The 57,671-nt window shown below is 32.0% G+C and carries 64 protein-coding genes and 1 riboswitch (2 of these 65 running past the window's edge); of the genes, 13 read left to right on the top strand and 51 right to left on the bottom strand.

Annotated elements, in window-relative coordinates; all coding sequences use genetic code 11:
* From thiH to thiS, 7 genes are all read right to left on the bottom strand, one after another.
* Window positions 1-134 carry the 5' portion of a 2-iminoacetate synthase ThiH gene (thiH, locus tag Q4586_RS09280; protein WP_303528574.1) on the bottom strand. 988 nt of this gene lie to the left of the window's left edge, so the window shows 134 of its 1,122 coding nt (coding positions 1-134); it begins with the start codon at window positions 132-134; its stop codon lies beyond the left edge, outside the window.
* Between the two features lie 3 nt (window positions 135-137).
* The gene (locus tag Q4586_RS09275; RefSeq protein ID WP_303528572.1) at window positions 138-908 is read right to left on the bottom strand and encodes a thiazole synthase; all 771 of its coding nucleotides are present in this window, start codon (window positions 906-908) and stop codon (window positions 138-140) included.
* 12 nt (window positions 909-920) lie between these two features.
* The gene (thiE, locus tag Q4586_RS09270; RefSeq protein WP_303528570.1) at window positions 921-1,568 is read right to left on the bottom strand and encodes a thiamine phosphate synthase; all 648 of its coding nucleotides are present in this window, start codon (window positions 1,566-1,568) and stop codon (window positions 921-923) included.
* A gap of 1 nt (window position 1,569) precedes the next feature.
* The gene (locus Q4586_RS09265) at window positions 1,570-2,325 is read right to left on the bottom strand and encodes a hydroxymethylpyrimidine/phosphomethylpyrimidine kinase (protein ID WP_303528569.1); all 756 of its coding nucleotides are present in this window, start codon (window positions 2,323-2,325) and stop codon (window positions 1,570-1,572) included.
* 142 nt (window positions 2,326-2,467) lie between these two features.
* Complete coding sequence (locus tag Q4586_RS09260) at window positions 2,468-3,070, bottom strand: thiamine phosphate synthase (RefSeq protein WP_303528568.1); 603 nt, start codon at window positions 3,068-3,070, stop codon at window positions 2,468-2,470.
* Between the two features lie 260 nt (window positions 3,071-3,330).
* The gene (gene thiC, locus Q4586_RS09255; protein ID WP_303528566.1) at window positions 3,331-5,193 is read right to left on the bottom strand and encodes a phosphomethylpyrimidine synthase ThiC; all 1,863 of its coding nucleotides are present in this window, start codon (window positions 5,191-5,193) and stop codon (window positions 3,331-3,333) included.
* A gap of 36 nt (window positions 5,194-5,229) precedes the next feature.
* Window positions 5,230-5,433: a sulfur carrier protein ThiS gene (gene thiS, locus Q4586_RS09250; protein WP_068703483.1), complete on the bottom strand. Its 204-nt coding sequence runs from the start codon at window positions 5,431-5,433 to the stop codon at window positions 5,230-5,232.
* Between the two features lie 48 nt (window positions 5,434-5,481).
* Window positions 5,482-5,576, bottom strand: a riboswitch (TPP riboswitch).
* A 250-nt stretch (window positions 5,577-5,826) separates the two neighbouring features.
* Here thiS and Q4586_RS09245 point away from each other — a divergent pair.
* Entirely contained in the window at window positions 5,827-6,114 is a 288-nt protein-coding gene (locus Q4586_RS09245) for a hypothetical protein (RefSeq protein WP_068703482.1), read from the top strand.
* Between the two features lie 51 nt (window positions 6,115-6,165).
* Here Q4586_RS09245 and Q4586_RS09240 read toward each other — a convergent pair whose 3' ends face one another.
* The 38 genes from Q4586_RS09240 to rpsL form a co-directional block, all read right to left on the bottom strand.
* Window positions 6,166-7,119, bottom strand: coding sequence for an arginase (locus tag Q4586_RS09240; protein ID WP_068703481.1), 954 nt, complete (start codon window positions 7,117-7,119; stop codon window positions 6,166-6,168).
* Between the two features lie 57 nt (window positions 7,120-7,176).
* A complete protein-coding gene (locus Q4586_RS09235) occupies window positions 7,177-8,463 on the bottom strand; it encodes a citrate synthase (protein ID WP_068703480.1) in 1,287 nt (428 codons plus the stop codon).
* Window positions 8,464-8,730: 267 nt separating this feature from the next.
* The gene (locus Q4586_RS09230) at window positions 8,731-9,315 is read right to left on the bottom strand and encodes a hypothetical protein (RefSeq protein WP_303528562.1); all 585 of its coding nucleotides are present in this window, start codon (window positions 9,313-9,315) and stop codon (window positions 8,731-8,733) included.
* Window positions 9,316-9,370: 55 nt separating this feature from the next.
* Window positions 9,371-9,910 (bottom strand): hypothetical protein, encoded by a 540-nt coding sequence (locus Q4586_RS09225; RefSeq protein ID WP_303528561.1) that lies wholly within the window; start codon window positions 9,908-9,910, stop codon window positions 9,371-9,373.
* Window positions 9,911-10,062: 152 nt separating this feature from the next.
* A complete protein-coding gene (eno, locus tag Q4586_RS09220) occupies window positions 10,063-11,352 on the bottom strand; it encodes a phosphopyruvate hydratase (RefSeq protein WP_303528560.1) in 1,290 nt (429 codons plus the stop codon).
* A gap of 126 nt (window positions 11,353-11,478) precedes the next feature.
* Window positions 11,479-12,594 (bottom strand): glutamine-hydrolyzing carbamoyl-phosphate synthase small subunit, encoded by a 1,116-nt coding sequence (gene carA, locus Q4586_RS09215; protein WP_068703474.1) that lies wholly within the window; start codon window positions 12,592-12,594, stop codon window positions 11,479-11,481.
* Between the two features lie 98 nt (window positions 12,595-12,692).
* Window positions 12,693-13,166: a 50S ribosomal protein L17 gene (gene rplQ, locus Q4586_RS09210; protein WP_303528557.1), complete on the bottom strand. Its 474-nt coding sequence runs from the start codon at window positions 13,164-13,166 to the stop codon at window positions 12,693-12,695.
* Window positions 13,167-13,226: 60 nt separating this feature from the next.
* Complete coding sequence (locus tag Q4586_RS09205) at window positions 13,227-14,219, bottom strand: DNA-directed RNA polymerase subunit alpha (RefSeq protein ID WP_068703470.1); 993 nt, start codon at window positions 14,217-14,219, stop codon at window positions 13,227-13,229.
* A 96-nt stretch (window positions 14,220-14,315) separates the two neighbouring features.
* Window positions 14,316-14,921, bottom strand: a complete 606-nt coding sequence (rpsD, locus tag Q4586_RS09200) for a 30S ribosomal protein S4 (RefSeq protein WP_068703468.1) — start codon at window positions 14,919-14,921, stop codon at window positions 14,316-14,318.
* A gap of 133 nt (window positions 14,922-15,054) precedes the next feature.
* Window positions 15,055-15,441, bottom strand: a complete 387-nt coding sequence (rpsK, locus tag Q4586_RS09195; protein ID WP_068703467.1) for a 30S ribosomal protein S11 — start codon at window positions 15,439-15,441, stop codon at window positions 15,055-15,057.
* An 80-nt stretch (window positions 15,442-15,521) separates the two neighbouring features.
* A complete protein-coding gene (rpsM, locus tag Q4586_RS09190) occupies window positions 15,522-15,887 on the bottom strand; it encodes a 30S ribosomal protein S13 (protein WP_068703464.1) in 366 nt (121 codons plus the stop codon).
* Entirely contained in the window at window positions 15,887-16,003 is a 117-nt protein-coding gene (gene ykgO / locus Q4586_RS09185) for a type B 50S ribosomal protein L36 (RefSeq protein WP_073316873.1), read from the bottom strand. Before ykgO ends, rpsM begins: the two co-directional genes overlap by 1 nt.
* Before the next feature lie 12 nt (window positions 16,004-16,015).
* Window positions 16,016-16,231, bottom strand: coding sequence for a translation initiation factor IF-1 (infA, locus tag Q4586_RS09180; protein WP_024740627.1), 216 nt, complete (start codon window positions 16,229-16,231; stop codon window positions 16,016-16,018).
* Window position 16,232: 1 nt separating this feature from the next.
* Entirely contained in the window at window positions 16,233-17,552 is a 1,320-nt protein-coding gene (secY, locus tag Q4586_RS09175; protein ID WP_068703462.1) for a preprotein translocase subunit SecY, read from the bottom strand.
* 12 nt (window positions 17,553-17,564) lie between these two features.
* Window positions 17,565-18,014 (bottom strand): 50S ribosomal protein L15, encoded by a 450-nt coding sequence (gene rplO / locus Q4586_RS09170; protein WP_068703459.1) that lies wholly within the window; start codon window positions 18,012-18,014, stop codon window positions 17,565-17,567.
* 10 nt (window positions 18,015-18,024) lie between these two features.
* Window positions 18,025-18,207, bottom strand: a complete 183-nt coding sequence (gene rpmD / locus Q4586_RS09165) for a 50S ribosomal protein L30 (RefSeq protein WP_068703457.1) — start codon at window positions 18,205-18,207, stop codon at window positions 18,025-18,027.
* An 11-nt stretch (window positions 18,208-18,218) separates the two neighbouring features.
* Window positions 18,219-18,743 carry a 30S ribosomal protein S5 gene (rpsE, locus tag Q4586_RS09160; protein ID WP_141677655.1) on the bottom strand — a complete coding sequence of 175 codons (525 nt, stop codon included), beginning with the start codon at window positions 18,741-18,743 and terminating at the stop codon, window positions 18,219-18,221.
* A gap of 8 nt (window positions 18,744-18,751) precedes the next feature.
* Window positions 18,752-19,102 carry a 50S ribosomal protein L18 gene (gene rplR, locus Q4586_RS09155; protein ID WP_068703453.1) on the bottom strand — a complete coding sequence of 117 codons (351 nt, stop codon included), beginning with the start codon at window positions 19,100-19,102 and terminating at the stop codon, window positions 18,752-18,754.
* An 18-nt stretch (window positions 19,103-19,120) separates the two neighbouring features.
* Window positions 19,121-19,666, bottom strand: a complete 546-nt coding sequence (gene rplF, locus Q4586_RS09150) for a 50S ribosomal protein L6 (protein ID WP_068703452.1) — start codon at window positions 19,664-19,666, stop codon at window positions 19,121-19,123.
* Between the two features lie 12 nt (window positions 19,667-19,678).
* On the bottom strand, window positions 19,679-20,077 hold the full coding sequence (gene rpsH, locus Q4586_RS09145; protein WP_028887461.1) for a 30S ribosomal protein S8: 399 nt from the start codon (window positions 20,075-20,077) through the stop codon (window positions 19,679-19,681).
* A gap of 342 nt (window positions 20,078-20,419) precedes the next feature.
* Window positions 20,420-20,689, bottom strand: coding sequence for a 30S ribosomal protein S14 (rpsN, locus tag Q4586_RS09140; protein ID WP_068363324.1), 270 nt, complete (start codon window positions 20,687-20,689; stop codon window positions 20,420-20,422).
* 3 nt (window positions 20,690-20,692) lie between these two features.
* Complete coding sequence (rplE, locus tag Q4586_RS09135) at window positions 20,693-21,244, bottom strand: 50S ribosomal protein L5 (protein WP_068703450.1); 552 nt, start codon at window positions 21,242-21,244, stop codon at window positions 20,693-20,695.
* Window positions 21,245-21,246: 2 nt separating this feature from the next.
* Window positions 21,247-21,555, bottom strand: a complete 309-nt coding sequence (gene rplX, locus Q4586_RS09130; protein ID WP_068703448.1) for a 50S ribosomal protein L24 — start codon at window positions 21,553-21,555, stop codon at window positions 21,247-21,249.
* A gap of 12 nt (window positions 21,556-21,567) precedes the next feature.
* Window positions 21,568-21,936, bottom strand: coding sequence for a 50S ribosomal protein L14 (gene rplN, locus Q4586_RS09125; RefSeq protein WP_068703446.1), 369 nt, complete (start codon window positions 21,934-21,936; stop codon window positions 21,568-21,570).
* Between the two features lies 1 nt (window position 21,937).
* Window positions 21,938-22,195, bottom strand: a complete 258-nt coding sequence (rpsQ, locus tag Q4586_RS09120) for a 30S ribosomal protein S17 (RefSeq protein WP_068703444.1) — start codon at window positions 22,193-22,195, stop codon at window positions 21,938-21,940.
* 18 nt (window positions 22,196-22,213) lie between these two features.
* Window positions 22,214-22,405 (bottom strand): 50S ribosomal protein L29, encoded by a 192-nt coding sequence (gene rpmC, locus Q4586_RS09115; RefSeq protein WP_068703442.1) that lies wholly within the window; start codon window positions 22,403-22,405, stop codon window positions 22,214-22,216.
* A gap of 11 nt (window positions 22,406-22,416) precedes the next feature.
* The gene (rplP, locus tag Q4586_RS09110) at window positions 22,417-22,848 is read right to left on the bottom strand and encodes a 50S ribosomal protein L16 (protein WP_068703440.1); all 432 of its coding nucleotides are present in this window, start codon (window positions 22,846-22,848) and stop codon (window positions 22,417-22,419) included.
* Window positions 22,849-22,870: 22 nt separating this feature from the next.
* Window positions 22,871-23,593 (bottom strand): 30S ribosomal protein S3, encoded by a 723-nt coding sequence (gene rpsC, locus Q4586_RS09105; RefSeq protein ID WP_068703438.1) that lies wholly within the window; start codon window positions 23,591-23,593, stop codon window positions 22,871-22,873.
* A gap of 11 nt (window positions 23,594-23,604) precedes the next feature.
* The gene (rplV, locus tag Q4586_RS09100; protein WP_068703436.1) at window positions 23,605-24,009 is read right to left on the bottom strand and encodes a 50S ribosomal protein L22; all 405 of its coding nucleotides are present in this window, start codon (window positions 24,007-24,009) and stop codon (window positions 23,605-23,607) included.
* Window positions 24,010-24,018: 9 nt separating this feature from the next.
* Window positions 24,019-24,297 (bottom strand): 30S ribosomal protein S19, encoded by a 279-nt coding sequence (gene rpsS, locus Q4586_RS09095; RefSeq protein WP_068703434.1) that lies wholly within the window; start codon window positions 24,295-24,297, stop codon window positions 24,019-24,021.
* A 3-nt stretch (window positions 24,298-24,300) separates the two neighbouring features.
* Window positions 24,301-25,125 (bottom strand): 50S ribosomal protein L2, encoded by an 825-nt coding sequence (gene rplB, locus Q4586_RS09090; RefSeq protein ID WP_068703432.1) that lies wholly within the window; start codon window positions 25,123-25,125, stop codon window positions 24,301-24,303.
* An 11-nt stretch (window positions 25,126-25,136) separates the two neighbouring features.
* Window positions 25,137-25,427 carry a 50S ribosomal protein L23 gene (gene rplW / locus Q4586_RS09085; protein ID WP_068703430.1) on the bottom strand — a complete coding sequence of 97 codons (291 nt, stop codon included), beginning with the start codon at window positions 25,425-25,427 and terminating at the stop codon, window positions 25,137-25,139.
* A gap of 7 nt (window positions 25,428-25,434) precedes the next feature.
* Window positions 25,435-26,064, bottom strand: a complete 630-nt coding sequence (gene rplD / locus Q4586_RS09080; protein WP_068703428.1) for a 50S ribosomal protein L4 — start codon at window positions 26,062-26,064, stop codon at window positions 25,435-25,437.
* Complete coding sequence (gene rplC / locus Q4586_RS09075; RefSeq protein ID WP_068703426.1) at window positions 26,064-26,681, bottom strand: 50S ribosomal protein L3; 618 nt, start codon at window positions 26,679-26,681, stop codon at window positions 26,064-26,066. The genes rplD and rplC overlap by 1 nt, the downstream gene beginning before the upstream one ends.
* Window positions 26,682-26,966: 285 nt before the next feature.
* Entirely contained in the window at window positions 26,967-27,272 is a 306-nt protein-coding gene (gene rpsJ / locus Q4586_RS09070; RefSeq protein ID WP_024740605.1) for a 30S ribosomal protein S10, read from the bottom strand.
* Window positions 27,273-27,284: 12 nt separating this feature from the next.
* The gene (gene fusA, locus Q4586_RS09065) at window positions 27,285-29,402 is read right to left on the bottom strand and encodes an elongation factor G (RefSeq protein ID WP_303528542.1); all 2,118 of its coding nucleotides are present in this window, start codon (window positions 29,400-29,402) and stop codon (window positions 27,285-27,287) included.
* A 3-nt stretch (window positions 29,403-29,405) separates the two neighbouring features.
* On the bottom strand, window positions 29,406-29,882 hold the full coding sequence (gene rpsG / locus Q4586_RS09060; RefSeq protein WP_068703422.1) for a 30S ribosomal protein S7: 477 nt from the start codon (window positions 29,880-29,882) through the stop codon (window positions 29,406-29,408).
* Between the two features lie 32 nt (window positions 29,883-29,914).
* The gene (rpsL, locus tag Q4586_RS09055; RefSeq protein WP_028887479.1) at window positions 29,915-30,289 is read right to left on the bottom strand and encodes a 30S ribosomal protein S12; all 375 of its coding nucleotides are present in this window, start codon (window positions 30,287-30,289) and stop codon (window positions 29,915-29,917) included.
* A gap of 398 nt (window positions 30,290-30,687) precedes the next feature.
* Here rpsL and Q4586_RS09050 point away from each other — a divergent pair, with 398 nt between their 5' ends.
* From Q4586_RS09050 to rlmB, 3 genes are all read left to right on the top strand, one after another.
* Window positions 30,688-33,903 (top strand): SusC/RagA family TonB-linked outer membrane protein, encoded by a 3,216-nt coding sequence (locus Q4586_RS09050; protein WP_068703420.1) that lies wholly within the window; start codon window positions 30,688-30,690, stop codon window positions 33,901-33,903.
* Window positions 33,904-33,914: 11 nt separating this feature from the next.
* Window positions 33,915-35,426 (top strand): SusD/RagB family nutrient-binding outer membrane lipoprotein, encoded by a 1,512-nt coding sequence (locus Q4586_RS09045; protein WP_084443086.1) that lies wholly within the window; start codon window positions 33,915-33,917, stop codon window positions 35,424-35,426.
* A gap of 79 nt (window positions 35,427-35,505) precedes the next feature.
* Complete coding sequence (rlmB, locus tag Q4586_RS09040; protein ID WP_068703418.1) at window positions 35,506-36,243, top strand: 23S rRNA (guanosine(2251)-2'-O)-methyltransferase RlmB; 738 nt, start codon at window positions 35,506-35,508, stop codon at window positions 36,241-36,243.
* Window positions 36,244-36,277: 34 nt separating this feature from the next.
* On the opposite strand, the gene Q4586_RS09035 is transcribed toward rlmB, so the two are convergent.
* A complete protein-coding gene (locus tag Q4586_RS09035) occupies window positions 36,278-37,036 on the bottom strand; it encodes a rhomboid family intramembrane serine protease (RefSeq protein WP_338116837.1) in 759 nt (252 codons plus the stop codon).
* A gap of 22 nt (window positions 37,037-37,058) precedes the next feature.
* Between Q4586_RS09035 and Q4586_RS09030 the strand changes: the two genes are divergently transcribed.
* Window positions 37,059-38,330, top strand: a complete 1,272-nt coding sequence (locus Q4586_RS09030) for a replication-associated recombination protein A (RefSeq protein WP_303528527.1) — start codon at window positions 37,059-37,061, stop codon at window positions 38,328-38,330.
* Window positions 38,331-38,376: 46 nt separating this feature from the next.
* On the opposite strand, the gene Q4586_RS09025 is transcribed toward Q4586_RS09030, so the two are convergent.
* Genes Q4586_RS09025 through radC form a run of 4 tightly spaced genes read right to left on the bottom strand, consistent with a single transcriptional unit; the run spans window position 38,377 to window position 41,890 of the window.
* The gene (locus Q4586_RS09025) at window positions 38,377-39,117 is read right to left on the bottom strand and encodes a hypothetical protein (RefSeq protein WP_303528525.1); all 741 of its coding nucleotides are present in this window, start codon (window positions 39,115-39,117) and stop codon (window positions 38,377-38,379) included.
* Window positions 39,118-39,176: 59 nt separating this feature from the next.
* Window positions 39,177-39,854 carry a YjjG family noncanonical pyrimidine nucleotidase gene (locus Q4586_RS09020; protein ID WP_303528524.1) on the bottom strand — a complete coding sequence of 226 codons (678 nt, stop codon included), beginning with the start codon at window positions 39,852-39,854 and terminating at the stop codon, window positions 39,177-39,179.
* A 12-nt stretch (window positions 39,855-39,866) separates the two neighbouring features.
* Window positions 39,867-41,171: a polysaccharide deacetylase family protein gene (locus tag Q4586_RS09015; protein WP_303528522.1), complete on the bottom strand. Its 1,305-nt coding sequence runs from the start codon at window positions 41,169-41,171 to the stop codon at window positions 39,867-39,869.
* A 32-nt stretch (window positions 41,172-41,203) separates the two neighbouring features.
* On the bottom strand, window positions 41,204-41,890 hold the full coding sequence (gene radC, locus Q4586_RS09010; protein ID WP_068703406.1) for a RadC family protein: 687 nt from the start codon (window positions 41,888-41,890) through the stop codon (window positions 41,204-41,206).
* Between the two features lie 98 nt (window positions 41,891-41,988).
* On the opposite strand from radC, the gene trkA reads away from it, so the two are divergent.
* The 7 genes from trkA to Q4586_RS08975 all read left to right on the top strand — a co-directional run bounded on the left by trkA (window position 41,989) and on the right by Q4586_RS08975 (window position 51,959).
* Entirely contained in the window at window positions 41,989-43,335 is a 1,347-nt protein-coding gene (trkA, locus tag Q4586_RS09005) for a Trk system potassium transporter TrkA (protein WP_303528519.1), read from the top strand.
* The gene (locus Q4586_RS09000; RefSeq protein ID WP_068703403.1) at window positions 43,335-44,834 is read left to right on the top strand and encodes a TrkH family potassium uptake protein; all 1,500 of its coding nucleotides are present in this window, start codon (window positions 43,335-43,337) and stop codon (window positions 44,832-44,834) included. Before trkA ends, Q4586_RS09000 begins: the two co-directional genes overlap by 1 nt.
* 140 nt (window positions 44,835-44,974) lie before the next feature.
* A complete protein-coding gene (locus Q4586_RS08995) occupies window positions 44,975-45,631 on the top strand; it encodes a phage tail protein (protein WP_084443084.1) in 657 nt (218 codons plus the stop codon).
* A gap of 98 nt (window positions 45,632-45,729) precedes the next feature.
* Window positions 45,730-49,530, top strand: coding sequence for a DUF8693 domain-containing protein (locus tag Q4586_RS08990; RefSeq protein ID WP_303528516.1), 3,801 nt, complete (start codon window positions 45,730-45,732; stop codon window positions 49,528-49,530).
* An 11-nt stretch (window positions 49,531-49,541) separates the two neighbouring features.
* Window positions 49,542-49,718: a hypothetical protein gene (locus tag Q4586_RS08985; protein WP_260584738.1), complete on the top strand. Its 177-nt coding sequence runs from the start codon at window positions 49,542-49,544 to the stop codon at window positions 49,716-49,718.
* Between the two features lie 101 nt (window positions 49,719-49,819).
* Window positions 49,820-50,926 (top strand): phosphoenolpyruvate carboxykinase (ATP), encoded by a 1,107-nt coding sequence (locus Q4586_RS08980; protein ID WP_303528514.1) that lies wholly within the window; start codon window positions 49,820-49,822, stop codon window positions 50,924-50,926.
* On the top strand, window positions 50,916-51,959 hold the full coding sequence (locus Q4586_RS08975; protein ID WP_068703397.1) for a nucleotidyltransferase domain-containing protein: 1,044 nt from the start codon (window positions 50,916-50,918) through the stop codon (window positions 51,957-51,959). The genes Q4586_RS08980 and Q4586_RS08975 overlap by 11 nt, the downstream gene beginning before the upstream one ends.
* Here the strand turns inward: Q4586_RS08975 and Q4586_RS08970 are convergent.
* Window positions 51,952-53,307: a UDP-N-acetylmuramate--L-alanine ligase gene (locus tag Q4586_RS08970; protein ID WP_303528512.1), complete on the bottom strand. Its 1,356-nt coding sequence runs from the start codon at window positions 53,305-53,307 to the stop codon at window positions 51,952-51,954. The genes Q4586_RS08975 and Q4586_RS08970 overlap by 8 nt on opposite strands.
* 176 nt (window positions 53,308-53,483) lie before the next feature.
* Between Q4586_RS08970 and Q4586_RS08965 the strand changes: the two genes are divergently transcribed.
* Window positions 53,484-57,671, top strand: the 5' portion of a protein-coding gene (locus Q4586_RS08965; RefSeq protein ID WP_303528509.1) for an alpha-2-macroglobulin family protein. 2,235 nt of this gene lie beyond the right edge of the window; only the first 4,188 of its 6,423 coding nucleotides appear in the window; the start codon lies at window positions 53,484-53,486; the stop codon falls past the right edge of the window.

Below are 57,671 nucleotides of genomic sequence, written 5' to 3'. Positions count from 1 at the left end.
AATGCTTTAAAATCTTCTAAATCAATTTTTTCTTTCGATAAAGCACGCATTACCTCATCAGTAGTTTTATTAAAAATACTTTTTAAGGTATCATCCCAACTATACGTATCGAAAAGCTCTTTAAATTTACTCATTTTTTAATTTAAAAACGATGTTAACGGGCTACTTGCCTCGGCTTCCGATCTTATAGGAGCTAACTTTGCTTCGTATGCCATTCTACCCGCTTCTACTGCCATTTTAAATGCTTTTGCCATTGCTACTGGGTTTTCTGACACTGCTATTGCGGTGTTTACCAAAACCGCATCGGCACCAATTTCCATGGCTTGTGCTGCATGTGATGGTGCACCAATACCTGCATCAACAATTACCGGAACGTTAGATTGCTCAATAATTATATCTAAAAACTCTACCGTCTTTAACCCTTTATTACTTCCAATCGGCGCACCTAAAGGCATTACACATTGTGTACCCACATCTTCCAATCGTTTACATAAAACAGGATCGGCATGAATATATGGCATTACCACAAATCCTTTTTTAACCAATTCTTCAGCAGCTTTTAAAGTTTCTATAGGATCTGGTAATAAATACCTCGGATCGGGATGTATTTCTAATTTTACCCAATTGGTTTCTAAAGCTTCTCTTGATAATTCTGCCGCAAATACGGCTTCTTTTGCAGTTCTAACTCCAGATGTATTCGGTAATAAATTTATTCTCGAATGATTTAAGTGTGTTAAAATATCATCTTCTTTATCTTTAACATCTACTCGTTTTAAAGCAACGGTTACTAATTCACTTTCTGATGCTACTAATGATTCTTTCATTAATTGTGAAGAACTAAACTTTCCTGTTCCTGTAAACAGTCTTGAGTTAAATTCTTTATCGGCTATTTTTAATACTTTGTTCATTATTTTTTTAGGCTACTTATCGTCCATTTTATACACTTGTTCTTGTGTACTTGGCGCGTTTAATATTTTATGAAAAACAGGTATACTTGTAAAATCGTTGGTTATTGCTGCTGATACAGCAACACCGTATACACCTGTTTGTATAATTTTTGTGGTATCATCTAACGTAATTCCACCTACCGCTATAATTGGAGTTTCAGTTTGTAGTTCATCTAACAATACTTGATAACCTACGGTTCCTAAAACAGGACTTAAGTTCTTTTTTGTTTCTGTAAACTGAAAAGGCCCTAAACCTATATAATCTACTTTTTTTTCTAGTAATGTTTTACAATCCTCTAAGGTATTTGCCGTTCCGCCAATACTGTAAAATTTACCTAAATATGCACGAACTTTTAACGGACAAGCATCTGATTTACCTAAATGAACACCGTCAGCATTTACTTCTTTAGCTACTTTATAATGATCATTAATAATTAATCTAGTTTGAAAATGCCCTGTAATTTCTCGTGCTTTTTTTGCAGTTTCTAATAAGGTTTTCGGATCAACTTTTTTTAATCGTAATTGCACCCATTCCACACCCGAAGCACAAGCTCTTTGAATATTTTCCAAATGCTCTTGAGGTGTATTTCCTTGTGTTATATAATGTAATTTACTTACCATTTTATTTGCAGTTGTGAGTTCCTAACAAGGAATCGTTCGAATTTAAAAATTGTTCTGTATATCGTTTTGTGTTTTTACAGGTATCTTCTAAAGAAAGTTCTAACGCTAAATTAGCCGTTAATGCGGAGGACAAAACACAACCACTTCCGTGTTTTTCATATACTTTATTCGCTATTGGTGAAATATTTAATTGTACTATTTCATTATAATACACTTCATCCCATCCTTTTTTATCTTTTCTATGCCCTCCTTTTAAATAAAGGTTTGTTTTACTAGCAATAAATTCAATAGTTTCTTCAATATTTTTATCAGGAAATAATGCTTTTATTTCATTATAATTTGGTGTAACAAAATTACAATTCTCTAATACATTTTCGAGTGTTTTTAAGTTTTGACTTGTATGAAATTCAAATCCTGCACTAGCTTTTAAAATAGGATCTAACACTATTTTTATTTTCGGATTTAATCGTTTTAAAGTCTGAATTACTTCTATTAAGATTTCCCAAGATTCAATAATTCCTATTTTTACTGCAGATATTGAAAATCGGTCAAACAAAGTTGTTATTTGTGAAATAATAACTTTTTTTTCCATCCATACACAACTTTTAAAGTCAATATCATTTTGAATAGTTACAGCTGTGCATACTGACAATCCGTATAAACCATGCGCTTCAAATGTTTTAATATCTGAAGTAATACCTGCGCCACTTGACGGATCTAGTCCTGCAATGGTTAATATGTAGTTGTTTTTACTCAATACTCTTTTTTTTGACTCTTTTTTTTGACTCTTTTTTTCGATGATTTATTTGAATGTAAACCTGAAATAAATTTTGGTTGAGGTAATGTTATTTTTATTTAATATTAGTTTTCCACAACGCTCGAACTAATATTTTACTCTATTATTTTGATATATTTTCATCGTAACACTGTTGTATCTCTTTAAAACATTCAACAGGATTTTCGACATTCCAAACACCACCTAAAACACCAATTCCTTTAAATCCTAAGTCGATTGTTTTTGCAATGGTTTTAGAGTTAATTCCGCCCATTCCTAAAATTGATTTATCGATATGGTTTACATCAAAACCTCTTCCTTCATATCCTTTTTTAGAAATAGATGAAAAAACTGGACTCAATAAATGATAATCGAATTCAATATCACAAACTTCAATATCTATAGGTTCGTGAAAGGAACTACTCATTGTTTTACCCAACATGTTTAATCCTATAAAATATCTACTTCCATTTTCTAAAGCGTCTCGTCTTTTTTGTTCTTGAAAATGAATTCCTTTTAAATTAAATTCATTCGTTAATTCATGAAAATAATGTACGATTATCTTATTATGATATTTTTTATCAATTTTATTTAAATATGAAACATGCGCTTCTAAATCTTTAAACGGTTTTCTTAAATGATAATATTCTAAACCTGCTTCAAATAATTGATGTAGTATTTTAATTTCGTTTGCTACATCTTTTTCTGGAGCTATAAGTACAATCATATTCGTTGAATTTAGTCGCTTTTAATTTTGTGTAAAAATAACCTAATTTAATCTTGAAATAGCAGATTTAGCTTATCGTTTACTGCCTGTTATCGCAGTTATTATTTTTCGGGTTAGGGATTGCAGTGGCATCCTTTTGCATTTTGTTCGAGTTAATTTATGCAGTAGAACGAAATAAATTAGTATCGAGAACTTGCAAAAGATATAACGGAAAGCCCGCCTACGCCTTAATAAAAAGGCGTAGGAACCTCCTAATTATTTTATAAATATACTTCTGAACCTTTTTCTTTAAATTCTTTCGACTTTTCGTCCATTCCTTTTTGGAAGATTTCGTTATTCTCATCAATTTCATTCTCAGCAGCAAAATCACGTACTTCTTGCGAAATTTTCATAGAACAGAATTTTGGACCACACATAGAACAAAAGTGTGCAATTTTTGCACCTGCAGCTGGTAACGTTTCATCGTGATATTCACGAGCCCGCTCTGGGTCTAATCCTAAATTAAATTGATCTTCCCAACGGAACTCGAAACGCGCCATACTCAACGCATTATCTCTGTGCTGAGAACCTGGATGCCCTTTTGCTAAATCGGCTGCATGGGCTGCTAATTTATAAGTTACAACACCTACACGTACATCCTCTTTATTAGGCAGTCCTAAATGTTCTTTTGGCGTTACGTAACACAACATGGCACAACCATACCAACCAATCATAGCGGCTCCGATACCCGAAGTAATATGATCGTAACCTGGTGCAATATCAGTTGTTAAAGGCCCTAAAGTATAAAAAGGAGCTTCGTCACAAACTTCAATTTGCTTCTCCATATTTTCTTTAATCATGTGCATTGGCACATGTCCTGGCCCTTCAATAAAACACTGAACTTCATGCTTACGAGCAATCTGAGTTAACTCACCCAAGGTCTCTAACTCCGCAAATTGTGCTTCGTCATTTGCATCAGCAACCGAGCCTGGTCGTAATCCGTCACCTAAAGAAAAGGCAACATCATATTGCTTTAATATTTCACAAATATCTTCGAAATGTGTGTATAAAAAACTTTCTTTATGATGTGCTAAACACCATTTTGCCATAATTGAACCTCCACGAGACACAATACCTGTAACACGTTTTGCAGTCATTGGTACGTAACGTAACAAAACTCCGGCATGGATGGTAAAGTAATCTACTCCTTGTTCTGCTTGTTCAATTAACGTATCGCGGAAAATCTCCCACGTTAAATCCTCTGCAACTCCGTTTACTTTTTCTAAAGCTTGATATATTGGCACGGTACCTACTGGAACTGGTGAATTACGGATAATCCACTCACGAGTTTCATGGATATTTTCTCCGGTGGATAGATCCATAATATTATCTGCTCCCCAACGACAAGCCCAAACGGCTTTTTCTACTTCTTCTTCAATTGATGAAGTAACCGCGGAGTTACCAATATTGGCATTAATTTTTACTAAGAAGTTACGCCCTAAAATCATAGGTTCGGCTTCTGGGTGATTAATATTTGATGGAATAATTGCACGTCCTCTTGCTACTTCTGATCGTACAAATTCTGGTGTAATTTTTTCTGGAATAGAAGCACCAAAATGTTCCCCTTTATGTTGCTTTCTTATTTCAGTCATTTCATCTATTCGTTGATTTTCACGAATAGCAATGTATTCCATTTCTGGGGTAATTATTCCTTTTTTAGCATAATGCAATTGTGTTACATTTTGCCCTTTTTTAGCGCGCATAGGTTTTTTAAGTAACTTAAAACGCATGTGATCTAAACTTTTATCGTTTAAACGTTCGTTACAATATTCTGATGAGTATGAATCAAGTTCTTCAACATCACCACGCTCTTTTATCCAAGATTCACGAATACGCTCTATACCGCTATGAATATCGATTTCTTTATTAGGATCAGTATATGGGCCTGAAGTATCGTAAACAGTAACTGGTTCGTTTGGTGTTTTCTTTTTGGTCATAGAATCTACCGTATCACTTAACGAAATTTCACGCATTGCTACTTTAATTTGCGGGTGAATTTTTCCGTTTACGTAAATTTTTTTCGAATTCGGAAACGGGTTTCTTGTTATTCCGTCTTGTTTTGGAGCTGTGTCTTTGTTCTTCATCTGATACTTAGTGTTTGTTAGTTTTTAAAATAAAAATCATCCTCCTTGGGTTGATTTTATAATTAAAATATCATCATTGTTTTGAAGTAACTTTAAAGACCAATCTGATCGTTTTATAACAGTACTATTTATAGCAATTGCTATTCCGTTTGTTTGAATTTTTAATAATTCAATAAACTCTTGTAGTGTTACGTTTTCTAAAACTTGATGGTCTTCTTGGTTTACTTTTATAGTAATCATATTTATAAAATATTACTGTAAACCAAATGGTAGTAGCTCGACAAAATTATATCGAAGATAACTTTTCCCTCCGTTGGTATTAACCAAATCAGGTTCTAAGGATTTTTCTCAAACTAATTTAATAGCTACTCCTAAAGTTTACGAAAGCAAATGTATGCTTTAAATTAAAAAACACCGCATTTTTAATATGAATTTATTTTTTATTCTTGATTTTTATTCACTTATGCTTAAATTTTATGCGATTATGTCATTTTTTTTAACTCAAGTTAATGTTTCTTATAAATTTGAAACTGTGAAGCAGCGATCACGTTAAAAAACGGTTTTTCTGTAAAACTTGTTACAGAAGGAGGTAACCGAAAAGCCTTATGAGTAGGTAAACTAAACAAATTTATTATGAGTACTGAAACTTTAAAAGCAAAAGAAACTCTTCTTGGAGGATGGACATCTTATGGTTCTTTAACGACAGAAGATCGCAAAGTATTTGATGAAGCACTTAATGGTTTTGTTGGAGTAAATTATGAACCGACAGCTGTATCTACTCAAGTTGTTGCTGGAACAAACTATCGTTTTAAGTGTAATGCTTCTATACCTCCTGCCGAGGTTATGTGGGAAGCTATTGTTGAAATTTTTCAACCCTTAGGTGATGTTAAACCTCATATTACTGGTATTACAAGGTTATAAAAAAATAAGCCAGTCTTTTTTAAAAGACTGGCTTATTTTAATTAATAACTTTTATAATGCTTCAATTGTTTTTGTTACTTCTTCTAAAACTTTAAAAGCAGTTTCTGCCATTTTATTTCCTTTTAAATCTAATAAAGGATTTACTTCGACAAATTCAACACAAGCTACTTTTTTACTTGCTAATAATCCATTTATAATTTCAACAATTTCTTTATCATCAAAACCTTTTGGCACTGGTGTTCCGGTACCATAAGAAATCATATCACAATCCATAGAATCTACATCAAAAGAAACATAAATAATATCACAATCTGTTAATTTTTCTAAAGCTTCATTTACACAAACTTCTAATCCGCGGTAGCGAACTTCGGCAACCATATAGTTTTTTATACCGTATTTTTCTATTTGTTTATCTTCTGGTTCTTCAGTATCTCGGACTCCAAAAAAAACAATATTTTCTGGTAAAACTTTTTGTTCTGGTATTCCTATATTTTTCATTCGATCCCACAACTCAGCCGTTTCTCTATCTACATCATTTATTTGACAATCTAAATTATCATCAGAAATAGCAGCTCCTAATGGCATACCATGTATGTTTCCTGAAGGTGAGGTGTATGGTGTATGTAAATCTCCATGGGCGTCAATCCAAATAACTCCTATTTTTTTAGTTGGGTTTGCTGCTTTAATACCACTTATGGTTCCTAAGGCTGATGAATGGTCTCCTGATAAAACTATTGGGAATTTATCTTCTTGCAAATTTACTTTTACATGATTACTTAATCTTTTACATTGATTAAATACACTATTTATTTGCTTACCAAATGAGTTATTCTTTTTATCATAAATAGATTCATTTTCTGTAATAACATCTTCTGATTCAAAACGATTAAAAAAATCATTATTTTCATTGATGGCTGCAATTTCTATAGCATCAACTCCCATATCAGAACCACGTGTACCTGCACCAATATCTGACCTGTTTTTTATAATTTTTATTTCTTTCATCTTCATTTATTTTAATAAAAAAATGTCATTTAAAATTTAAATGACATTTTTGTTAATTTATCTTTTACTAACTTCTACAAATTCTCTAAGATTTTCTCCTGTATAAATTTGACGAGGTCTTCCAATAGGTTCTTTGTTTTCTCTCATTTCTTTCCATTGTGCAATCCATCCTGGTAAACGTCCTAAAGCAAACATTACTGTAAACATTTCAACTGGAATCCCCATTGCTCGGTAAATAATACCTGAGTAAAAATCTACATTAGGATATAATTTTCTGTCTACAAAATAAGGATCGTTTAATGCTTCTTGCTCTAATCCTTTTGCTACAGCTAAAATAGGGTCTTCAACTCCTAATTCTTTTAACACTTCATCGGCAGCAACTTTTATAATTTTTGCTCTTGGGTCAAAGTTTTTATAAACACGGTGTCCGAATCCCATTAAACGGAAAGGGTCGTTTTTATCTTTTGCTTTTGCCATATATTTTTTAGTATCGCCACCATCTTCTTTAATAGCTTCTAGCATTTCTAAAACTGCTTGGTTTGCACCACCATGTAATGGTCCCCAAAGTGCAGAAATTCCTGCTGAAAGTGAAGCGAATAATCCTGCATGTGAAGAACCTACAATTCTTACCGTTGATGTTGAACAGTTTTGCTCATGATCTGCATGTAAGATTAATAATTTATCTAATGCATTTACTAAAATTGGATTTTGAACATACTCTTCATTTGGTTGCTCAAACATCATTTTTAAAATATTTTCTACATATCCTAAAGATTTTGTTCCGTAATTTAACGGTAATCCTTGTTTTTTACGCATTGCCCATGCTACTAATACTGGAAATTTTCCTAATATTTTTACAATAGCATTGTACATTTCTTCCTCTGAATCTACATTTACTGAACTTGGATTAAATGCTGTTAGTGCTGATGTTAAAGATGATAATACACCCATTGGATGCGCATTTTTAGGAAAAGCATCTAATATTTTTTTAACATCATCATCAACTACAGATTTAGATCTGATATCTGAATGAAATTTATCTAACTGTTCTTGTGTTGGTAAATTTCCAAAAATAAGCGCATAAGCGACTTCTAAAAAATCAGCTTTTTCTGCCAATTCTTCAATTGAATATCCTCTGTAACGTAAAACTCCTTCTTCACCATTTAAAAATGTAATAGCACTTTGGCAAGAACCTGTATTCTTATATCCTGGATCGATAGTAATAACTCCTTCAGAAGCTCCTCTTAATGTTTTTATATCAATTGCAGTTTCATTTTCTGTTCCTTTAATTAACGGGAACTCATACGTCTTTTCACCAATTTGTAGTTTTGCTATATCTGCCATTTTTATCTCTTAATTTTTTATGATTCAAGTGAATTGCGAAGATACCATTTTTTGTAGTATTTTAAAAGTGAGTTTTAATAGTTTTTTACTATCTAAAAATAGTATTATTTTATATATTTTTATTATTTACTTAAGCAAAAATTGTTTCAAACCCTCATCATGAAATACTATTTATGATAATAATGTGATTATGAAGTAAATTTAAACTGATGTGTTATTATGTTAGATTATAATTCAAATTAGAAACCGATTTAAAGATTCGCTAGTTTAGTTTTTAATCTGATTTTTATGAATATTTTTCATAATTCGTTTAAAACCTTTTATAATTATACTCCTTGTACTTTTTGTTAAAGCCAAATTATCATAGTTTTCTGGAACAAAAACATTACCTACAACTGATTGAGAATACATTTCTTCAAGTAAATTTAAATCGTAAATAGTTACTGTTACTTCGCCTCTATTTTCTGAAGAAGACATTATATTTCCTTGTCCTAAAATTCCAACTTCATCAGAAATTACAGTAGCGTTAATCTTTATAAAAAAATCATATCCTGTTCCGTTTTTAATATCTTTTAAATCAGCTTTACTAAGATTAGTGGTTATATTAGCTGGTAATAAAATTCCTCTAATAGTATTTACATCAGAAAAACGATTTCCTAATAGCTCAGTAAATTTTTCGCTCGCTATATTCGTTAAGCTTTCTTTTATACTTTTAGGAGCTTCAACAGTATGTAACAACCATTTACCTTTTTTAAAATCTAAACGCGAATTTACATTTCCTGAATGTGTGTATTTTGTAGAGTGGCACGCTGTAAAAGTTATAACTATTAGTAAGGCAAATATCTTTTTCATATTATATTTTAATTATCTTAAAAAGAGACTGTTTACAACAGTCTCTTTTATGTTGTTATAAATCAAACCCTAAATTTAACTGAATCATTAACGGGAAATAATATCCTTTACCGTTGGTATCAAAATAATAAATTGGTCCCATATCAAACAAAAGGTGAAAGTTTTTACCATAAGTTCGTTGAATTCCCCAGGTAGGCCCAACTGCAAAATCTAATCCATCAGTTCCGTTAGAATTACCAAACAAAGACTCACTTCTAGTTAAAAATCTTGCTGACACAAAATTACCTGCATTATTTGCAGTTTTTAAACCTTTCTCTTTACGCTTATCAAAATTATAAAACCATTTGTGTTGTATATCTACAAAAGGATTGAAAGAAGTTATTGCTCCAGAACCAGCTCCTAAATCTGTATGTGGATAACTTACACTATAACCAACACCCGCTCCAACAGAAAGTGTTGTATTATTTCCCGTAGGCATTTCGTATTCTACTCCTGGATTTAAAAAATTAACTCGCCATGCTTTTTCAGTATTTTTTTCTTGTGCATTAATCACTGTTATTGTTAACAGTAAAATAATTGATACTAGTTTTTTCATAGTTTTGTTTGTTTAAAGCATTAAATAGTAGCATGTTTTTTAAATAAAAGCCTTACTATTTTTATTTTTTTTTATAGAAGCTATATAAAATCAAAAACCTTGCCGTTTAAATGACAAGGTTTTAAATATTGATTCTTATAAGAATAGTTAAATTACTTTATTTTAAAAGCTTTTTCTTGTGGATAAAAAGCAACACCATCTAATTGCTCTTCAATACGCAATAATTGATTGTATTTTGCCATACGATCAGATCGAGAAGCTGAACCTGTTTTAATTTGACCACAGTTTAATGCCACTGCTAAATCAGCAATTGTATTGTCTTCTGTTTCACCAGAGCGGTGACTCATAACCGATGTATATCCTGCATTATGTGCCATATTTACAGCTGCAATAGTTTCAGTTAACGTTCCTATTTGATTTACTTTAATTAAAATAGAGTTTGCAATTCCGTTTTCAATACCTCTAGATAAACGCTCTACGTTGGTTACAAATAAATCGTCACCAACTAACTGTACTTTATCTCCGCAAATTTCAGTTAAATACTTCCATCCTTCCCAGTCATTTTCATCCATTCCATCTTCAATAGAAATAATAGGATATTTTTCTGCTAATTCAGCTAAGTAATCAGCTTGTTCTTTACTTGAACGTACTTTTCCTTTTGCTCCTTCAAACTTTGTATAATCATATTTTCCATCAACAAAAAATTCGGCAGCAGCACAATCTAAAGCGATCATTACTTCTTCTCCAAATTTATATCCAGCATTTTTAGTTGCCAACGCAATGGTTTCAATTGCGTCTTCTGTACCATCTAAAGTTGGTGCAAAACCTCCTTCATCACCAACGGCTGTTGATAAATTACGATCGTGTAAAACCTTCTTTAAATTATGGAATATTTCAGAACCAACTTGCATTGCTTCTGTAAAGTTTTTAGCTTTTACTGGCATTACCATAAATTCTTGAAATGCAATTGGTGCATCTGAATGTGAACCTCCGTTAATGATATTCATCATCGGTACTGGTAAGGTATTTGCAGATACTCCGCCAACATATCTATATAAAGGCAAACCTAACTCATTTGCTGCGGCTTTTGCTGCGGCTAAAGAAACCCCTAAAATAGCATTTGCACCTAATTTAGATTTATTTGATGTTCCATCTAAATCAATCATCATTTGATCAATCATATTTTGTTCAAAAACAGATACACCTAATAACTCTTGTGCAATTAAAGTATTTACATTGTTTACAGCATTTAATACACCTTTACCCATGTAATCACTTCCTCCGTCACGTAATTCAACCGCTTCATGTTCTCCTGTTGATGCTCCTGATGGAACTGCTGCTCTACCTATTACACCGTTTTCAGTAGTAACATCTACTTCTACAGTTGGGTTACCTCTTGAATCGAAAATTTGACGTGCGTGAATGTTGATTATAATACTCATAATTGTTTATTTTTAATATAGATTCCCGTGAATATGAACTCACGGGAATGCTAATTTTATATACTTGCTAATTTAATAATTGTAATTGATTGTGTAGTGTTTCTTATTTAAGAATTACGAAAACGATTACGCTTCAATTTTTACTTTCTTGATATTTTCGATAAACTCATCAAAAAGGTATTCGGCATCATGTGGTCCTGGGCTAGCTTCTGGATGATATTGCACAGAAAATACATTTTTAGATTTCATTCTAATACCTGCCACTGTATGATCGTTTAAGTGAACATGTGAAATTTCAACATCGTTATGCGCTTCAGTTTCTTCTTTATTAATCGCAAAACCATGATTTTGAGAAGTTATTTCACCTTTTCCTGTTATTAAATTCTTTACAGGATGATTGATTCCTCTGTGACCATTATGCATTTTATAAGTAGAAATTCCGTTAGCTAATGCAATAACTTGGTGTCCTAAACAAATACCAAAAAGAGGTTTATCATTTTTGATAATATCTTTTGCTGTATTAATTGCGTCTGAAAGTGGTTCTGGATCACCAGGTCCGTTAGAAATGAAGTAACCATCTGGATTAAAATCACTCATTTGTTCGAAAGTAGCATTGTATGGGTACACTTTTATATAAGCACCTCTTTTTACTAAATTTCTTAAAATGTTCTTTTTAATACCAATATCTAAAGCCGATACTTTTATTGGTGCGTTTTCATCTCCTACAAAATAAGGCTCTTTTGTTGATACTTTTGAGGCCAGTTCTAAACCTTCCATATTAGGTGTAGCTGCTAACTGTTTTTTTAACCCCTCTACATTATCTACATCTGTAGATATAATAGCATTCATTGCACCATTATCTCTAATATATGATACCAAAGCTCTAGTGTCTACATCAGATATGGCAACTAAATTATGTTCTTTAAACCAGTCAAATAAGTTACCATCAGAATCTACACGTGAATGTGTAAAACTAAAGTTACGACAAATTAATCCTGATATTTTTATTCCTTCTGATTCTACTTCTTCATTATTAACACCATAATTACCTATATGAGCATTGGTAGTTATCATTAATTGTCCAAAATAAGAAGGATCAGTAAATACTTCTTGGTAGCCTGTCATTCCTGTATTAAAACAGATTTCCCCTGTTGAAGTACCTTCGATTCCTATAGACTTTCCATAGAAAATAGTTCCATCTGCTAATAAAACTAGTGCTTTTTTACGTTGCTGATATTTCATTTAGTGTGTGTTGTGTAATTTGATTGCAAAAATATATAAAAAAAGGGACAAACATTAAATGTTTATCCCTTTGATATAATTTATAAAAATTTTCATTTTTATTCTTCTTCGTTTGAAGTTTGAGTTTCAACTGCTGCAGCTGTAGTTTTTGCACCACCACGACGGCTACGACGAGTGTTCTTTTTAGCTTTGTTTCCTTTCGGGTTGTATAATTCGTTGTAATCAACTAATTCAACCATTGCCATAGAAGCGTTATCTCCCTGACGGTTTCCTAATTTGATAATACGAACATATCCTCCTGGACGATCTGCTACTTTTACAGAAACTTCTTTAAATAATTCTGTTACAGCTTCTTTGCTACGTAAATAGCTAAATACTGTACGGCGATTATGAGTAGTATCTGATTTAGACTTAGTAATTATAGGCTCTATAAACATACGTAAAGCTTTCGCTTTTGCTAAAGTTGTGTTTATACGTTTGTGCTCTATTAAAGAACACCCCATATTTGCTAACATCGCCTTTCTGTGCGCTGTTTGTCTTCCTAAATGATTAAATTTCTTTCCGTGTCTCATGACATTTGGTTTTTAGCTCTCATCTTGCTACTACCTTTTAAGGGAGCAAATTATGAAAGGTTAATCTCTATCTAATTTGTATTTGCTTAAGTCCATTCCGAAATTAAGGTTTTTATTAGCCACTAACTCATCTAATTCAGTTAATGATTTTTTACCAAAGTTTCTAAATTTCATTAAATCACTTTTGTTGAACGATACTAAGTCTCCTAAAGTATCAACTTCTGCTGCTTTTAAACAGTTTAAAGCACGAACAGATAAATCCATATCTACTAATTTCGTCTTCAATAACTGACGCATGTGTAATGATTCTTCATCATATGTTTCAGTTTGTGCAATTTCATCTGCCTCTAAAGTGATACGCTCATCTGAGAACAACATAAAGTGGTGGATTAAAATTTTAGCAGCTTCTGTTAAGGCATCCTTAGGGTTGATAGAACCGTCTGTATCGATATCAAAAACTAATTTTTCATAATCGGTCTTTTGTTCTACACGAAAATTTTCAACAGCATATTTTACATTCTTTATAGGAGTGTAAATAGAATCTGTAAAAATTGTTCCTAATGGAGCACCTGCTCTTTTGTTTTCTTCTGCTGGCACAAAACCTCTACCTTTTTCGATAGTGATTTCAGCATTAAAATTCACTGATTTATCCATGTTACAAATTACTAAATCTGGATTTAGTACTTGAAAACCTGAAGTAAATTTTTGTAAATCTCCTGCAGTTAATTGTTCTTGTCCTGATACTGCTATAGATACTGTTTCTCTATCAGTTTCTTCAATTTGTTTCTTAAAACGAACTTGTTTTAAGTTTAAGATGATTTCTGTAACATCTTCTACAACACCTTGAATTGTTGAAAACTCATGATCTACACCATCTACTCTTAATGATGTGATAGCAAATCCTTCTAAAGAAGATAATAAAACTCTTCTTAAAGCATTTCCTATTGTTAATCCAAAACCTGGTTCAAGAGGTCTAAATTCGAATCTTCCTGAAAAGTCAGTAGATTCAATCATTATTACTTTATCAGGCTTCTGAAAATTTAAAATTGCCATATTTTTCTTCGTTTTAATTGTTGTTTAGTTGCGCGGTTTATTAGTTTGAAGAAATACAGATAAACCCTTTGGCTATACAACAATGTAAATAATTTATTATTTAGAATATAATTCTACGATTAATTGTTCCTTGATATTTTCAGGAATTTGTAATCTTTCTGGAGCTTTAATAAAAGTTCCTGACTTTTGATCAGAGTTCCAGCTTAACCATTCATAAACATTACTGTTTGATGCTAAAGAATCTTCAATAGCTACTAATGATTTAGATTTTTCTCTTACTGCCACAACATCTCCTGCTTGTAAGCTGTATGATGGAATGTTAACAATTTCTCCGTTCACAGTAATGTGACGGTGAGATACTAATTGACGTCCACCTCTTCTTGAGTTAGCAATTCCTAAACGGAAAACAACGTTATCTAAACGAGATTCACATAATTGTAATAAAACCTCACCTGTAATACCTTTAGATGCAGATGCTTTTTTAAATAAGTTACTAAACTGACGCTCTAAAATACCATAAGAGTATTTAGCTTTTTGCTTCTCCATTAACTGAGTCGCATATTCAGATTTCTTACCTCTTCTTCTTGCGTTTCCATGTTGTCCTGGAGGGTAATTTCTTTTTTCAAAGTTTTTATCATCTCCAAAAATTGCTTCACCAAACTTACGAGCAATTTTAGTTTTTGGTCCTGTATATCTTGCCATTTCTTATTGTTTTAGTAGGGATTATGAATTAAGGCTTACTCCTTCGATAATCGTATTCCTACTTTAGTTAAAATACTTTTTTTTGCGCGTACAAAAATACGCTAAATAAAAGTATAAGTTGATTTATATCAACTTATACTCTTCTTCTTTTTGGAGGACGACATCCGTTGTGAGGAATTGGCGTAACATCAATAATTTCTGTTACTTCGATTCCTGCATTGTGGATAGATCTGATTGCAGATTCTCTACCGTTACCAGGCCCTTTAACATACACCTTTACTTTACGTAAACCTGCTTCTTTTGCTACGTTAGCACAATCTTCTGCGGCTAATTGAGCTGCATACGGAGTGTTCTTTTTTGAACCTCTGAAACCCATTTTACCTGCAGATGACCAAGATATAACGTCACCTTTTTTGTTTGTTAAAGAAATAATAATATTGTTGAAAGATGCAGTTACGTGAGCTTCACCAACTGATTCTATTACAACTTTACGTTTTTTTGTTACTTTAGACTTTGCCATGATTATTATAGTTTTAGTAATTTAGTTTTCTAACCTTATGGTTATAATAACCACTGTTAGATCTTTATTACTTATCTAACTTATTTTTTCTTGTTAGCTACAGTTTTTCTCTTACCTTTTCTTGTACGAGAGTTATTCTTAGTTCTTTGCCCTCTTAAAGGAAGACCAAGTCTGTGACGAATACCTCTTTGACATCCTATGTCCATTAAACGTTTAATGTTTAATTGAACTTCTGAACGTAATTCACCTTCTATAGTAAAAGTTCCTACTTGCTCACGAATCGCTGCAATTTGATCATCTGTCCAATCTTGAACTTTGATACTTTCGTCTATTTTTGCAGTTGCTAAAATTTCTTTTGCTCTGCTGTCTCCTATACCAAAGATGTAAGTTAAAGCGATAACACCTCTTTTATTCTTTGGAATATCAATACCTGCTATTCTTGCCATTACCCTTGTCTTTGTTTAAATCTAGGATTCTTTTTGTTAATTACATATAATCTGCCTTTTCTACGTACAATCTTGCACTCGGCACTTCTTTTCTTTAATGATGCTCTTACTTTCATCAGTGTGTGTTTTTAATATCTGTAAGTAATTCTTGCCTTTGATAAATCATACGGACTCATTTCTAATTTCACCTTGTCTCCTGGTAATAATTTGATATAATGCATACGCATTTTACCTGAAATGTGTGCCGTTACAATATGTCCGTTTTCTAATTCTACGCGAAACATTGCATTTGATAATGCTTCTGTTATTGTTCCGTCTTGTTGAATTGCTGGTTGCTTAGCCATATTATTTTAATGATTTTCTGTTACTGTTACCTGTTTTCATTAAACCATCGTAACGACTGTTTAATAAATACGAGTTAATTTGCTGTATGGTATCTATTGCAACTCCAACCATAATGATTAAAGAAGTACCACCAAAAAACATTGCCCAGTTTTGAGTAACTCCAAACTTTACAATAATCGCTGGTAATATAGATAAAGCTGCTAAAAATAAAGATCCTGGAAATGTTATTTTCGATAACACCGAATCTAAATAGTTTGCTGTTTCTTCTCCTGGCTTATATCCAGGTACAAAACCATTACTTCTCTTTAAATCATCTGCCATTTTATTTGTTGGGATCGTAATCGCCGTATAAAAATAACTAAAGATAATAATTAAGATAGCAAATATAACGTTATACCATAATCCGAAATTATCAGTTAAACTGTTTAATGCTGGAAATTTTTGCCCCAAAGCTACTGGTAAAAACATAATAGCTTGTGCAAAAATAATTGGCATTACACCCGATGCATTCAATTTTAATGGAATGTACTGGCGTGCACCGTCAACATCTTTAATGTCTGTAACAGCTGTACGACGTGCATACTGAACCGCTACCTTTCTTACTGCTGTAACTAATAATACGGTTAACAAGATTACTACAAACCAAACTATTAATTCGATTAGAATCATCATAATCCCTCCAGCTCCAGCTGTTTGCTTAGAAACTAACTCTTGTATGAAAGCTGCTGGAAAATTAGCAATAATACCTACTGTAATTAATAATGATATACCATTACCAACTCCTTTGTCTGTAATACGCTCACCTAACCACATTGCAAAAATTGTTCCTGCAGATAAAAGGATAATTGATGAAACCCAAAATGTTGCTCCAGTTACTAAAAATGCTTCAGGTCCTAATCCCATTTGGTTTTGAATAATACCAATATAAGTAGGTGCTTGAAACAAAGTAATAGCAATTGTAAGCCATCTTGTTATTTGTGTAATCTTCTTACGTCCACTTTCTCCATCTTTTTGTAATTTTTGTAAATATGGTACCGCAATACCCATTAACTGAACTACAATTGATGCAGAAATATAAGGCATTATACCAAGTGCCATCACTGACGCTCTAGCAAATGCCCCACCTGTAAATGCGTTTAATAAACCTAAAAGTCCACTTGAAGTACTGTCTTGTAATGCTGATAATTGTGTAGGGTCAATTCCAGGTAATGGAACTGCCGCCATAAAACGATATACAGCAATTAAACCTAAAGTTAAAAGTAATTTCTCTTTTAACTCTTCTATCTTCCAAATGTCTTTTAAAGTATTTATAAAATTCATCATTTACAATTCTTATAATGTAACTGCTTCACCTCCTGCTGCTTCAATAGCCGCTTTTGCTGTTGCAGTAAATTTATGTACAGTTATATTTAATTTAGCCTTTAACTCACCACCACCTAATATTTTTACTAAGTCGTTTTTACGAGCTAAACGGTTTTCTACTAAAACCTCTAAAGTTACTGTATCTGAAATTTTTCCATTTTCTACTAATCCTTGTAATTTATCTAAATTAACACCAACATATTCTTTACGGTTTATGTTTGTGAAACCAAATTTAGGTACACGTCTTTGAAGTGGCATTTGACCTCCTTCAAATCCGATTTTACGAGAATAACCAGAACGTGATTTCTGACCATTATGACCTCTTGTAGAGGTACCTCCATGTCCAGAACCTTCTCCACGAGCGATTCTTTTACCGCTCTTAGTAGATCCTGCTGCAGGTTTTAAGTTGTGTAAACTCATCTTATATTGTTTATTTAACTTCTTCTACAGAAACTAAGTGTGAAACTTTATTTACCATACCCATAACTGTAGCTGTAGCATTATGCTCTACAGTTTGGTTTAATTTACGTAAACCTAACGCCTCTAACGTTGCTTTTTGACTTTTAAGGCGACCAATTTTACTTCTTACTTGTGTAACTTTAATTTTACTCATCGTCTTAAATTTTAACCGTTAAAAACTTTCTCTAAAGAAATTCCTCTTTGCTTAGCAATTGTTGCTGCGCTACGTAATTGTAATAAAGCATCAAAAGTTGCCTTAACTACGTTATGAGGATTTGATGATCCTTGAGATTTTGATAATACGTCTTTTATACCAACAGATTCTAATACTGAACGTACAGCTCCACCGGCAATAACCCCCGTACCATGAGAGGCTGGCTTAATGAACACTTTCGCTCCACCAAACTTACCTTTTTGTTCGTGAGGTAAAGTTCCGTCTAAAATAGGAATACGTACTAAACTTTTCTTTGCATCTTCAATTGCTTTTGCAATTGCTGAAGCAACATCTTTAGACTTTCCTAATCCATGACCTACAACTCCGTTACCATCTCCAACTACTACGATTGCAGAGAAACCAAATGCTCTACCCCCTTTAGTTACTTTGGTAACACGCTGTACACCTACTAATTTATCTACAAGCTCTAATCCGCTTGGTTTTACTCTTTCTACGTTTTTATATCCTAACATAATATAATTTCTTAAAATTTTAAACCAGCTTCTCTAGCAGCTTCTGCTAATACTTTAACTCTACCATGGTATAAAAATCCATTTCTATCAAAAGAAACTGTTTCAACACCTTTTCCAGCAGCTTTTTCTGCAATTGCTTTACCTACTGCAGTAGCAGCTTCTGATTTAGAACCAGATGTAATTTCTTTATCTCTTGATGATGCAGATGCCAATGTTACACCAGCAACGTCATCAATTAATTGAGCATAGATTTCTTTATTACTTCTAAATACTGATAACCTAGGTTTAACAGCAGTTCCTGTAACAACTTTTCTAATTCTATACTTAATTCGTTGTCTTCTTTCAAGCTTTGATAATGCCATAATAATTTCTCTTATTTATTATGCAGATTTACCTGCTTTTCTTCTTAATACTTCTCCTACAAACTTAATTCCTTTTCCTTTATAAGGCTCTGGCTTACGGAAACCACGGATTTTAGCTGCTACTTGACCAACTAATTGCTTATCGAATGAAGATAATTTAATGATTGGGTTTTTACCTTTTTCAGATACTGTTTCAACCTTTACTTCTGGAGCTAAGTTTAAAACAATGTTATGAGAAAAACCTAAAGCTAAATCTAATTTTTGCCCTTGGTTTGATGCTCTATAACCTACACCTACTAATTCTAATTCCTTAGTATAACCTTTAGTAACACCTTCAATCATGTTATTGATTAAAGCACGATATAAACCGTGTGCTGCTCTATGATCTTTACTATCTGATGCTCTTTCTACAGTTATAACACCATCTTCAATTTTTGCAGTAATATCAGACTTTAACTCTTGCGTTAACTCACCTAATTTACCTTTTACTGTAACCACGTTTCCGTCTACTTTAACTTCAACACCTTGTGGTAATGCGATTGGATTTTTTCCTATTCTACTCATTGTACAAAGTGATTAATAAACGTAACATAATACTTCTCCACCAACGTTTTCTTGTTTAGCTTTTTTGTTTGTCATTACACCTTTAGATGTAGAAACAATAGCAATACCTAAACCGTTTAATACTCTTGGCATCTCTTTAGAGCCAACGTATTTACGTAAACCTGGTGTTGAAATTCTTTGAATCTTTCTGATTACTGACTCTTTCGTGTCACGGTCGTACTTTAAAGCTATCTTAATAGTTCCTTGAACTTTATCGTCATTGAACTGGTAGCTTAAAACATAACCTTGATCGAACAAAATTTTCGTCATTTCCTTCTTCAATTTTGAAGCAGGAATCTCAACTACTCGGTGATTTGCTGCAATAGCATTTCTAACTCGAGTAAGAAAATCCGCGATTGGATCTGTATACATAATTAATTAAATTTCGGTTTTGGTTTTCACTAAAAGCTATTTACAGTATGAAAATCAGCTAATTAATGAACCTGAAACCAGTTAATATTTGTTTTTTGTTTTTTAGATAAATCTCATAAGCAGTATACCACTTTACTAGTATTTACTTACAAGGCATAATTCACCTTATAAAAACAGAGTGCAAATATACATAAATTTATTAGAAACTCACTGTTTTTACAACTTATCATTTTGAGTTTTAATTTATTGGCTTTATTAAAACATAAACACCAAATTTATTTGACAAAAAAAAAGCATATCACAAAATTGTGATATGCTTTATAAGTTTATAAAAAACAACTGTTACCAGCTCGCTTTCTTTACACCTGGAATTAATCCTTGGTTAGCCATTTCACGGAAAGTAACACGTGAAATACCGAACTGACGCATATATCCTTTAGGACGTCCTGTTAGTTTACAACGATTGTGCATTCTAACTGGTGATGCATTTTTAGGTAACTTTTGTAATGCTTCATAGTCTCCAGCTTCTTTTAAAGCTTTTCTCTTTTCAGCATACTTTGCAACCGTTTTAGCTCTTTTGCGCTCACGCGCTTTCATTGATTCTTTAGCCATGTCTTAGTTCTTTTTAAATGGTAAACCTAATTCTCCTAATAATGATTTAGCTTCTTTATCAGTGTTCGCAGATGTTACAAAAGTAATATCCATACCACTAATTTTTTTTACTTGATCAATATTGATTTCAGGATAGATGATTTGTTCAGTAATTCCTAAGTTGTAATTACCTCTACCATCAAAACCGTTTGCTTTGATTCCGTTAAAATCTCTTACACGTGGTAAAGATGCAGTAACTAATCTATCTAAAAATTCGTACATTTTTTCTCCTCTTAACGTAACTTTTGCTCCAATTGGCATCCCTTTACGTAATTTGAAGTTTGCAACATCTTTTTTAGACATCGTTGAAACTGCTTTTTGACCTGTAATTGTAGTTAACTCATCAATAGCGTATTCTATTAATTTCTTATCTGCTATAGCTGCACCAACACCTTTACTTACAACAATCTTTTGTAATTTAGGCACTTGCATTACATTACTATAACCGAATTCATCAGTAAGAGCTTTGATAACTCTGCTCTTGTACTCTTCTTTTAATCTTGGTACGTAACTCATGGTTATATTGCTTTATCTGATTTTTTTGAAAATCTAACTTTCTTATCTCCTTCTACCTTATATCCAACTTTTACAGCTTCACCGTTTTCGATTAATGCTATGTTAGAGATGTGTAATGGAGCTTCCTTTTTTACAATTCCTCCTTGAGGATTAGCAGCACTTGGCTTGGTATGTTTAGATACCATATTAACACCTTCTACTAAAACTCTATCTTTATCTTTAAGAATTTGTAAAACTTTACCTTCCGATCCTTTGTGATCACCTGCTAATACTTTTACAGTATCTCCTGATTTAATTTTGAACTTCTTCATCTTAATGTCGATTTAAAGCACTTCAGGTGCTAATGATACTATCTTCATAAATTGCTTATCACGTAATTCACGGGCAACAGGACCAAATACACGTGTTCCTCTCATTTCCTCAGTAGGATTTAAAAGTACACAAGCATTATCATCAAATCTGATATATGATCCGTCTTTACGTCTAATTTCTTTTTTAGTACGAACAACTACAGCACGAGATACTTGACCTTTTTTTACACCACCATTTGGAGTTGCAGACTTTACAGTTACTACAATTTTATCTCCAACGCTAGCATAACGCTTTTTTGTTCCTCCTAAAACTCTTATCACTAAAACTTCTTTTGCTCCAGTGTTATCTGCGACTCTTAATCTTGATTCTGTCTGTAACATATTATTTAGCTCTTTCTAGGATTTCTACTAATCTCCAACGTTTAGATTTACTCATAGGACGTGTTTCCATTATCCTAACAGTATCACCTTCGTTGCAATCGTTATTCTCGTCATGTGCAACGTACTTTTTCGTTTTTAATACGAACTTACCATACATTGGGTGCTTGGTTCTTTTTACCTCATTAACAACAATAGATTTCTCCATTTTGCTACTAGATACTACACCGATTCTCTCTTTTCTAAGATTTCTTTTTTCCATCTTTAAAACTGACTAGAATTATTGTAATTCTCTTTTAGTTAACTCTGTAGCAATTCTTGCTACAGTTTTTCTTAAGCTACGTAACTGCAATGGGTTTTCCAATGGAGTTATGGCGTGAGCCATCTTAAGATCCGTATAATTTTTCTTTAACGCCTCTAACTGTCCTTGTAAGTCAGCGATAGATAATTCTTTAATTTCTGATTGTTTCATTGTATATAGAATTAAGCGTTAAAATCAAAATCTCTTGCAATAACAAACTTCGTTTTTACAGGAAGTTTTTGTGCAGCTAAACGTAAAGCTTCTTTTGCAACATCCATTGGTACTCCACCAACTTCAAACAAAATTCTACCTGGTTTGATAACTGACACAAAATGATCAGGAGCACCCTTACCCTTACCCATACGTACCTCTAAAGGTTTCTTGGTAATAGGCTTGTCTGGAAATATTTTAATCCAAAGCTGTCCTTCTCTCTTCATATGACGAGTTGCCGCAATACGAGCTGCCTCTATTTGGCGAGAGGTAAGTAAATTCTGGTCTAATGATTTGATACCAAACATTCCGTTAGAAAGTTGAGTACCTCTACCAGAGTTACCTTTCATATTTCCTTTCGCCTTCTGTACCTTACGGTATTTTACTCTTTTTGGCTGTAACATTTTTAATTTCTAATTTTAAAAATTATTTTCTTCTGCGAGGTTGTTGACGTTTATTTCCACCACCTTTATTAGCACCACCTTTTTGTTTAGATAATCCTACTAATGGAGATAATTCACGTTTTCCATAAACCTCACCTTTCATGATCCATACTTTAATACCTAATCTTCCGTATTGAGTATGTGCCTCAACAAGTGCATAATCGATATCTGCTCTAAAAGTAGAAAGAGGAATTCTTCCTTCTTTATAGTGCTCAGAACGTGCCATTTCAGCTCCATTTAAACGACCAGATAATTGTACCTTAATACCTTCTGAATTCATTCTCATTGCAGCAGTGATAGCCATTTTAGTTGCACGCTTGTAAGAAATTCTATTTTCAATCTGACGTGCAATACTAGCAGCTACTAATTTAGCATCTAACTCTGGACGTTTAATTTCGAAAATATTAATTTGAACTTCTTTTCCAGTAATTTTCTTAAGCTCTTCTTTTAACTTGTCTACCTCTTGACCTCCTTTACCAATAATGATACCTGGACGTGCAGTAGTGATAGTAACGGTTACAAGTTTAAGCGTACGCTCAATAATTACTCTCGATACACTTGCTTTAAATAATCTAGCATTAATATACTTTCTTATTTTATCATCTTCAGCTAATTTATCTCCGTAGTCATTTCCACCATACCAGTTAGATTCCCATCCTCTGATAATTCCTAAACGATTTCCTATTGGATTTGTTTTTTGTCCCATTTCTACTTTGATTAATTACTTTTATTTTTAGCTCCTAACTCTAAAGTTACGTGATTAGAACGCTTACGAATTCTATGTGCACGCCCTTGTGGAGCTGGTCTTAACCTTTTTAACATACCTGCGCTATCTACATAAATAGATTTTACAAATAATCCAGCATCTTCGATACTAGCATCTTCGTTCTTAGCTTGCCAGTTTGCAATTGCAGACATTAACAATTTCTCTAAGTTTCTTGATGCTTCTTTTGGACTAAATTTTAAGATTTGTAAAGCTTTTTCAACTTCAACTCCTCTTACTAAATCTGCTACCAAGCGCATTTTTCTTGGTGATGTAGGACAATTAGTTATTTTAGCGAAAGCTCTAGACTTTCTAGCTTCTTTTAACTGTGTTGCCATGTTATGTTTACGACTTCCCATAATTTCCTACTATTTTTTACCTTTATTTTTTGCACCAGCGTGCCCTCTAAAAGAACGTGTTGGTGAAAATTCGCCTAATTTATGACCTACCATGTTTTCAGTAACGTAAACTGGTACAAATTGCTTTCCGTTGTGAACTGCAATTGTTTGCCCTACGAAATCTGGAGTAATCATACTTGCTCTTGACCAAGTTTTGATAACTGATTTACTCTCAGTTTCAACGTTAGCTAACACTTTTTTCTCTAATTTATAGTGAACGAAAGGTCCTTTTTTTAATGATCTTGCCATGGTTTATTTCTTTCTACGTTCTATAATATACTTATTACTAGCTTTAGTCTTAGATCTAGTCTTAAACCCTTTCGCTGGAATACCGTTTCTTGATCTTGGATGCCCTCCTGAAGAACGTCCTTCACCACCACCCATTGGGTGATCAACTGGATTCATACGTACTGCATTAGTTCTTGGTCTTCTACCTAACCATCTAGATCTACCTGCTTTACCTGAAACTAATAATTGGTGATCTGAGTTAGATACAACTCCAATTGTAGCCATACAAGTTAACAAGATCATTCTAGTTTCACCAGAAGGTAACTTAACTGTAGCGTATTTACCATCTCTTGCCATTAATTGGGCAAAAGATCCTGCCGAACGAGCCATAACAGCTCCTTGACCTGGGTGCAACTCAATACAAGAAATTGTTGTTCCTAAAGGAATTTCGCTTAAGTACATAGCATTACCAACTTCTGGAACTAATCCTTTACCTGAAGTAATTACTTGACCTACTTTTAAACCGTTTTGTGCAATTACATAACGTTTTTCACCATCAGCATAACTAAGTAAAGCAATAAATGCTGTACGATTTGGATCGTACTCTATAGTTTTTACTGTTGCAGGGATACCTTGCTTATCTCTTTTAAAATCGATAATACGGTATTTTTGTTTATGACCTCCACCGATGTTGCGTGTAGTCATTCTACCCTGATTGTTTCGACCTCCAGATCGTTTTTTCGGAGCTAATAAAGATTTCTCCGGCTTATCAGTTGTTATGGTGTCGAACCCATTTACAACTCTAAAACGCTGACCTGGTGTTATTGGTTTTAATTTTCTAACTGACATTCTGTCTTTTCTTAAAGATTGTTATAAAAATCAATAGTTTCTCCTTCAGCTAACTGAACGATTGCCTTTTTGTATCCACTTTTTATCCCTGTAACTAAACCTTTTTTAGTGTATTTAGTATTTCTTTGAATAGGATAATTCATAGTTTTAACAGACTTAATCGCTACACCATAAGCAGCTTCAACAGCTCCTTTGATTTCTAATTTGTTAGCTTTACTGTTTACAACAAATGCATAACGGTTAAATACCTCGCTATCGTTTGTTGCTTTTTCCGTAATAATAGGTTTAATTAAAATACTCATTCTTTCCCTATTTACTTAAGTTAGTTTCAATTCCTTCTAAAGAGCTTTCAGAAATAATTACCTTATTTGCATTTAAAACGCTGTAAGTATTAACTCCTGTTGCATTTACTACTTTAGATCCTTTTAAATTACGAGATGATAAATACACGTTTGTACTTTCATCACCTAATACGAATAAAGACTTTTTAGTGTCTAATTCTAAAGCTTTTAAAACGTTGATAAATTCTTTTGTTTTTGGAGTTTCAAAATTGAAATCTTCAACAACAACTAAATTACTTTCTTTTGCCTGAATACTTAAAGCTGACTTACGTGCTAAACGCTTTAAATTTTTATTCAATTTAAAAGAGTAGTTTCTTGGTCTTGGTCCAAACATACGTCCACCTCCTCTGAAAACTCCAGATTTGATAGAACCTGCACGTGCTGTACCAGTTCCTTTTTGCTTTTTAATCTTTCTTGTACTACCAGCGATTTCAGCTCTCTCTTTAGCTTTATGCGTTCCTTGTCTTTGATTCGCCAAGTACTGCTTTACGTCTAAATAAATTGCATGATCGTTTGGTTCAATACCAAATACCTCGTTAGAAAGTTCAACTTGTCTACCGGTATCTTTTCCTGTAATATCTAAAACTGCTACTTTCATTATTTTTCGATAGTTACAAAAGTATTTTTGTGACCAGGAATAGCTCCTTTTACTACGATAAGATTCTTATCAGCAACCACTTTTAATACTTTTAAATTTTGAACTTTTACTTTGTCTCCACCCATACGACCTGCCATACGCATTCCTTTGAATACTCTTGCAGGGTAAGATGCAGCACCAATCGAACCAGGAGCTCTTAAACGGTTATGCTGACCGTGCGTTGCTTGACCAACACCGGCAAAACCATGACGTTTAACAACACCTTGAAAACCTTTACCTTTAGAAACTCCAGAAACATCTACGAATTCTCCTTCAATAAAGTGCTCAACAGTAATTGAATCACCTAATTTGTACTCTCCATCAAAACCTTGAAATTCTACGACTTTTTTCTTAGCAGATGTGCCAGCTTTTTTAAAGTGACCATCTAAAGCTTTATTAGAGCTTTTTGCTTTTTTGTCATCGAAACCAAGTTGTAACGCGTTATACCCGTCAACTTCTTCGGTTCTGACTTGGGTAACCACGCATGGCCCTGCTTCGATTACAGTACAAGGAATATTTTTCCCGTTCTCATCGAATAAGCTGGTCATACCTACTTTTTTACCTATTAACCCAGACATGTTTGTTAATTTTAAGACGATAGATCTATTTTATCCAGCGCGTCTATTAATATAAATTTATTTGAAACAAAAGTTTCATTTTTCCTTTGGATATTACACATAAAAAAAGAGCGAAAAACATCTTCACTCTGAATTTGTTTTTACCATTTTTCCCTTGCGAAACCCTCAGGACATGTTAATTTCTAGCATACACTAGAAATTTTACACCACAGAATATAAATTCTGGTGTGCAAAAGTATAAAAAACTTTCGGTTTAAAAAAATTAAACCGAAAGTTAGTCATTACTTATACTTTTATTTCAACTTCAACACCGCTTGGTAACTCAAGTTTCATTAAAGCATCAATAGTTTTCGAAGAAGAACTATAAATGTCTAATAATCTTTTGTAAGCAGATAATTGAAATTGCTCTCTAGATTTTTTATTTACGTGTGGTGAACGTAATACTGTAAAAATCTTTTTATTTGTTGGTAAAGGAATTGGCCCGTTTACTACAGCTCCAGTTGACTTTACTGTCTTTACGATTTTTTCAGCAGATTTATCTACTAAATTATAATCGTAAGATTTTAATTTAATTCTAATTTTTTGGCTCATCTTAATATCTTATTAACCTTTAGCTTTTGCGATTACTTCTTCAGAAACACTTGAAGGAGTTTCTGCGTAATGAGAAAATTCCATTGTAGAAGTTGCTCTACCTGAAGACATTGTTCTTAAAGCAGTAACATAACCGAACATTTCAGATAATGGCACTAATGCTTTTACAACTTTAGATCCGTTACGATCACTCATATCGTTAACCTGACCTCTTCTTCTATTTAAATCCCCTACGATGTCTCCCATGTTTTCTTCTGGAGTTAACACCTCTAATTTCATCAATGGCTCCATGATTTTAGCTTTTGCAGCTTTTGCAGCAGCTTTATAACCCATTTTTGCAGCTAACTCAAAAGACAATTGATCAGAATCCACAGGGTGGAAAGATCCATCTCTTAAAGTTACTTTCATTGAATCCATTTCATATCCTGCTAAAGGACCATTCTTCATAGCTTCTTTGAAACCTTTTTCAATAGACGGTACAAATTCCTTAGGAACGTTACCACCCTTGATTACAGATTCGAAAACTAATCCTTGAACACCTTCTTCTGCCGGCTCCATAGTAAATACAATATCAGCAAACTTACCACGTCCTCCAGATTGTTTCTTATAAACTTCTCTGTGCTCTGCAGCAGCTGTAATAGCTTCTTTGTACTCTACTTGAGGTTGACCTTCGTTCACCTCTACCTTGAACTCACGCTTTAAACGATCAACAATAATATCTAAGTGCAACTCACCCATTCCAGAAATAATAGTCTGTCCTGAAGCTTCATCAGTTCTTACTGTAAATGTTGGATCTTCTTCTGCTAATTTAGCTAAAGACAACCCTAACTTATCGACATCTGCTTTCGTTTTAGGCTCTACCGCGATACCAATTACTGGATCAGGAAAGTCCATAGATTCCAAAATAATTGGATTCTTTTCATCAGATAAAGTATCTCCTGTTTTAATAGATTTAAAACCTACTGCAGCCCCAATATCTCCTGCTTCGATATAATCGATAGCATTTTGCTTGTTAGAATGCATTTGGTAGATACGTGAAATACGTTCTTTTTTACCTGAACGATTATTTAACACATAAGAACCTGCATCTAAACGCCCTGAATATGCACGGAAAAATGCTAAACGACCTACGAAAGGATCTGTAGCAATTTTAAACGCTAATGCAGAGAAAGGCTCTTTTGCATCTGGCTTACGAGAAATCTCTTCACCAGTATTAGGATCTGTTCCTACAATTGCATCCTTATCTACCGGCGAAGGTAAGTAACGACACACAGCATCTAATAAGAACTGAACTCCTTTATTTTTAAAGGCTGATCCACAAATCATAGGAATGATAGACATATCCATTACAGCAGCACGAAGAGCAGCATGCACTTCATCTTCAGTAATAGAATCTTCATCTTCCATAAATTTTTCTAAAAGATTTTCATCATAAGCAGCAACTTCTTCAATAAGTTTCCCTCTTAATTCAGCAGCTTCTTCTTTTAAATCTTCAGGAATATCAACGATATCAAAAGTAGCACCTTGAGTATGATCATGCCAAATAATAGCACGGTTCTTAACTAAATCGACAATACCTTTAAACTCGTCTTCATCACCAATATTCATTACAATTGGCACAGCATTAGACTTCAACATATCTTTAACTTGCTGACATACTGCCATAAAGTTAGATCCTTGGCGGTCCATTTTGTTAACAAAACCAATACGTGGTACTTTATAGTTATCTGCCAATCTCCAGTTAGTTTCAGACTGAGGCTCAACACCATCAACTGCACTAAATAAGAAAACTAAACCATCTAGTACACGTAACGAACGATTTACCTCTACAGTAAAATCAACGTGACCAGGAGTATCAATGATATTAAAGTGATATCCTTTAGTTTCATTTGTTGGCTGACCATTTTCTACAGGGAACTTCCACTCACAAGTAGTAGCTGCAGAAGTAATTGTAATACCTCTTTCTTGCTCTTGCTCCATCCAGTCCATAGTTGCAGCACCATCATGTACCTCACCAATCTTATGACTTACACCTGTATAATACAATACACGCTCAGTAGTAGTAGTTTTACCAGCATCAATATGCGCAGCAATACCAATATTTCTTGTAAATTTTAAATTTCTAGCCATATCTTAGAATCTAAAGTGTGAGAATGCTTTATTAGCTTCTGCCATTTTATGAGTGTCAACTCTTTTCTTAACAGCGGCACCTTCTTCTTTAGCAGCAGCTAAAATTTCAGCAGCTAAACGCTGAGCCATTGTTTTTTCATTACGCTTACGCGTGTAAGTGATCATCCACTTAATCGCCATAGACACCTTACGGTCTGGACGAATTTGCATTGGAATCTGGAATGTTGCTCCACCTACTCTACGAGAACGTACTTCTACGTGAGGCATCACATTTGACAAACCATCTTTCCAAATTTCTAAAGCCGACTTCTCTTCGTCAGTTTTCTTTTCATCTACGATTGCAATTGCATCGTAAAATACTTTAAAAGCTACAGATTTTTTACCGTCCCACATTAAGTTATTTACAAAACGTGTTACTAATTGATCATTAAATTTTGGATCCGGTAAAAGAACTCTTTTTTTCGCTTTTCTTTTTCTCATGTCTTTACATTAAAAAAGTTAATTGATTAATTTTACTTCTTAGGGCGTTTTGCACCATACTTAGACCTACGCTGGGTTCTACCCTCAACTCCTGCAGTATCTAACGCACCACGAACAACGTGATACTTAACTCCTGGCAAATCTTTTACCCTTCCACCTCTAACTAATACTATCGAGTGCTCTTGCAAGTTATGTCCTTCACCTGGAATATACGCGTTAATTTCGTTACCATTTGTTAACCTTACCCTTGCTACCTTTCTCATTGCTGAGTTAGGTTTCTTAGGTGTAGTGGTATACACACGCGTACAAACTCCACGTCTTTGAGGACAAGCTTGTAATGCAGCCGATTTACTCTTCTTAGTTATTTTGGTTCTTCCTTTACGAACTAATTGTTGAATAGTTGGCATACTAAATTATTACTTGTTTTTAATTTGTACTTAATTCACTCTATTTATAAGAGTGTGCAAATGTACAATTTATTTCTAAACATTCAAATACCAGTTAGTTATTTTTAAATAATAACAATATTTAAAACTTTTTCACATAAATCACACTCTAGAAACAACTACAAATATTATAATAATTTAGCATCTATAATTAGATTACACGATATGAAACAAATCATTCTGCACAAGCTGAGTCATAGTTATGATAAAAACAAAAAAACATTTAAAATAATAGTACAGCAATAAAACAAACGAATTACTGATTAAACAATAATTATTTTCTATTTTTTTTGTTAAAAAGTTGTTGCTTTAAGATTATTTTAAGAATTTAGCACCTAATTAATTCAAATAATTACACAATGAAAACAAAGTTTAATGGAATTTTAACGCTGTTACTAGCGTTGATTGTGCAAGTATCATTTGCACAAGACAAAACAATTTCAGGTAAAGTTTCTGATAGTTCAGGGCCATTACCAGGAGTTACAGTATTAAAAAAAGGGACTTCACAAGGAACGGAAACTGACTTTGATGGTAAATACTCTATCAAAGCAAAAACTGGAGATGTTTTAGTTTTTAGTTTTGTAGGTATGACAACCTCAGAAAAAAGTGTTGGAGCTGTTAACACAATTAACGTTACTTTAACTGAAGACTCAAATGTTCTTGATGAAGTAGTTGTTACTGCTTTAGGTATGTCAAGAAGTGAGAGATCTTTAGCTTTTGCTGCTCCAAAAGTAAAGGCTGAAGAATTAAATTCAGCTCAAAACTCTAATGCTATTAGTGCTTTATCAGGTAAAGTTGCTGGTTTAAAAGTTAACTCTCCTTCAGGAAACTTAGGAGGTTCTCAAAGAATTTTAATTAGAGGTACAAACTCTGTAACAGGTAACAACCAACCTTTATTTGTTATTGATGGTATCCCTATGGATAACTCAAACTTCAATACAGATGATGCTCAAAGAGGAGCTGGTGGAGTAGATTTTGGTAGTACTATAAATGATATAGACCCAAATAACATTGAAAGTGTAACTGTATTAAAAGGTGCAGCAGCAGCTTTATATGGTTCTAGAGCATCAAATGGTGTAATTTTAATAAACACTAAAAAAGGAAACAATTCTAAAAAATTAGGAATCTCTTTAAATTCATCAATCTCTGTTACTGAAGTAGCTATTTTACCAAGATTACAAAGATTATATGGTGGAGGTAGCATTGTTTCTGACGCTAATGGTGGTAAAAATGGTTTTAGTACTGCTACAATTAATGGAACTGAACAAATGCTTGTTGGTTATGCAGTAGATGAAAGCTGGGGACCTAAATTTGACCCAAATTTAAAAGTTTTACATTGGGATGCTTTTGATCAAGCTAGTTTTCCTGAAGATTATTTAAAGCCTCGTGCTTGGGTTGCTTCTGAAAATGATGTGGATAGCTTCTTTAAAAATGGTATATCAACTAATAATGTTCTTACAATAACATCATCAACTGATAAAGGAAACTTTTTAATGTCTATCGGTGATGATAAAACTACTGGTACAGTACCAAATACAAGTATTAACAAGCATTTTGCTAAATTAAGTTTATCTCAAAAGTTATCTGATAACTTATCTGCTAACAGTAGCATTAACTATGTACAAACTAGTGGTACAAGGGCTGTTGTTGGTTATGATGGTAATAGTGTAACTCAAAAGTTTTTTCAATGGGGACAAAGACAATTAGATTATAAGCGTTTAGCTAATTATAAAAACCTTGATGGTTCTCAAAGAACATGGAACAGATCTGGATGGAATAACGCAAAACCTAAATATTCTGACAATCCTTATTGGACAATTTACGAAAATACTCCTAAAGATAAAAGGACTAGAATCTATGGTACTGTTGGTTTAAATTACCAAGTTACTGATGACTTAAGTGTTAAAGCTAATATTTTTGCTGATACATATAATTTTAGAAATTCTGAAAGAATTGCTGTAGGATCTCAAAGTCAATCACAATACTTAGAAAGAGTTTATGACTTTAAAGAATATAATTATGAATTTACTGCTAATTATAAAAAAGACTTAAGTGATAAGATTTCTGTTAATGCTTTAGCGGGAATGAATAGTAGAGATTTTTCTACTGAATACAGAGCAGTTCAAACTACGGGAGGACTTTCAATTGCTAATATTTACAACATAAATAACGGTAAAGGACAATTAAATAAAGGTACTGACTCTAGTTTTAAAAAGGTTAATAGTATTTTTGGTAGTTTAAATTTTGCTTTTGACAATCAATTATTTATTGATTTAACAGCCAGAAATGACTGGTCTTCTACTTTACCAGATGATAATAATTCTTATTTTTACCCATCTGCATCTCTTGCGTGGATATTTTCACAATCTGTCTTAAAAAGCAACGATTGGTTTAGTTTTGGTAAATTAAGATTAGGTTGGGCAGAAGTTGGTAATGATGCTAACCCATACAGTGTAATAAGCACTTTAGCGTTAGAACAACCATTTAATGGAGAAGGTACTGCATCAGTTCCTGGTAGATTATTAAACGCTAACTTAAAAAATGAAACTACTAGAACTTGGGAAGTTGGTGCTGAATTATCATTCTTAAACAGAAGAGTTAATTTAGATGCTACTTACTATAACAATAGTACTATTGATCAAATTATTCCTGTTAACCTATCTACAAGTACTGGTTATAACGAACAATATGTTAATGCGGGAGAAATGACAAATAAAGGTGTGGAAATAAACTTAGGTTTAAGACCTATTATTAAAGACAACTTTTCTTGGGATGTAGATTTTAATTTCTCTAAAAACGAAAATGAGCTTGTATCTTTAAAAGAGGATTTAGAAACATTAACATTAACAAATGCTTCTTTCCAAGTTTCATTAGCTGCTACTGTAGGTGAAGCTTATGGTACTATAATGGGTAGAGATTTTGTATATGATGATCAGGGTAATAAGGTTATAGCTTCTAATGGTAGGTATGCTGCGACTAGAGATATTGTTTCTTTAGGATCAACTTTACCTGATTACACTGCTGGTATGACTAACTCTTTTAAATATAAAAACTGGGACTTAGGATTTTTAATTGAAATGAGTAAAGGTGGTAAATACTTTTCTACTTCTCACATGTGGGGTATGTACTCTGGTATGTTAGAAGAAACAGCTGCTAATAATATAAGAGAAGACGGTATTATTTTAGGAGGTGTTACAGGAACTGTTACTTACGATGAAAACGGTAAATATACTGTTACTAACACTGCTGAAAATACAACAAGAATATCAGGTCAAGCTTACGGACAGATGCACTATGGTGGATTTGGTACTCCTGACGCTCAAAATGTTTTTGATGCCGACTATTTTAAGCTAAGAGAACTTTCATTAGGGTATACTTTTGATAGTAAAACATTACCAATTTTTGATTCTGCAAGAATAAGTGTATTTGGAAGAAACTTATACACATGGGGTCTTGACTATGATGGTATCGATCCTGAAACAGTTTCTACTGGTTCTGGTAACGTACAAGGTTTAGAAGGTGGTTTACAACCTTCAAACAGATCTTATGGTATGAATGTAAAATTATCTTTTTAAAAAAAAAAATCATGATAAAAATTAAAAAAACTTTAATATTCACAATGCTAGTTGGATCGCTATTCACAGCCTGTGATACAGATTATATAAATGACCCTGACAGACCCACAATTGTACCTACAAGTCAATTATTTAATAATGCTGCATATGATGTAGCTTATAATTTAAATGACCAATGGGTTGCCGGTAGAGGAACATTAAGTATTGCTCAATATTGGGGAGGTACTGAATATACTGAAGAAAACAGATATGCTTTAAGAACTAATATGGTTAACTCTATGTGGAACCAACCATATTTCATCTTAACAGAACTTCAAAAGGTTATTGAATTAAATGAAAATGCTGATTCTAGGGATTTAATGTCTGCTTATGGTGACAATAATAACCAAATACAAGTTGCAAGAATTTTAATGTCTTACACTTTTGTTAAATTAGTAGATACTTTTGGTGATGTACCTTATTGGAGTTATGGTCAAAAAGACAATCCTGATTTTCAAGGATTAAAGTTACCTGAAGGTATCAGTACACCTAAATATACTGACGCTAAAACAATATATATAGATTTATTAGCTGAATTAAAAGATGCTGCCGATAAATTAAATTTAAGCGCTTCTGGTTTTAAATCTGGAGATAATATTTATGATGGAGATGTTTCTAAATGGAGAAAACTTGCACATTCACTTAGATTACGTTTAGCGTCACATATATTAAAATCTGATGCTGCAATAGCTAATCAAGCATTTAACGAATCTGATGCTTTGGCTTTTAGTAGTAATGCAGATAATGCAGATTTTATTTTCGGAACTGATGACCTTACAGGAGGTCCTTGGCACCAAGCTGTTACAGTAGGGGCTAGAAGAGATTTTGCTCCTAGTACTTCTTTTGTTGAGTTATTATATAACAGAAAAGGACCTTTTCAAGCAGTTGGTTCTGAAGACCCAAGAGTAGAGAAGTTCTTTGAAAAAAGAGAATCTTCTGCTGAAGTAATTGGTGTACCATCAGTATATGGTAAAGACATTACATTAGCTATCTTAAATGAATCAACAATGAGCCCTGAAATTATAAAAGCTGATTTCGCTCAACCATTATTTCAATATGCAGAAGTTGAATTTATTAGATCTGAATTTAACTCATGGAGTCAAGCAAACTATGAAAATGGTGTAAAGGCTTCAATGGAGTACTGGGGTGTTCCTAGCGCTGATATAACTTCATATGTAGCTGCATTACCTGCAGCTTCTGAAGAAACTGTTTTAACGCAAAAATATATTGGTTTATTTATGGACGGTTTAGAAGGATGGACAGAATACAGAAGATCAGGATACCCTAATACTTTAGATGTACCTGGAGATGTATATAATGGTGTTACTTTTACAACTTTAATAACTGATTTAAACACAATTCCTAACAGAGTAAATTATCCTGCAAATGAGCAACTATTAAATAAAGAAAATAGAGATGCTGCAAGAGACCTTTTATCTGACGGAGATACAATGATTTCTAAAATATTCTGGGATGTTAACTAATTAATATTTTTGATATTTTTATTAAACCACCTCTAACGAGGTGGTTTTTTTATACAATAAATTCTAGTACATTTGCTGCATGGAAGAAAACACTACTATTTTTGGTATTAGAGCAATAATTGAAGCAATTGAAAGTGATGCTTCAATCAATAAAGTATATTTACAAAAAGGTCTTAGAGGGGATTTATTTTTTGAGTTAGACAAATTATTGAAAAAAAATAAAGTATCAACAAGTGTAGTTCCTACTGAAAAACTAGACAGGTTATCTAAACATAATAATCATCAAGGAGCAGTCGCAAAAATATCTCCAGTAGCTTTTCATGACTTAGAAAACTTAATTGAAACTACTTTAGAATCTGATAAAACACCTTTATTTTTACTATTAGATCAAGTATCTGATGTACGAAACTTTGGTGCTATTATTAGAACTGCTGAATGTACTGGTGTCAACGGAATTATCATTCAAAAAAGCGGGAGTGCTCCTGTAAATGCTGAAACGATAAAAACTTCTGCTGGTGCTGCCTTTAAAATTCCTATTTGTAAAGTTGACCATATTAAAGATGCTATGTTTCAATTACAAGCTTCTGATATAAAAATGGTTGCTGCTACTGAAAAAACTGAAGACTCTGTGTTCGATGTTGATTTTAACCAACCAATAGCAATCATAATGGGCTCGGAACACAAAGGTGTAAGTAACTCAGTATTAAAAATGGTGGATTATAAGGCTAAATTACCATTACTTGGTGAAATAGAATCGTTAAACGTTTCTGTTGCTTGTGGAGTATTTTTGTATGAAACCATAAGGCAACGTCAATAATAAAATTTAAAATCCTGTTTGTAGCAGGATTTTTTTATTCTTCTTCGTTATAAATATATCGATAATTTAATGTTGGTAAGATATCTTCTTCATCGATTTGTGGCGGAACATAATTGCCTTCTTCATCAAACATATCATCAAATTCAGTTTTAGAAAACTCATATTTTTCTTTAATAATTCCTTTTTTTCTATAAATCATTGACAAAATAAATCCAATTATCAACCCTGATAAATGCCCTTCCCAAGACATGCCTTCCTTAATTGGTAGTACATACCAAATCATACTTCCATATAAAAATATAATGATAAATGATAAAGCCACCAGTCGGTAATGTTTTCTTATTATTCCACTAAAAAAAACAAAACTGAATAATAAGTATACAATACCACTTGCCCCAATATGAAATGATTTTCGAGCGATAAGCCATGTTAATATTCCTGTTAAAATTAATCCATAAGTAAATATTTTACCAGCTACATCCTTATAAAAATAAAAAACGCTTGCAGATAACACAAATAAAGGAACAGAATTGTTAAAAAGGTGGTTAGTATCGCTATGTATAAAAGGGCTAAAAAAAACCCCCTTTAAACCCGATAGAGTTCTTGGAAAAATGCCAAATTTGTTAAAATTAAATCCGAATTTGATTTCTATCCAATAAATAAACCATATTGAGAAAACAAACACAAACGGGATTGCCAATACGCTATTAGAAAATTTTAATTGTTTAGACTCTTTCATCGAGTAAAGAATAGCAAAAATAAATCCAAATGATAATTTCGGAACATCTGTCATAAATCTTTTATACTTTTACAAGATGAATCAACCTTTGGCAGAAAGAATTCGACCTCAAAATTTGTCTGACTATATTAGTCAACAACATTTAGTAGGCGACAACGGTATTTTAACGAATCATATAAAACAAGGAATCATTCCTTCTTTAATATTATGGGGGCCTCCTGGAATTGGAAAAACAACTTTAGCTAATATTATTGCCAACGAATCTGGCAGACCATTTTATACCTTAAGTGCTATCAGTTCAGGTGTAAAAGATGTGCGTGAAGTTATTGAAAAAGCCAAGAAAAGTGGTGGGCTGTTTACACAAAAAAATCCCATTTTATTTATTGATGAAATTCATCGCTTTAGCAAATCGCAACAAGATTCGTTATTAGGTGCTGTAGAAAAAGGATGGGTAACTTTGGTTGGTGCTACAACGGAAAATCCAAGTTTTGAGGTAATCCCTGCCCTACTCTCTCGTTGTCAAGTGTATATTTTAAATTCTTTTGATAAAAATGATTTAATTGCTTTGATACATAGAGCAATGGAAAAGGATGAATTTATATCTCAAAAAAAAATCCATTTAAAAGAAACCCAAGCTTTATTACAAGTATCTGGTGGTGATGCTCGAAAGTTATTAAATATTTTTGAATTATTAGTTGCGGCAGATGATGATATAGATATAACCAATGAGTTAGTTTTGTCTAAAATTCAAAAAAATACTGTTCGGTACGATAAAACTGGTGAACAACATTATGACATTGTTTCGGCTTTTATAAAATCTATCCGCGGTAGCGACCCTAATGCTGCTGTATATTGGCTGGCAAGAATGATTGAAGGTGGTGAAGATGTAAAATTTATTGCTCGTAGAATGTTAATTGCTGCATCTGAAGATATTGGAAATGCAAATCCGACTGCTTTTATTATGGCAAACAATACTTTTCAAGCTGTATCAGTAATCGGTTATCCTGAATCTAGAATTATTTTGAGTCAATGTGCTGTTTATTTGGCTAATTCTGCAAAAAGTAACGCTTCTTACATGGCTATTGGTGAAGCTCAAAATTTAGTAAAAACCACTGGAGATTTATCGGTACCATTACATTTACGCAATGCGCCTACAAAGTTAATGAAAGACTTAGATTATGGTAAAGAGTATCAATATTCACATAATTATACAGGGAATTTTGTTAATCAAGAATTTTTACCTGATGAAATTAAAAACACAAAATTATATGAACCTGGAAATAACACACGTGAAAATCAGTTTAGAGAACTCTTAAAAAAACGTTGGAAGGGTAAATATAATTATTAAAAAAAGGAGCGATATCGCTCCTTTTTTTAATTGTTTGTTTATCAATTTAAAACTTGATTTGATATTGTTCTGTAACCTTAACACCATCTTGATAATATTCTGCAATCCAATTAGCATTATTTTTATAAAGTATTCCGTTCTTATTTTTTAGAATAAAAACATGTGCTACATTGGTTTTTAGTATTTGAAAAACAACTGATGGTTTTGTGTTTACTAATTGAAATCCATTAGCTATAGCCTGGGCATACAAATTTACAATTGTATTATTTTGTTTATTTAAAACCTCTTTATTTTTTATAATTTTAGGTACTGTTACTATTGGGGTTTTATTAACTAAATTATTTGATTCTTCATTTTTAACAGGTACGTATTTATAGTTTAAAGCTTCAATTGTTTTAAATGCATTTCTGATTGCTTCATGGTATGCCTTTTTGTAGTCTTTTGTTTTGCTTTTCCCAAGTATAGATGTATATATTACATTGTTGGAGCAATCCTTTAACTCTACTTTACTCTTTGTTACAAACATCGTAGAAACATCTTTAATTGTTCCTGTAAGCGCTAAGCATCTATTTACAGAGAGATCTTTTGGTAATTTATCATCACTCAAAAAAACAGTAAAACCAGCTCTATTAAACAAAAATTTTGTTAGTGAACTTGTTTGATACTGATCAACTGTATTTACAAAATCAAATTTATTTGGCACAATAATATATTTATAATTATTTACTTTTTTTTGTGCAAAAATTGACGTTGTTAGCATCAATAATATTAAAAATATTTTTTTCATCTTTTTTAATTTATTTCTTTTTTTGATTGATGTAGCAATATCGTTAATTAATAAAAGGGCTACAAATAATTTTTCAACTTCATTAGTTTATCGATACATAAAATACCAGACTCTTGTGTTATATTATTTGTAAAATGAATTGCTAACATATTAGATTTTAATGCTCCTAATACATCTGCTTCATAACTATCTCCAACCATTACGGAATTTTGAGCCACAGTATTTACTTTTTTTAATGCGTGCTCAAAAATTTTTGGGTTAGGCTTCTTAACTCCTATACTTTCGGAAGTAATTATTTCTTTAAAATATTTACTAATACCAGATTTTTGGAGTTTTAAATTCTGTACCTCTTCAAAACCGTTGGTAATAATATGTAGTTCGTATTTTTTGTGCAAGTACTCTAAAATTTCAATAGTTCCTTCAAATAAATGGTTGTGATTAGGTAAATAGGCAATATAATCTTTAGAAATTATATTTATTAAATCATCTGAAATATTATAATTTACAGCTGTAAAACTATCTTTTAATCGGTTTAATCGTAAATATTCTTTTGATATTTTATCTTCTCGATACAATCGCCAATAATCTAAATTTATAGGCATATATACCTCTAAAAAATCTACCACTTTTAATTGAATATTTTGTTCTTTAAATATTTGTTGAAAAGTAAGTTGTGAATTTTTATCAAAATCCCAAAGGGTATGATCTAAATCAAAAAAAATGTGTTTTATGTTCATCTATTATTACAATTAGCTTCTAACAATTTTTAGCATGGAACTATACAGTCGTTTCCACCCTTTCCAACGTTGATAATTACTTATACTTTCGTTATGAAAAACAGTGATAAAAGTTCCATTTACCGCCTTAACTTCATTTTTTAAATCTCTTATTTTACCCAAAGATTGTTTTGGGGTTAGCTTCATATAATCGTTTAATGTGGTGTCAATTAATGCAAAAGGAAATATTTTTAAAGGTGTTTGAATTTCAAATTCTAAATCGTAAAAATAAAACGGTGTACAGGTACTTGCTCTAAACCCTGTGTGACTGGCATACCCCATTGAGTAATCTTCTTCTATTTCTAAATCTATTAAATTTTGATATGTTTTTGGTAATGACAAGCGTAAATAATGCTGACGAGAACGTTTAATAGGCATGTTGGTTATATTCTCTAATCGTTCCTTTTCTTTTTTTAATAAAGCATTATTTTTACTCGTGTAATACGAAGGATGCAATCCAACCCGTGCATAATCAACCATGTCTTTTATTAGCAACTTAAACTTTCTTTTTGATGTAGAAACATTAGTGTCAAACGTTGTATAATCACCTATTAAAAAGAAAAAAATAGTTCTAATTTCATATATTTTTTTTAGCTCAATGATTGATTTAAAAGTATTAAAAGGATCTCTTTTAATATTAAATAATACCGCAAAACGATCCCAAATTGTAATTATTTTAAATTGCGATGCATCTTTTAAAAACCCACCAATACTTCTTACAAAGCTTTTATATTTATACGCAAAAGCATTATCAACATCAATGGTAGAAATGTATTGATATTTTCTAGTTGAATGCTGATAATCGGGAAACTTATTTTTTAATATTTCTAAAAATTTATAAGCCCAAATATCTATAATTGGTTTTTCTAAAAAACCTGATTTAAATGCAATACTCTCTGTTGCTATAAAACGCCCATGTACATCCTTAACTTGTGGTAAATATTCTTCATATCTAGTGATTAAATAAAAACTAGCCGCAAAAACATCAAACGGAATTTCTGACTGCTCATTTGTTGAAAAAAAACTAGGAATGTTATCCCAATCTTTCACATTTATCTCATGGTTTTTAATCCCTTGTTGAAATAATAATTCGCTACTTTTAATAAAAAACTCTTTTCCTAAAGCTACATTTGTGTATGAAAATTTAGGGCCATTATAAGCAACAAACTCTTCTACTTTGCTTGTAAAGTTTATTGGAATTAATAAAATACGTGTAAAAATATGTTTAAAAATATACCGAACACGAGGTGTTATTTTGTGAGTGTAAATAAGTATCATAGTCAATTATAAAAGAGAATAAAATATACTACTTATAAAATTCCCTCATCTGCAAAGCTAAAGTACGCTTTTTCAGTAATTATTAAATGGTCTAACAATTTTATATCTAAAGTTACACCAGCTTCTTTAATTTTATTGGTTAGTTGAATATCTGAAGTACTTGGCTTTAATTTACCAGATGGGTGATTATGAGCTACAATAATACCAACTGCCGATAGTTTTAATGCTTTTTTAAACAATAATCTTATATCTACCAAAGTAGCAGTAAAACCCCCTTTACTAATTTGTGTTTTTGCTAATACAGTATTGGAATTATTTAAATACAACACCCAAAATTCTTCATGCTCTAAATCACCTAACAAAGGCTGTAAAATTGTAGCTGCATTTAACGAACTTTTTATTTGCTCTATTATTTCTTTTGTTTCAAACTGTCTTCTTTTACCTAATTCTAAAGCGGTTATAATCGAAATAGCTTTCGCTTCTCCTATTCCTTTAAACTTCATTAGCTCTTCTATTGATAATTTAGCCAACGCATTTAAATCATTATCAATAGATAATAATATTTTTTGAGACAGCGCAACTGCACTTTCACTTCTATTACCCGATCCTATTAAAATAGCTATTAATTCGGCATTTGATAATATTGTTTTTCCTTTTAACATTAATTTTTCACGAGGTCTATCATCTAGCGCCCATGATTTAATAGATATCTTTTTCATCGCTTATTATATCAAAATAACACATAAATATAATTCATTTTTTGCACAACCCAAAGATGCACAGTATCTTTGCTTCCTATCATTTTTTAATTTCAACCATGAAAATTATTATAGCCGGGGCTGGAGATGTAGGTTTTCATTTGGCTAAACTCCTTTCTTACGAATCACAAGATACTTATGTGATTGATTTTGATGGCGAAAAGCTAAATTATATCAACAATCATTTAGATGTTATTACTAAAAAAGGTGATGCAACCTCTATTAAATTATTAAAAGAAATTGGTATCGGTTCAGCTGACTTATTACTAGCTGTTACCGAAAGTCAAAACACTAATTTTACAATAGCCGTTGTAGGAAAAGCACTTGGAGTTAAAAAAACAATCGCCAGAATTAACAACCCTGAATTTGTTAAAAACGATAGTATTAATTTTAAAAATTATGGTGTTGATTTTATGATTTCTCCTGAAGCTTTAGCTGCCGAAGAAATTAAATTATTACTAAATCAATCTTCTTTTAATGATACTGTTGCTTTTGAAAACGGTGTTTTTAATATTATGGGAACAACCCTTGGTTACAAATCACCTATATTAGATTTAACCGTTAAAGAAGCTAAAGAAAAGTTTAGCTTGGTTGATTTTATTACCATCGCGATAAAACGTGAAGGAATTGCGCAAACTATCATCCCCCGTGGGGATACTACCTATAAAATGAATGATCAAGTTTATTTTTCAGTACCCAATTATAGCATCTCTAAATTATATCCAATTGTTGGTAAAGAGCAAATAGATATTAAAAATGTGATGATTTTGGGCGGAAGTAGTATTGGACGAAAAACTGCCCGAAGCCTTTGCAAAGATAATTTTAATGTAAAACTAATTGAGCGCAAAAAAGAAAAAGCGTTAAACCTTGCTGAAGACCTGATGGACACCTTGTTAATTCATGGTGATGGCCGTAATATAGAACTCTTAGAAGAAGAAAGTATTAGAGAAATGGATGCCTTTATTGCTGTAACTGGCGATTCTGAAACAAACATTATGTCTTGTTTGGTAGCAAAATCTAAAGGAGTAAAAAAAACAGTTGCCTTGGTTGAAAACATGGATTACATCAACATTTCACAAACCATAGGTATTGATACACTTATCAATAAAAAACTAATTGCTGCTAGTAATATTTTTCGCCACATACGTAAAGGAGAAATTTTGGCGCTAGCTAATTTACATAACATTGACGCTGAAGTTTTTGAATTCGAGGTGCAAGAAAATGCTAAAGTAACTCACAAACCAATTAAAGAATTACGTTTTCCTAGAGAAGCCGTTTTCGGTGGTGTTATTAGAGATGGGAAACCACACATGTCTTTCGGAAATTTTCAATTACAAAGTGGTGATAAAGCAATCGTGTTTTGTTTACCAGAAGCAATATCAGTTGTAGAAGAATTATTTAACTAATGGAAAACCTAAATCTAAAGTTAATTTATCGTTTTTTAGGAATAACAGCCATTCTTAACGGATTATTTATGTGGCTTTCACTTCCTTTTAGTTTTTATTATAACGAAAATTCTAAATGGGGAATTTTAAACGCTGGTATTATCACTATTGCTATAGGTTTAATTCTTTACTTTTTTAACAAACCTGACACTAAAAAAATTCAAAAAAAAGAAGGGTATCTTATTGTTACCTTCGGATGGTTGATTTTAACCTTAACAGGAATGCTTCCTTATGTATTATCAGGTAGTATTCCGTCAATTACCAACGCTTTTTTTGAAACTATTTCAGGATATTCTACAACCGGATCTTCAATCTTAACAGACATCGAAGCAATGCCAAAAGGGATTCTTTTTTGGCGTAGTGCAACCCATTGGATTGGAGGAATGGGGATAATTGTACTTACCATTGCAATATTGCCACTATTAGGTATTGGAGGCATGCAGTTGTTTATGGCCGAAGCGCCCGGGCCATCCGCAGATAAATTACACCCACGTATTACTGATACCGCAAAACGACTTTGGCAAATATATGTATTACTTACCGCTGTTGAATTGTTATTATTAAAAGTAGCCGGTATGAACTGGTTTGATGCCCTTAATCATGCCATGGCAACGGTAAGCACAGGTGGCTTTTCAACTAAAAATGCAAGTGTAGCACATTGGAACGGAACACCAATGATACAATACATTATTATATTTTTTATGTTTATAGCGGGTACTAACTTTGTTCTTACTTATTTTGCATTAAAAGGAAAAGTTAGAAAAGTAATTCAGAGTGAGGAATTTAAATATTATTTATTCGGAACCTTAACTATATCATTCTTTATAGCAGTTATGATTATTTTTTATCAAGATCCTGCATTACAAACTACCATTGAACACCCAATGGTTTTTGGAAAAGTTGAAAGTGCCATACGACATTCACTTTTTTCAGTAATTTCAGTAGTTACAACAACCGGATTTGTAAGTGCCGACTTTACAATGTGGAGTTTTTTGGTTACCGCCATGTTTTTTTCTTTATTTTTCTTAGGCGGTTCTGCCGGTTCTACCTCTGGAGGTGTGAAAATTGTAAGGCATATTATAATGCTTAAAAGTAGTTTTTTAGAATTTAAAAAATCATTGCATCCAAATGCAATAATACCAGTTCGTTATGACGGAAAAGCGGTAAAACAAACTATTGTTTTTAACATACTTTCGTTCTTTGTTTTGTATATGGGTATTTTTATTACAGGTACTATTATTTTATCTTTCTTCGGGTTAGATTTTTATTCTGCCTTAGGTGCGTGTGCTTCTTCTTTAGGAAATATTGGCCCTGCAATTGGTAGCGTTAGCCCTGTTAGTAATTTTAATCATTTATCTATCGCAGCCAAATGGTTTTGCTCATTTTTAATGCTGATAGGAAGATTAGAGCTTTTTACTGTATTAATTTTATTTACTCCGTTCTTTTGGCGTAAAAATTAATGTTTTACAAAGAACAGCACTCCTATACCTTTTTTAACCTCTTTTATACTTTTAATTTATACGCTTAAGGTTTTTTACAATTATCTCATATTATCTATAGTTAAATTTGGTTACTATAAACTAACTAAACTTTACTAAAGATGAAACTAAAAATCAAATTAACAGTATTACTTTTCATTTGTTTATTATCAATATCAAATATTTCTGCACAACAAGAAGGCTTTATTGGAGAAGTTAAAATGTTTGCAGGAAATTTTGCTCCAAGAGGTTGGGCCTATTGCGATGGTCAATTACTTTCTATTGCACAAAATCAAGCTTTATTTTCAGTTATAGGAACTATTTATGGTGGAGATGGTAGAACAACTTTTGCTTTACCTGACTTAAGAGGTAGGGTAGCAATGGGACCTAGAACAGGCCCTGGTTTAACTACAAGAGTTTTAGGGCAAAGGTTTGGAGTACAAACGATGTCTCTAAACCTTTTAAATCTACCTTCTCATACACATACTGCAATTTTATCTTCTTTTTTAGGTGCTGTTGACATACCTGTAAATACTGAATCTGGAGGAGAAGATGATAGTAATCCTGGCTCTGGTGTTTTAGCTAATAATGGGAAAGATCGATTTTCTAGTGAAACAACAACAAATGCTAAATATGGTGGTCAAAGTGTCCCTGTAAGTGGAACAGGTAATGTTCAAATAGGACCTACCGGAAATAATGCTCCTTTCAATATTATCCAGCCAGTTCAAGTAATTAACTATATTATATGTTTACAAGGTCAATATCCTTCTAGAAGTTAAAATTAAAAATTTATTATCATTCACCTTTCAAATACGAAAGGTGAATTTTATTTATAAATCACTATCTTTATGCTAATTACAAAAAAATAACTACAATTATGGAAAAAAAAATTACCTTAAATACCAAAATTTTTAGTTTTCTATTTATTTTTTTAGGAATTCTAAATACCATTAGTCAAAATGATAATGGTCAAATTGATGCCCCAGGTGACATTGCCTTTGTAGCCTATCATGATGATGATGATGGTTTTTCTTTTATTTTATTAGATGACTGTCCTAATAACACCTCAATACGCTTTACAGACGAAGAATGGAATGGAACCGCTTTCGTTAGTCCAACTGGTGAAGGAGAAGTTTTATGGACAAATAACACTGGTAATACAATTACAAAAGGAAACATTATAAATATTACAGATGCTGATGATAATAGCGGAGGAATAACTGCTAGTTCAGGAACAGCTTCTGAATCTGACACTGGTTTTACGACTTCAAATATAGATGAGCTTTTTGCATTTACAGGAACTAGAGCCGCTCCTGGAACTTTTCTTGCTTTTATTGGTGACATAAACGGTAATTCATTAGCCAACACAGGGCTAACAGATGGAGTTACTGCCAACATAATTACTCAAGAAGGATATTATAATGGATCAACTATTTGTAATGGAAGCTTAGCGGATTGTGCTGCTCTAATTAATACTTCATCTTCAAATTGGTCTTTTGGAGGGTATTCTTTTCCCTCAACTGTTCCTAGTTCGTTCACTGGCTCTACCTTTAACGGTAGTACACCAATTATAAGTAATGTTAACTCTTCTAGTGCAAACGGAACATATAAAGCAGGTGATGTTATCGCCATTACTGTTACATTTAGCGAAAATGTTACAGTAACGGGTACTCCACAAATTACTTTAGAAACTGGTGTTACAGACCGTACCATTAACTATACTTCTGGTAGTGGTACAGACGTACTAACATTTAATTATACAGTACAAGTTGGTGATATAAGTGCTGATTTAGACTATATATCTACAGGTGCTATATTATTAAACGGAGGAACAATTCAAAACGGTTCTGGTACTAATGCTGATATAACATTGGCTACACCTGGTGCTGCAAATTCTTTAGGGGCAAATAAAGCTATTGTTGTTGATGGTAAAGCACCAACAATAACTTCTGTATCTATTCCTAATACTTCTACTAAAGTTGGTGATGCAATTACAGTAACTATTACTGCTAGTGAAACTGGACTTTTATTAAATGCTGGTTTTATTAACGGAGTAACTGTATCTGGCCTTACTGATAATGGAGGTGGTAATTATACCACTACTTATACAATAGTAGAAGGAAATACTGATAGAGCTGCTGGAGACGATATTCCAGTAAGCTTTACTTTAACAGACGCTGCTGGTAATAACTCTGATGCTTTCACTACAGCTATTAGTCAAAACGCAGATGCTATTGATGCGAATAGCCCAACAATAACTTCTGTATCTATTCCTAATACTTCTACTAAAGTTGGTGATGCAATTACAGTAACTATTACTGCTAGTGAAACTGGACTTTTATTAAATGCTGGATTTATTAACGGAGTAACTGTATCTGGACTTACTGATAATGGAGGTGGTAATTATACCACTACTTATACGATAGTAGAAGGAAATACTGATAGAGCTGCTGGAGACGATATTCCAGTAAGCTTTACTTTAACAGACGTTGCTGGTAATAACTCTGATGTTTTCACTACAGCTATTAGTCAAAACGCAGATGCTATTGATGCGAATAGCCCAACAATAACTTCTGTATCTATTCCTAATACTTCTACTAAAGTTGGTGATGCAATTACAGTAACTATTACTGCTAGTGAAACTGGACTTTTATTAAATGCTGGATTTATTAACGGAGTAACTGTATCTGGTCTTACTGATAATGGAGGTGGTAATTATACCACTACTTATACAATAGTAGAAGGAAATACTGATAGAGCTGCTGGAGACGATATTCCAGTAAGCTTTACTTTAACAGACGCTGCTGGTAATAACTCTGATGCTTTCACTACAGCTATTAGTCAAAACGCAGATGCTATTGATGCGAATAGCCCAACTGTCGTTAATGTTAACGTACCTGTAAATGCAACTTATACTGTGGGACAAAATTTAGATTTCACTGTTAATTTTAATGAAAATATAATAGTAAACACTGTAAGTGGAACTCCAGAAATAGCTATTAATATTGGTAGTACCTTGCGTCAAGCTGCATATATTAGCGGTTCAGGAACTAGCTCTTTATTATTTAGATACACTGTTATAATTAGTGATTTAGACACTGATGGTATCGCCATAGGCTCTTTAGCTAATAATATGGGAACATTAAAAGATACCTCTGCAAATGATGCTAATTTAACCTTAAATAGTGTCGGTAGTACTACAGGTGTTTTAGTAGGTAACCCTACAATTACCTGGACAGGTACTATAAATAACAACTGGACAACAGCAGGGAATTGGAACACGAACACTATTCCTACTAATTCAGCTAATGTAATTATTCCTTCTGGGGTAACTAATTACCCTACTGTATCTTCTGCCGTTACTGTAAACTCAATAAATATTGTATCTGGAGCATCTTTAATTGCCAACGCAACGGTAACTGCTCCTGTAACATATAACAGAAATTTACCAACTACAAATTGGTATTTAGTAGCTCCTCCTGTTAATAATGAAACTACACAAGATATAATTGCAAATCATACTTTTGCAACAGGTAGTGGTGCTAATATTGGTATTGGTGCTTATAATAATGATCACGCTACCAATACTTGGAATTATTTAAACATAAGTAGCACTGGACCTGTAATATCAGGAACAGGAGCATCAATGAAACTAGACGCTCCTGGCGATGTTTCTATTACTGGAAATATAAATGTTACAAATGTAGCCATCCCTGTTTCTATGGGAAGTAGAGATAATTTCAATCTAATAGGAAACCCATTTACATCTTATATAAACTCAGCAGTTTTAGCCGGAGATAATTCTGTTATTGAAAATGGTACTTTTTGGTTATGGGATGGTTCTCAATATCAAACATATAATAACGCCTCTCCTATTAATATTGCTCCTGCACAAGGCTTTTTTGTTGAAGCTAACACTAATACTAATGTTATTTTTTCTACCGCTAATCAAAGTCATCAAAGTTCAGATACTTTTTTGAGACAAGCTCCTACCCCATCTTTTGAATTATTTTTAGAAAATGATGGAAGTAAAAAGTCAACTAAAGTATTTTATGTAGCTAACAAAACTGCCGGTTTTGATAAGGGATATGATTCAAAAATGTTTAGTGGTGTAACGCATGATTTTGCTGTATTTACTGAATTATTAGAAAATAATGAAGGAAAAAAATTAGCAATTCAAACATTACCTAACTCAGATTATCAAAAAATGGTAATTCCAGTAGGTATAATTGGTAAAGCAGGTGAACAAATCACATTCTCTATAAATAGTAAAAATATACCTTCTGGTATTCAGTTGTATTTAGAAGATAGAGAAAACAATGTGTTTACAAATTTATCTAATAAAAATTATACTGTTTCTTTAAAGTCAAATACAAATAATTCTGGGCAATTTTACATTCACACAAGTGCAAAAAAACCAAATAACACTGATATTAAAGAAGATATTCAAAATGTTAATATTTATAAATCAATTAATAATAACATAACAATATCAGGTTTACAAACTGATAAATATTCAGTTAACATATATTCAATTCTAGGAAAAAAAATAATGACATCTGAATTTAAAGCAACAGGTACTCATCTTGTTGAATTACCTAAAATAGCTTCAGGAATATATGTTGTAGAACTAAGTTCTAGCTTAGGAAAAGTTAATAAAAAAATTATTTTAGAATAACACTTGACATCATGAAAAAACAAACAAAAAACAACACCGAAAATATATCAAGAAAAGAGGCGCTAAAAAAAATAGGTGGTTATAGTAAGTATGCTGCTTTAACAGCCATTGGAACTTATATGATTTTAAACCCTCAAAAAGCACAAGCGCAAAGTCCGGGCCCAGGAACTCCTGGCGGAAATTTTTAATTATTTCTAATAAATAAACCCTCGAAAATTTCGAGGGTTTATTATTTAACTAAATTAAATAGGAGTATAAAAAATTCTTCCTTTTTTATATATTTACTAATATGATTATTAAAAAAATAGAAAATAAAAATATTATTTGGTTTAAAGATTCAAACGAATATATTGTTGTTGAACCTTTAGTTGCTGAAACACTTTCTTTACTACATAAAAATATTGATAAACAAACCATTATAACTAAAATTAGCAATAAAATAAATATACCTCTCCAAGAAATAGAAAACTTAATCGCAGACATAAACAGTTTACTAAATTCCCAAAACTCAACTAAACGTGATTTACCTCCTATTTTAAAACCAAAAAAATTCGAATACGAAAAGTTTTATCAAGTAAATGATATTACTTTCAAAGTACATTATTTATCTGAATATGAATACTCATTAGTACACCCAAAATTTGCATACTTAGAAGGTAATATAAATAAAAAAATAACACATCATTTTGAAGTGTATAGTGATAAAAAGCACATTTGCTTTGCTATAAACAACAATGTTATCGGAACATGGACTTTAAATAATGTCCATTATTTTCAAGGGAAATTCTCAATGAAAATCACAGAACTAATCCATCACAAACCAGAAAATCAATGGTTAGGTGTTTTTCATGCTTCAGCTATTAGTAATGGTAAAAATTCTATGCTTTTTTTAGGAGATTCTGGTAATGGAAAAAGTACTTCTTTAGCTTTATTACAAGCAAATGGGTTTACTTGTTTAGCAGATGATTTTGTTCCTGTTGATGCTAAAAAACAAGAAATTTATAGTTTTCCTTCTGCTATTTCAATTAAAAAAAATAGCTTAACTACTTTACTTCCTATTTATCCTGAACTACAAAATTCTGCTGAATACCACTTTAAAAGATTAAATAAAGTTGTTAGATATTTACCTACAAACAACACAAACTATAAACAAAAGAAAAACTGTAAAGCACTCGTTTTTATTAAATACCAAAAAGGTAGTGACTTAATTATTGATAAAATATCTAATATTAGTGCCTTTGAGCAGTTAGTACCTGACTCTTGGTTATCACCAATACAAGAAAATGTTGAAATTTTCTTAAACTGGTTTTCAAACCTACCTTGTTATCAACTTACGTATTCTAATAATTCGAAAATGATAACAACTGTTTCAAAAATTTTTAACGATGAATTATAAAGACACCTTATTATTTATTGGTAAATGCTTAACAATTACTCATGAAAAACATAACCGAGAGTTGATTGAAAAAGAATTAAAACTAAATAATATTGATTGGGATCCTGTTGTTAAAGTTAGCACGTCACATTATGTTTTTCCTGCTTTATACTGTAATTTAAAACGTGTCGGATTTTTACATTATTTACCAAAGGATTTAGTTGAGTACATGCAGCATATTACGGATTTAAATCGCGAAAGAAATCAGCAAATTATAACCGAAGCCAAAGAAATAAATGAAATACTCTTAAAAAATAACATCACGCCTATTTTTTTAAAAGGAACTGGAAATTTATTAGATGGTTTGTATGATGATATAGCTGAACGTATGGTGGGCGATATTGATTTTTTAATTGATGAAAAAGATATTAAATTAACTTTATCAATTTTAAAAGAAGAAAAATACATAAGTAAACCAAGCATTGACAGAACTATTTTTAATAGACATTATCCAAGATTAGTGAAAAAGGATAAAACAGGAGCTATTGAAGTGCATTACAAAATGACAAATAACAATATTTTTAATTACAACTATGTTAAGAGTACTTTAAAAAAAGTAAAAAACATTACAGTACTTTCAAATAAAAACCAAGTATTGATGACCTGTTTTAACAAACAAATTAATGATAAAGGCCAATGGAATAAAAATATTTCTTTTAGAAATTCATATGACCTATACTTACAATCAGAAAATACATCTTCTAAAGATGTTATATCTAATTTTAAATATTCAAAAAAATATTACTTTGATAACTTTATCGCAAGTACAAATTATTTCTTTAATTCGCCAACTTCTTTAAATTATCAAAAAACTAATAAAACTAAAAAATTCTTAAAAAAACAATTGTTTTTTATTGATAATCCAAAAAAACATTCAAAATATATGAAATCATTGGAATATTACTTTTTATATATCCATCGTATCTCTTTGTTTTCAAAATCTTTTTATATAAGAGAATATAGAATATACTTATTGAAACGTTTATTTAATTAATAAACTTCTTTACCTCATCAAAATCCAAACCTCCATAGTTACCAGAACTCATTAATAACAAAGCGGTATTTTCTAAATTCTGATTGAATAAAAACTCTTTAAACTCAGTTGGATTCGTATAGATAATCAAATCATCACGTTTAAAAGCATTGGCTATTTGCTGCGCTGTAACCTCTTCTAATTGTTTAATTTTTACTGCGTGTGGTGAATAAAAAACTACTGCTTTGTCCGCCTCATCTAAAGCACCCTTATATTCTGCTAAAAACTCAGCGTTCAAACTAGAATAGGTATGTAACTCTAAACAAGCTAAAACGGTTCTTTCTGAATATTGTTTTTTTACAGCTGTAGTTGTTGCCGCTACTTTACTCGGACTGTGTGCAAAATCTTTAAAAACTACCGATGTTTTATTTTCTGCAATTTTTTCTAATCGCTTACTAGCTCCTTTAAAACTAGCGATTGCTTCGTAAAATTCATCTTCATCAATTCCCATGTGTTGGCAAATCCACTTTGCTCCTGCTAAATTCTGAAGATTATGATCACCAAAAATTTCTAAAGGTAAATCTCCATCAGGAGTATCGATATACGTAATTCCGTTATCTATAAAATAATTTGGTGTTTTGTATGGATATTTTTTTATTGGATGATTTGAATTTTCAACAACCTCTTTTAAAACTGTATCCTCTTCATTATACACCATAATTCCGCCATTAGTAAGCGAATCGTTAAATATTTGAAACTGTTCTACATAATTATCAAAAGTAGGAAATACATTAATATGATCCCATGCAATTCCGCTTAACAACGCAATATTTGGCTTGTATAAATGAAATTTTGGGCGCATGTCTATCGGAGAACTTAAATACTCATCACCTTCTAAAACAATAAATTCATTTTTTTCAGTTAAATGTACCATGGTGTCAAAACCGTCTAACTGTGCTCCTACCATATAATCAACCTCTCTTTCATGATAATTTAACACGTGTAAAATCATAGAGGTAATAGTAGTTTTACCGTGAGAACCACCAATAACAACACGTGTTTTGTCTTTAGATTGCTCGTATAAAAACTCTGGATATGAATAAATTTTCACTCCTAACTCCTGTGCTTTTAACAATTCAGCATTGTCTTTTTTTGCATGCATTCCTAAAACAATCGCATCTAAATCATTGGTGATTTTTTCTGGAAACCAACCAGATTCCTCAGGCAACAATCCATGTTTTGATAAACGAGATTTTGAAGGATCGTGAATTGTATCATCACTTCCTGTAATTTGGTATCCTTTTTGGTGTAAAGCAATTGCTAAATTGTGCATTGCACTACCACCGATGGCTATAAAATGAATTTTCATGTTTTAGGTATCTCTAGTATAAAGCAAAAATACAAAACCAAGTTATAATTTAAGTATCTTTAAATCGAAACTCATTGAAAAGTTATATTCACGCATTCAAATACTAATTTCACAAAGTTTTGGTTGTCTTATTTATAATTATTTAAGTCCTTTGAAGGTATAAAACGAATACTGTTATGAAAAAATTCACTCCTTTTTTGTTACTAATTTTATTTTCATCTCTTGTAAATGCACAAGATAATTATAAGAATCTTTGGGATGAAGTTCAGAAATTTGAAAAAGACAATCTTCCAAAATCTGCATTAAAAGTTGTAAATATTATTTACGCTAAAGCGGAAGCAACTAAGAATTCTCCACAAATTATTAAAGCATTGTTTTATAAAAGTAAGTTTTCGTTAACTTTAGAAGAAGACGCGCAATTAAAAATTATCAATCAATTTAAAGAACAGATTGATAAAAGTAGTTTCCCTACAAAAAACATATTAGAAAATGTTTTAGCCAATTTGTATTGGCAATACTTTAATCAAAACAGATGGAAATTTTATCAACGCACCAAAACATCCAATAAAATAGATGAAAATGATTTTAGAACTTGGGATTTAGATACTTTATTTGCCGAAATTCACAGTTATTATCAAAAATCATTAGCCAACGGATTACTTTTACAACAAGCTGACATCTATGAATTTAGTGATATTTTACATACAGCAAAAAACTCTAAAAAATACCGTCCTACCCTATTTGATTTCTTAGCACATAATGCGCTAAAGTTTTATAAAACATCTGAAACAAACATTACAAAACCTGCGTATCAATTTAAAATTGACAGTCCTAAATTGATAAGTGATGCAGGTCGTTTTTCTACTATCAACTTAACTTCAAAAGATGCTATTTCACTTCAACTAAATGCGTTGAAAATTTATCAAGAACTACTAAGTTTTCATTTAAAAAACAACAATTTAAAAGCTTTGGCTACGGTAGATTTAGAACGATTAAATTTTGTGAATCAACATGCTACTCTTAATAATAAAGAGCAGTTGCTTTTACAAACATTAAAATCAGCTGAAAACAACTATAATAAGCACGAAGTAGCTGGATTGTATAGTTATAAAATTGCAAAAACTTATAATCAACAGGCACACACATATCAATTTACTAAAAATGAAGCATTTCATTTTAAAAACAAAGAAGCCCTTGTTATTTGCAATCGTGTAATTACACAGTTTCCTAAAAGTGTTGGTGCTAAAAAATGCGAAGCCTTAAAACAACAAATCACCACAAAAAAACTTACTGTTTTAACAGAAAAATTTAGCCCTATAAATACTGCTTCTCGTTTATTACTTACTTACAATAATATTGATACGCTATATTTTACAACTTATAAAATTAGTAGAGATCAGGTTGAAAAATTAAATACTATTTATAAAGAAGAAGAGCGCGTCAACTTTATAAAAAAGCTAACAATAACAACATCTTGGAATACCAAGTTAAGAAATGAATTAGATTATTTATCTCACACAACTGAAGTTGTTGTTCCAAAACTTGCACAAGGAAATTATTTAATTGTTGCCCATGAAAACGAAACTTTAAATAAAACTGACTTGTTTGCTACTGCCAATATTCAGGTAAGTAATTTAGCATTAATTGAAAGTACAGATAACAACATAAAAACCTACCAAGTAGTTGATAGAAATACAGGTAAACCGATTAAAAACGCGCAACTTTTACTAAAAAATAAAGAGTATCGAAACAGAAAAAACATCAATCAGAAATTAACTACTGATGAAAACGGATTTGCTTCTTTTAAAAGTAATCAAACTTATTATAACTTATATATTACTGTTACAACTAAAAATGACAGTGCTATTTTTGGCAACTACTATTTATATAAACATCAAGAATCAGCAATAAAAGAACAAGAAGAAAGCATCAAAATAAAACCATTTATTTTTACTGATAGAAGTATTTATCGCCCCGGACAAACAGTGCATTTTAAAACTATTTTCATTCAAAAAAAGGACAATAAATCTACTCCTTTCACTAATGAGTATGTTGAAATCACTTTAAATGATGTAAACGGACAAGAAATTAAAAAGTTAGATCTAAAACTAAATGAATTCGGTTCTGCTTCAGGGGAAATCGTATTACCTAATAACGGTTTAACTGGCGAATATTCTTTTGACATTGATGAAAGTGAGAAAAAAGAAAGTACTTTTTACGATACTATCGATTTCGATTTTGAAAGAGATGATTACATTACTACTATTTCGGTAGAAGAATACAAGCGATCGAAATTTGAAACCGATTTTAAACCAGTTACCGAAACTTTTAAACTGAATGATAGTATTACTGTAAACGGATTTGCAAAAGCTTTTTCTGGAGCAAATATTACCGATGCTAAAGTGGTATATCGAGTACATAGAAAAGTACAATATCCTAATTGGTGGTATTGGCGCAGACCAAATTCAGCGTCTGAAGCGCAAGAAATTACCCACGGAGAAAGCATTACCGATGCAGCAGGTAATTTTGCTATCAAATTTAAATCACTTCCAGATGAAAGTGTTTCTAAAGAAGGTTTACCCATTTTTAATTATGAAATTACGGCTGATGTTACCGATATTAATGGCGAAACACGAAGTGCTACCACCATTGTAAAAGTAGGTTATCATGCATTAACGGCTTCTTTACAAATAAATTCGATTATTGATAAAGACGAGAAACAGCATGTAATAAAAATCAACACCGCAAACTTAAATAACGAGTTTGTGACTGCTAACGGAACTGTAAAAATTTACAAGCTGCAAGCTCCTAAAAATCCGTTACGAAAAAGACCATGGAATACTCCCGATTATCAAGATATTCCAGAAGATGAGTTTAGAAAATTATTTCCGCATGATGCTTATACAAAGGAAGAACAAAATGAAACTTCTTGGAAAAAAGGGAAATTGTTTTTTGAGAAAGAGTTTGATACTAAAAAATCGAAAGAACTTATTTTTAAAGATATCAAAAGTTGGACTTCAGGTAAATACGTTGCCGTTTTAACAACACAAGATAAATTTAATCAACAAGTAACCGACAAAGCTCATTTCATCGTTACTAGTACTCGAGAGGAAAAAATTGCTGACAATAATTTATTTTTTATAAAAACGAATAAAACTAATTATTCGGTAAACGATATGGTTTCTTTAGAACTTGCTTCTGCATCAAAAGATATTACCGTGGTTGTTCAAATTGAAAAAAATCATAAAATTGTAAATACTCAATTAGTTCATTTAAACAATAACAAAAAATCTATTGAAATCCCTGTAAAAAAAGAAGATATTGGCGGCTTTGCTGTTAAATACTACTTTGTAAATTATAATTCTTTTAGCAATGGTCTACTTAATATTTCGGTTCCTAAAAAGGAAGAACTTATTTCCATTGAAACCACTACTTTTAGAGATAAGCTACAACCGGGCGTTAATGAAAAATGGAGTTTCACCATTAAAAATGATAAAAGAAACAAAGTAACTGCCGAAGTTTTGGCAAGTATGTACGATGCTTCTTTAGATGAGTTTAAACCGCATAACTGGCAATTCAATCCTATAACAACATCTAATTATTACTCGTACGGAAATACCGCAAACGCACACCAAAGTTTTGGTAATAATAGTTTTAGAGTTTATAACCGTAGTTATTCGAATAACCGTTATCAACCTCAACAATACGATCAATTTAACTGGTTTGGATTTAGTTTAAATAATCATAGTTGGACAAATGAAAGATACCTGAAAAAATTAAAACTAAGAGATAAAATTAAAACTTCTGGAAAATACTCAGGAACAATAAAAGGTATTGTTTCTGATGAATCGGGTCCTTTACCTGGCGTAACTATTACAATAAAAGGAAATACAGAAGGTACTGAAACAGATTTTGATGGCGATTTTACAATCAAAGCTAAAAAAGGAGATATTTTGGTTTTAAGTTTTGTTGGTATGCAAACTATTGAAAAAGTTATTGGGGATTTTTCAAACCTTAATATTTTGATGATTAATAATAGTAATACTTTAGATGAAGTTGTTGTTATGGGATATGGAACTAGTCCGAAAAAAGCATTTACAGGCACAGCCCGTAAGGCTATTTCTGGAAAAGTATCTGGATTAAATATTGAAAATAATGAAGCTGATGAATCTGAAGAAAAATCACCTAAAAACGTTCAAGAAAAACAAGAAAAAACTTCCTTAAAAGGAATTCAAATTCGTAAAAACTTACAAGAAACTGCTTTCTTCTTCCCACATTTAACTACGGATAAAAAAGGAAATATTACGTTTAGTTTTACAACTCCCGAAGCGTTAACCAAATGGAAATTACAATTATTAGCACAC

The sequence above is a fragment of the Tenacibaculum soleae genome, from assembly GCF_030549005.1.
GTDB lineage: Bacteria > Bacteroidota > Bacteroidia > Flavobacteriales > Flavobacteriaceae > Polaribacter > Polaribacter soleae.
The sequence above is the reverse complement of the archived record's forward strand: the minus strand, read 5'-3'. Positions and strand labels throughout refer to the sequence as shown.

What these genes read in the sequence shown, in the direction of transcription:
- Q4586_RS09275 (WP_303528572.1), bottom strand. Translation starts at nt 908, where the DNA reads ATGAACAAAGTATTAAAAATAGCCGATAAAGAATTTAACTCAAGACTG.
- thiE (WP_303528570.1), bottom strand. Translation starts at nt 1,568, where the DNA reads ATGGTAAGTAAATTACATTATATAACACAAGGAAATACACCTCAAGAG.
- Q4586_RS09260 (WP_303528568.1), bottom strand. Translation starts at nt 3,070, where the DNA reads ATGATTGTACTTATAGCTCCAGAAAAAGATGTAGCAAACGAAATTAAA.
- thiC (WP_303528566.1), bottom strand. Translation starts at nt 5,193, where the DNA reads ATGAAGAACAAAGACACAGCTCCAAAACAAGACGGAATAACAAGAAAC.
- thiS (WP_068703483.1), bottom strand. Translation starts at nt 5,433, where the DNA reads ATGATTACTATAAAAGTAAACCAAGAAGACCATCAAGTTTTAGAAAAC.
- Q4586_RS09245 (WP_068703482.1), top strand. Translation starts at nt 5,827, where the DNA reads ATGAGTACTGAAACTTTAAAAGCAAAAGAAACTCTTCTTGGAGGATGG.
- Q4586_RS09240 (WP_068703481.1), bottom strand. Translation starts at nt 7,119, where the DNA reads ATGAAAGAAATAAAAATTATAAAAAACAGGTCAGATATTGGTGCAGGT.
- Q4586_RS09235 (WP_068703480.1), bottom strand. Translation starts at nt 8,463, where the DNA reads ATGGCAGATATAGCAAAACTACAAATTGGTGAAAAGACGTATGAGTTC.
- Q4586_RS09230 (WP_303528562.1), bottom strand. Translation starts at nt 9,315, where the DNA reads ATGAAAAAGATATTTGCCTTACTAATAGTTATAACTTTTACAGCGTGC.
- Q4586_RS09225 (WP_303528561.1), bottom strand. Translation starts at nt 9,910, where the DNA reads ATGAAAAAACTAGTATCAATTATTTTACTGTTAACAATAACAGTGATT.
- eno (WP_303528560.1), bottom strand. Translation starts at nt 11,352, where the DNA reads ATGAGTATTATAATCAACATTCACGCACGTCAAATTTTCGATTCAAGA.
- carA (WP_068703474.1), bottom strand. Translation starts at nt 12,594, where the DNA reads ATGAAATATCAGCAACGTAAAAAAGCACTAGTTTTATTAGCAGATGGA.
- rplQ (WP_303528557.1), bottom strand. Translation starts at nt 13,166, where the DNA reads ATGAGACACGGAAAGAAATTTAATCATTTAGGAAGACAAACAGCGCAC.
- Q4586_RS09205 (WP_068703470.1), bottom strand. Translation starts at nt 14,219, where the DNA reads ATGGCAATTTTAAATTTTCAGAAGCCTGATAAAGTAATAATGATTGAA.
- rpsD (WP_068703468.1), bottom strand. Translation starts at nt 14,921, where the DNA reads ATGGCAAGATATACAGGACCAAAAACTAAAATTGCTCGTAAGTTTGGT.
- rpsK (WP_068703467.1), bottom strand. Translation starts at nt 15,441, where the DNA reads ATGGCAAAGTCTAAAGTAACAAAAAAACGTAAAGTTGTAATAGAATCA.
- rpsM (WP_068703464.1), bottom strand. Translation starts at nt 15,887, where the DNA reads ATGGCAAGAATAGCAGGTATTGATATTCCAAAGAATAAAAGAGGTGTT.
- ykgO (WP_073316873.1), bottom strand. Translation starts at nt 16,003, where the DNA reads ATGAAAGTAAGAGCATCATTAAAGAAAAGAAGTGCCGAGTGCAAGATT.
- infA (WP_024740627.1), bottom strand. Translation starts at nt 16,231, where the DNA reads ATGGCTAAGCAACCAGCAATTCAACAAGACGGAACAATAACAGAAGCA.
- secY (WP_068703462.1), bottom strand. Translation starts at nt 17,552, where the DNA reads ATGAATTTTATAAATACTTTAAAAGACATTTGGAAGATAGAAGAGTTA.
- rplO (WP_068703459.1), bottom strand. Translation starts at nt 18,014, where the DNA reads ATGAGTTTACACAACTTAAAACCTGCAGCAGGATCTACTAAGAGCGGT.
- rpmD (WP_068703457.1), bottom strand. Translation starts at nt 18,207, where the DNA reads ATGAGTAAAATTAAAGTTACACAAGTAAGAAGTAAAATTGGTCGCCTT.
- rplR (WP_068703453.1), bottom strand. Translation starts at nt 19,102, where the DNA reads ATGGCATTATCAAAGCTTGAAAGAAGACAACGAATTAAGTATAGAATT.
- rplF (WP_068703452.1), bottom strand. Translation starts at nt 19,666, where the DNA reads ATGAGTAGAATAGGAAAAAATCCAATCGCATTACCACAAGGTGTTGAA.
- rpsH (WP_028887461.1), bottom strand. Translation starts at nt 20,077, where the DNA reads ATGTATACAGATCCAATCGCGGATTTTCTTACTCGAGTTAGAAATGCT.
- rpsN (WP_068363324.1), bottom strand. Translation starts at nt 20,689, where the DNA reads ATGGCTAAAGAATCAATGAAAGCGCGTGAGCGCAAAAGAGCTAAAACG.
- rplE (WP_068703450.1), bottom strand. Translation starts at nt 21,244, where the DNA reads ATGAGTTACGTACCAAGATTAAAAGAAGAGTACAAGAGCAGAGTTATC.
- rplX (WP_068703448.1), bottom strand. Translation starts at nt 21,555, where the DNA reads ATGAAGAAGTTCAAAATTAAATCAGGAGATACTGTAAAAGTATTAGCA.
- rplN (WP_068703446.1), bottom strand. Translation starts at nt 21,936, where the DNA reads ATGTTACAGACAGAATCAAGATTAAGAGTCGCAGATAACACTGGAGCA.
- rpsQ (WP_068703444.1), bottom strand. Translation starts at nt 22,195, where the DNA reads ATGGAAAAAAGAAATCTTAGAAAAGAGAGAATCGGTGTAGTATCTAGT.
- rpmC (WP_068703442.1), bottom strand. Translation starts at nt 22,405, where the DNA reads ATGAAACAATCAGAAATTAAAGAATTATCTATCGCTGACTTACAAGGA.
- rplP (WP_068703440.1), bottom strand. Translation starts at nt 22,848, where the DNA reads ATGTTACAGCCAAAAAGAGTAAAATACCGTAAGGTACAGAAGGCGAAA.
- rpsC (WP_068703438.1), bottom strand. Translation starts at nt 23,593, where the DNA reads ATGGGACAAAAAACAAATCCAATAGGAAATCGTTTAGGAATTATCAGA.
- rplV (WP_068703436.1), bottom strand. Translation starts at nt 24,009, where the DNA reads ATGGGAAGTCGTAAACATAACATGGCAACACAGTTAAAAGAAGCTAGA.
- rpsS (WP_068703434.1), bottom strand. Translation starts at nt 24,297, where the DNA reads ATGGCAAGATCATTAAAAAAAGGACCTTTCGTTCACTATAAATTAGAG.
- rplB (WP_068703432.1), bottom strand. Translation starts at nt 25,125, where the DNA reads ATGTCAGTTAGAAAATTAAAACCAATAACACCAGGTCAGCGTTTTAGA.
- rplW (WP_068703430.1), bottom strand. Translation starts at nt 25,427, where the DNA reads ATGAGTATTTTAATTAAACCTATTATTACGGAAAAAGCAACAAACGAT.
- rplD (WP_068703428.1), bottom strand. Translation starts at nt 26,064, where the DNA reads ATGAAAGTAGCAGTTTTAGATATTACAGGAAAAGATACCGGTAGACAA.
- rplC (WP_068703426.1), bottom strand. Translation starts at nt 26,681, where the DNA reads ATGTCTGGGTTAATAGGTAAAAAAGTAGGTATGACCAGCTTATTCGAT.
- rpsJ (WP_024740605.1), bottom strand. Translation starts at nt 27,272, where the DNA reads ATGAGCCAAAAAATTAGAATTAAATTAAAATCTTACGATTATAATTTA.
- fusA (WP_303528542.1), bottom strand. Translation starts at nt 29,402, where the DNA reads ATGGCTAGAAATTTAAAATTTACAAGAAATATTGGTATTGCTGCGCAT.
- rpsG (WP_068703422.1), bottom strand. Translation starts at nt 29,882, where the DNA reads ATGAGAAAAAGAAAAGCGAAAAAAAGAGTTCTTTTACCGGATCCAAAA.
- rpsL (WP_028887479.1), bottom strand. Translation starts at nt 30,289, where the DNA reads ATGCCAACTATTCAACAATTAGTTCGTAAAGGAAGAACCAAAATAACT.
- Q4586_RS09050 (WP_068703420.1), top strand. Translation starts at nt 30,688, where the DNA reads ATGAAAACAAAGTTTAATGGAATTTTAACGCTGTTACTAGCGTTGATT.
- Q4586_RS09045 (WP_084443086.1), top strand. Translation starts at nt 33,915, where the DNA reads ATGATAAAAATTAAAAAAACTTTAATATTCACAATGCTAGTTGGATCG.
- rlmB (WP_068703418.1), top strand. Translation starts at nt 35,506, where the DNA reads ATGGAAGAAAACACTACTATTTTTGGTATTAGAGCAATAATTGAAGCA.
- Q4586_RS09035 (WP_338116837.1), bottom strand. Translation starts at nt 37,036, where the DNA reads ATGACAGATGTTCCGAAATTATCATTTGGATTTATTTTTGCTATTCTT.
- Q4586_RS09030 (WP_303528527.1), top strand. Translation starts at nt 37,059, where the DNA reads ATGAATCAACCTTTGGCAGAAAGAATTCGACCTCAAAATTTGTCTGAC.
- Q4586_RS09025 (WP_303528525.1), bottom strand. Translation starts at nt 39,117, where the DNA reads ATGAAAAAAATATTTTTAATATTATTGATGCTAACAACGTCAATTTTT.
- Q4586_RS09020 (WP_303528524.1), bottom strand. Translation starts at nt 39,854, where the DNA reads ATGAACATAAAACACATTTTTTTTGATTTAGATCATACCCTTTGGGAT.
- Q4586_RS09015 (WP_303528522.1), bottom strand. Translation starts at nt 41,171, where the DNA reads ATGATACTTATTTACACTCACAAAATAACACCTCGTGTTCGGTATATT.
- radC (WP_068703406.1), bottom strand. Translation starts at nt 41,890, where the DNA reads ATGAAAAAGATATCTATTAAATCATGGGCGCTAGATGATAGACCTCGT.
- trkA (WP_303528519.1), top strand. Translation starts at nt 41,989, where the DNA reads ATGAAAATTATTATAGCCGGGGCTGGAGATGTAGGTTTTCATTTGGCT.
- Q4586_RS09000 (WP_068703403.1), top strand. Translation starts at nt 43,335, where the DNA reads ATGGAAAACCTAAATCTAAAGTTAATTTATCGTTTTTTAGGAATAACA.
- Q4586_RS08995 (WP_084443084.1), top strand. Translation starts at nt 44,975, where the DNA reads ATGAAACTAAAAATCAAATTAACAGTATTACTTTTCATTTGTTTATTA.
- Q4586_RS08990 (WP_303528516.1), top strand. Translation starts at nt 45,730, where the DNA reads ATGGAAAAAAAAATTACCTTAAATACCAAAATTTTTAGTTTTCTATTT.
- Q4586_RS08985 (WP_260584738.1), top strand. Translation starts at nt 49,542, where the DNA reads ATGAAAAAACAAACAAAAAACAACACCGAAAATATATCAAGAAAAGAG.
- Q4586_RS08980 (WP_303528514.1), top strand. Translation starts at nt 49,820, where the DNA reads ATGATTATTAAAAAAATAGAAAATAAAAATATTATTTGGTTTAAAGAT.
- Q4586_RS08975 (WP_068703397.1), top strand. Translation starts at nt 50,916, where the DNA reads ATGAATTATAAAGACACCTTATTATTTATTGGTAAATGCTTAACAATT.
- Q4586_RS08970 (WP_303528512.1), bottom strand. Translation starts at nt 53,307, where the DNA reads ATGAAAATTCATTTTATAGCCATCGGTGGTAGTGCAATGCACAATTTA.